Raw genomic sequence first — 42302 nt, 5'->3', positions numbered from 1 at the left:
TACGACGGGGAACAGCCCCTTTTTAAGCAGACCGGCCGCCGTGCGGTGCGCCTTGAGGTGGGTGGCGTCGATCATCAGCCGGTGTCAACGGCGGAGCAAAACCAGGCCAGCGCGACGGAGTAAAACAAGGCCACTGACGGCTTGGCGGCGCCAGACCTGACTGGCCCCCGATCGGGGGCCAGTCAGGTCTGCGGCTGGTTTCTTCAGTGATTATACGGGCCGGATCTCGCCGGTATCCGGGTCGATTTGCTCGCCTGCGACGGCTTCAGCTGGCGCGGCCTTTGTGGATAGGCGCCGGTGAGACGTTCCGAGCCGAGCACCGCGGTCCATTCCTCGAACGGCAGGTTCGAGGTGACGATGGTGGAGCCGTGTTCGTAGCGCTGGCTGAACACCTCGAATAACAGCTCGGCGCCGGTCGGCGACAGCGGCACATAGCCGAGCTCGTCGATGATCAGCAGCCTGGCCGCCTGCAACTCCCGCTGCAGCTTGAGCAGGCGCTTCTCGTCACGTGCTTCCATCAGCTGGTGCACCAGTTGGGCCGACGTGGTGAACACGACGCTGAACCCCCTCTGGCAGGCGGCCAGGCCGAGGCCCAGGGCGACGTGGCTCTTGCCGGTGCCGCTGTTGCCGAGCGCGATGATGTTCTCGCGCCGCAGGATGTACTCGCAGCGTGCCAGCTCGAGGACGAGCATCTTGTTGAGCCCGGGGATGGCGGTGAATACGAAGCTGTCCAGGCTCTTGGTTGCCGGGAACCGCGCCTGGCGGATCCGCCGCTCGACCAGGCGTCGCTCGCGGTCGATCAGTTCCAGCTCAAGCAGCCGCAGCAGGTAACGGGGATGGTCGACGCCGTCGCGGGCGCATTCGCGGGCCACCTTGTCGTACTCGCGCAGCACCGTCGGCAGCCGGAGCTGCTTGAGGTGATGTGCCAGCAGGATCTGTGGCGTTCCCTGGTTGGTGCCGTGCGGCATGGCATCAGCCTCGCTCATGCCGCCCCCTCCTGCAGCAGGGCGGCATAGTCCGCGCCGCGGGTCATCCGCACATCGGTACCCGGCAGATAGGGGTAGGCCGTCAGGTCGAGCTTGGCCGGGCGCCGCTCGATCCGCGCCAGGACGATCTGCCGGACCGCGTCGTAGCCAATGGCACCGAAATGGATAGCATCGGCCACCGCGGCCGCCACCACCTCCTTAGCGGCGATCTCCAGCAGCCGCAGGACCTGGATGAACTCCCGCTTGCCGCGGTTGCCCATACGGGCCTCCAGCAGGTGGCGCAGGTGCTGAAAGACCGGCGGCAAGGCCCAGCCCTGCAGCGCCGCCGCCTGGTCCAGCGCGCCCGGCTTGGTCTCGAGCAGCGCCAGGTAGTGCAAGGGGTCGTAGACGAACTCGCCATGCCCATAGGAGCGGGCGTGGCAGGCGACCGGCGCCCCGTCGCACAGGATCACCACCCGATCGACGAAGCCCTTCACCAGCACCGCCTGGAACCCATAGGCGGTCGGCACCGAGTAGTCATTGCCGCGGTAGCGGACCAGGGCCGTGGACGACACCCGGGCGCTGATCGTCTCGCAGGGCTCGAGCGCGACGTCGGGCAGGCGCTGCATCTCCGCCAGATCCGCCGCAAGGCGCGCGCCGATCGTCTCGGCGTGACGTCCCGCCCGCTCGGACTGCCGCAGGCGGCAACGCTCCGCCAGCATGGTGTTGAGCGCCTCATGGCTGGGCGCAATCGGAACCGGGGTCATGAAGTTGGACCGGGAGAATTTCACCAGCCCCTCCACCTTGCCCTTGTCGTTCCCCTTGCCGGGACGGCCGAACCGGTCCTGGAACAGGTAGTGGCTGACCAGGCCTGTAAAGGCTCGCGTCCGCTCGCGCTTGCCATCGCCACAGATCCGGGCCACCGCCAACTTGAGGTTGTCGTAGAGGATCGATCGCGGCACGCCGCCAAAGAAGGCAAAGGACGAGACGTGCCCGTCCAGGAAGGCCTCAGTCGTCTCCCGCGGATAGGCCTTCACGAAACAGGCGTCCGACTGCGGCAGGTCCATGCAGAAAAAGTGAACCTTCTGACGAACCCCGCCGATCACCGCCTCCGCCTCTCCGAAATCCACCTGGGCATGACCCGGCGGGTGTGACAGCGGCACGAAGACCTCCCGCCCACGCGCCCGCTGCCGTCGCACGTGATCCTTGACCACCGTGTAGCCGCCGCCATAGCCGTGCTCGTCGCGCAGCCGCTCAAAGATGCGCTTGGCTGTGTGCCGCTGCTTGGGCGGCGCGGCCCGGTCTGCCTCCAGGATCGCCTCGATCACCGACGTCAGCGCGCCCAGCTTGGGCTTGTCGGGCGGCCGCGTCCGCACATACCCAGGTGGCGCTGAATACCGGCACATCTTGGCTACCGTATCCCGGCTCAACCCGAAAACCCGGGCCGCCTCCCGCCGACTATGACCCTCCACAAACACGAACCGCCGGACCGCCGCGTAGCTCTCCACCACGAACATCCCCCAGCGCCCCACCCTGATCCCTCAAGGTAGGGCGCCCGCCTCTGGCCGGATTTTACTCCGCCCGCAGCCGCATCACGCCGCCGCTCCAGTGGCCGACTTTCTCTCCGCCGTGCACAGGTAGGCCCGTACCAGGAAGATCCGGCTGTGGCAGAGCTTGAGATGGGCGACCTGCAGCTTGGTTCGCTCGCCGCCGATGACGGCATGCTCCTCGCTCCAGTCGAACTGGAACGCCTCGCCCGGGCCAAAGGCCAGCGGCACGAAGACACCGCGGCCGGAGGTCTGCTGCTGGCGGAGCCAGTCGTCCCGCCAGGCCCGCACGAAGGCGGCGACCCGCCGGTACGAGCCGTCGTAGCCGAGCCCGGCCAGCTCCGCGTGGAACTGTCGCGCGGTGCGTTTCTGTTTGCGCGGCCTGCGGGCATCCGTCCGCAGCCAGGCGGCCAGCCGCTCGGCAAAAGGATCCAGCTTGCTGGGCCGATCGGGTGTCCTGAACACAGGCTCCACCGCCTTGGACCGCAGGTACTTGCGGATGGTGTTCCGCGACAGGCCAGTCCGGCGGGCAATCGCGCGGATCGACAGGTGCTCCCGGAAATGCCAGCGCCGGATCACGCTCAACAACGCCATGTCCAACACTCCCGCCGCCCCCCACCCAGAAGGCCGAGGCTAGCGCCCGAACATGGGTCGACTCTCAGTGGCAACCTCACCCCAAACCGGGTCAGCTCTCAGTGGCAATCAACAGGCCATAACAACCTCTAGGTTCAGTCCAGGTTTTCTGCCGGACTTCACGCCCGTCGCCCGCTCAACCGCAGCCATCGTAGCTTTGAATACGCTACTGGCGAAGACGCCCGGTGAATGAGTCCCCCGGCTTGCCTATCCTTGCACGCGCTACAACCAGCCTTAGCAGAGCAAGAGCAGGTTCAGGTACACCGCGAGCCCATTCCTGCCCCTCCCTCATCCACGACCTCATGATTTTTGGATCTCCGCCAAAAGGTTCAACGGCGCAGAACAGCCTCTGTGCTGCCGCCTATGCACCCTTCCCAGTAGGCCCTGAGGTGCAGCCCTTAGCAGGAGATCGGACAAGGTCCGTTATCCTTCTCCTGCCCAAGACCGATGCCGCCTCTCAAGCGCCCGATCACCTCATCGTTGAAGGCCAGCCGGCAGGCATGGGAACATCCGACTGATTGGCCACCTCAGCGAGGTCCGCCAGGGTTTTCTGCGGCAGCGACAACCCTTCGCGGCGGTGTCGTTCCTCGTTCTGTGCCTCGATCTCGCCGGGGTAGAACACCTCCTCGCAACCAGGCGCGCGCGGAACGGCCTTGATCTGCTCGACCATCTGTTCCATGCGTTCGGTGAAGACCTTCTCGGGACCGAAGGCCGCAATGTTGAGGGCCAGGAACATATGGCCGCAACGACTGCGCCGTTCCGCCTGATAAGGTCCGCTTACCTCGTCCAGAATGCCGCTGCCTGACAGCACGCCGGAGAGCACATCCATCATCACCGAAATCGCGTAGCCCTTGTGCTCCGCCATGGGCTGAATGACGCCGTTCAGCGCCGCTACAGGGTCCGTCGTCGCCATGCCGGCCTCGTCGATGGCCCAGTGTCCGGGTATCGGCTGCCCCTTCTGCCGGGCCAGGAAGATCTTGCCGCGCGCGACCACGGTATTAGCGATGTCGAGCATCATCGGCGCGTGCCGTCCGGCCGGCGCGGCGACTGACCACGGATTGTTGCCGACCAGCTTCTTCCGCCCGCCCCAGGGCGCCATGGCCGGGCTGCCGTTGGTGGTGAGCATGCCGATGCAGCCCTTCGCGGCGGCCATACGGGTGAAGTAGCCAAGGGCGCCGTGGTGATTGGAGTTCCGCACCGAGACGACGCCGACGCCGTGCGCCTTGGCGCGGCGCACCGCGTCCTGCATGGCCTGCACCGCGATCACCTGCCCGACACCATCCTCGGCATCCAGCACCGAGATAGCACCGGCATCCACCAGCAGGCGCGGCTGCGTCACCGGCCGCATCACGCCGCTGCGCAGGCGGTCGATGTACCAGGGCGCTCGCATGACCCCATGGGAGGAATGCCCCCAGAGATCGGCGGTCACCAGCGTCTCCGCCACCAGTTGCGCGTCTCCGTCAGGCAGGCCGTTGGCCCGGTAGAGGTCAGCGACGAAGTCCCGCAGGGTCTTGGCGGACAGGAGTGTCATGGAATATCCTTGGTCAGCATCAGGGTGCCGGAGCGGCATGGTTGCGATCACGCGGCCGGTTGTCTTCCGCGCAGCCCGGCCTGGATGTACTCATGCCACATGAGCATAAATTTCGAAGTGCTGGACCTGCGGGCACTCATGGCGGTGCTCGACCTGAGGAGCTTCAGCCTGGCAGCGGTGCGGCTGAACATGTCGCAACCGGCGCTGAGCCGCCGGATCCAGAGGCTGGAGGACAGGCTGGGCGGCCCTTTGCTGGAGCGGACGACGCGCCATGTCGCGCCTTCCGCCCTCGGCCAGCAGGTTCTGCCGCTGCTGCGGCACGCGCTGAACGAGATGGAGAACGCGCTGGACGGCATCGAGGACCTGGGCGGCACCGACCGCGGCTGGGTGGTGGTGGCCTGTCTGCAGACGGCGGTGCCGTACTTCATGCCGCCGGCGCTGACCGCCTTCCGCGCCCTGCATCCGCGAGTCCGCGTGCGAATCCTCGACATGACGGCCCAGGAGGCCCTTCAAAGCGTGGCGCAGGGCGAGGCCGACTTCGCCATCACGGTGGCCAACACGGCCCAGGACACCGACCTGCACGCTCAGCCGTTGCTGGAAGACCCGTTCGTGCTGGCCTGCGATGCCGGGCACGAACTGGCGCGGCGCGACCAACTGCTGTGGCGGGAGTTGGTGGACTATCCCGTGATCGTCGCGGCACGCACCAGCGTGCACCGGCCCCTGATCCAGGAGGCCCTGGCCCGCAGCGGGCTGCGCCTGTCCTGGAGCTACGAAGTGCTGCATATGTCGAGCGCCTTCCACCTGATCCGGGCCGGGCTGGGCGTCTCGGTGCTGCCGCGCATCGCCATGACGTCCGCCGGACAGGCCGACCTGCGGGCGATCCCGCTGCTGGAACCCGTTATCCACCGGCCGCTCTCCATCGTTCATCGCCGCTCGCGCCCCTTGTCGCCGGCGGCGAGCTGCCTTGCCGCCCTGGTGCGCCGACAACGCGACCAGGACGGCGAAGGAAACTGAGGCGCCACGCCCGTCCGGCTCAGGCGAGGCCGATTTCCGTCAGCACCGCGGCCGTGCTGGCAACCTCCTTTTCCAGGAAGCGACCAAAGGCCTCGCCCGGCAGCCAGGCGTCGTCCCAGCCGCGCTGCGACAGCACCTCGCGCCATTCAGGCGTGTCGCGCATCCGCTCCATCAGCGTCACTAGGGCCGCCTTCTGCGGCACGGTCAGGCTGGGCGCACAGAAGACGCCGCGCCAGGTGGGCAGCGCCACATTCAACCCGATCTCCTTCAAGGTGGGCACGTCCGGGCCGGCGCGCCGCTCGCCCGTGGTGGCCAGCGCGCGCAGCCGGCCGGCGCGCACCTGCTCCCCGAATTCCGAGATGCCAGAAATGGCCGCCACCACCTGGCCACCCAGCACCGCCGCCTGGGCGGGGCCGCCGCCGGAATACGCGACATAGGACGCCTCCCGCGCGGATCGCCCCAACGCCTTCAGCATCAGGCCCAGGGTGATATGCTCTGTGCCACCGGCCGAGCCGCCGGCCACCGATACCGCGCCGGGGTTCTCCTTCAGGCGGGCCAGCAGGTCCTGAATGGTCTTGAGGGGCGAATCCGGCGGCACAACGAAGACGCTGACCTCCTCAGTTAGGCGGGCGACCGGCGCCACGTCCAGCACGCCGGCCGGGGACTTGTTGGCGATGGCTGCCCCGACCATGACGCTGCCGGCCACCATCAGACCCTCCGGCCGATTGCGGTACTGCGCCAGGAAGCGAGGCAGGCCGACGGTGCCGCCAGCGCCGCCGACATTCTCCACCTGCACGCCGCCGGCCAGCCCGGCTTGACGCACCACGTGCTCGATGGCCCGCCCCAGCCCGTCCCAGCCGCCGCCGGGATTGGCCGGAATGAACAGGCGGAGAGCGGGGTAAAGCGGCTCAGCCTGCGCCGGCGGACCGCTTATGGTGTAAGCCATCGTGGGGAGAGCAAGGGCAGACTGCAGCACGTGCCTGCGGTTCATCATGGAGGTTCCCAACCTTGTTTCTGCCGCCCCTTGCGACTGGACCTGCTGCCAAGTGGAGGCAGCGGGTGCTTTCAGGGTTCTGGAGCAGACCTAAGCCGGTTTGATGAGCACGATAAATGCATGCATTCACGAATTTATGCGCCAAGTGCATGAGGGCCTGCGGTGTAGGCTGCTGCCACGCCAACAAGTGAGGCAGCCGATCAAGGCCGAGACTGCCTCGTCGGCGAAAGGGTTCCCACATCTCACTTGATGATGAGGTATTGAGCTTCTGCCGGTCTGGTGGACGTAGTGTTTATTCCGCCTGGGCAGCCTGTTCGAACTTCATGGGGCTGAGATAGCCTATGGCCGAGTGGCGCCGTCCCGGATTGTAGAAGGCTCAATGGAGTCGAACACGTCAGCCCTGGCTGCGTCGCGCGTGCGGTAAGCCTTCCGGGCGGACGTTCGGCTTTCAGCGAGGAGAAGAAGCTCTCCATCGCGGCGTTATTCCAGACGGTGCCGGACCGGCTCATGGAACAGGTGATGCCATGGTCAGCCATCAGGCGCTGAAACTGCTCACTGCTGTACTGGCTGCCCTGCTCGGAGTGGTGCAGCAGGGCCTTTGGCTTGCCGCGCCGCCAGATCGCCGTTCCCAGGATGTCGGTGACAAGCTGCGCGGTCATCGTGGCGCTCATCGACCAGCCGACAACACGGCGGGAGAAGAGGTCGATCACGGCGGCGACGTAGAGCCAGCCTTCGGCCGTCCAGATGTGGGTGAAGTCTGCGATCCACTTCTGGTTCGGCTGCTCCGCTTCGAACCGGCGGTCAAGAATGTTGGCCGACACGAGGCCTTGCCGCTCGCCCTTGTCGAGCGGCAAGCCGCGCCGCCGCGGCCTGACACGTAGACCCTGCTGCCGCATCAGTCGCTCGATCCTGCAGACCGCAGTGGATGCCTTTGGCCAACACGTCGTGCCATACCCGCCGGGCGTCATAGGTCCGGTCGCTGGTCAAGAAACTGGCGCGGACCCTGCGCGCGATCCGCTCATCCTCAACGGCATGCGGGCTGGGGCGCCGGGTCAGCCAGGCATGAAAGCCGGAACGAGAAACGCCCAGCGCTGAGCAGAGCCAGGACAGCGGCCAAACCGACCGGTGCTTCGCGATGAAGGCGAACTTCATGTCGCATCCCTGGCGAAGTACGCCGCGGCCTTTTCGGGATGTCACGCGCCGCCTTGAGCTTGGCGATCTCCCGCCGGGTCCGCTCAATCTCCTGCTGCTCGGGCCGCATCTGGTCATAGCCAGGGAAGGCTGGCTGCGGCTCAGCCTGCACCTCCCGCAGCCAGCGCCGCAAGACGATCTCGGCAAGCTCCAGGTCTCGGCAAGCCTGGGCAACCGATGCCCCACGCTCCCGGACCAACTTCACCGCCAAGAGCTTGAACTCGCGGCCAAATGTCCTTCGCCCGATCCTAGGCCTCCGATCGGGTGAAAACCTTATCCAGGTGTCCACCAGACCGGCAGCAACTTAGATTGTCTGTAGCTCGCCAGGGGCTGGTCCAGGGCGGACTGCTCGATGAACCGCCCACTCCGAGCCGCGTCAGTTGGCCTGAAAGGCGCCGATCATGTAGCTCTCATTGCCGATCTCTGTGACTCGGCCCTTCACTTCATAGCTTTGCAGGTCAACGATCCAGACCACGCTGGAATTGGATTGCCCCTTGGGCGCACCGGTGATCGCCGCATGCCGTCCATCGGCGGTGATGGCGATGCCGCGCGGGCGGGAGGGCTGGCCGTCCGGCGTTTGCAGCGCGATGCGCTTCAGCGTGGCGGCCCCCCCGGCCAGTGCTTTACCCACATCGATGATGTCGATGTTATTGCTGCGGAAATGGGTCGAGATAATCCGCTGGCCGTCCGGGGTGAAGGCCGCTACGAAGGGCCGGGTGGCCACCGCCGGATCGTCCGTGCCCACCAGCACCCGCGCCACCTCGGCCCGCGCCGGGTCACTCAGCGCCTTCTCCACGTCAATGATGGAAACCGTATTGCCTTCCTTGCCGTCGCGCGCATTCTCGCGGGAGGCATGGGCGATCAGCCGGCCGTCAGGACTGGTGGAGATGCCGAAGCCGCCGGTCTGCACAGGGATACGGGCCAGTTCGGCGCCAGCGTCTCCGGCGACGGCCTTGCGCAGGCTGATGACTGAGATGTCGTTGGTGCCGCCATTGGCCGTGAAGATCGTGCCGCCGCCGAGCGGGCTGATGGCCACACCATTGGTGTCGGGAAAGCAGCCGAAGTCAGCATGCGGTGCGGCATGCGGCACCACCTTCGGCGGGCAGGAGAAGCCGGGGTCGCCATAAGCCTGCTCGACCTTATGGATCACCTTGTTGCTGCGCAGGTCGATGATGTTGATATGGCGGCCGCCATCCTCATTGCCCGCCGCTTCCGCATGAGCAAGGGCGGCGTACCGGCCGTCGGGAGCAATGGCAAAGCCGGTGGCGCCGAAGCCCTCGGAATCGATCCAGGTCTCGACGGCGGCGAGGGTATTGTTGGCGGCAGGGTCGGTCGCCCTGGACAGGTCGAGGACCGTGACGGAACCGGCGTGGCCATGCTGGAAGGCAGCAGCCGCCTCCGGGCTGGTCTTCCCGGAATGATTCGAGATGTAGGCGCGCTTCCCATCCGGCGCGATGGCGACGATGATGGGCTGGCCGCTGGCGACCGTGTCGGCCTTGCCGGTGCCTTTCGCGTCGATATCGGGCGTCACGCGCAGGCGGTTGACCACCGCGTTCGGCGTGCCGTCATTGGCGGGGTCCAGCGCGCGCTGCAGGTCGATCACCAGCACCACATTGTCCCACCGCCCGCTGGCCAGGAAGTAATCCTTGGCCGCGGCGGGCTGCACGCACGCCAACAGCGCCAGGGCGCAGCCGCCCGTCGATAAGCCTGTTCTCATCGCATCCTCCTTTGCCGCCCGGTGGACCGGGCCTGGTCAGGCACGCCGAAGAACTGTCAGGTGAGCGAAGCTCGACTTTCAACCAGACTTGAGCTCTGGCGCCACCCTAGATTCGCCGCAACGGCAGGGTCCAGGCGAGCAGGGCGTTGATGGCGGCGAAAGCTGCCACGGCCATAAAGGCAAAGCTGAAGCCGGCATCGATCTGTGCCGTCGTCGTGGTGCGCGCTGCGTCCGGCAGGGCCTCCAGGACAGCGGGACCATGCCGAACCATGTCGGCGAAGACCGCGGCGGCAGCGCCATCCTGGCTCAGGATCGCGAACAAGGCGCCGACCACAAGCGTAACGCCCGCGGCCGAGCCGACCGAACGCGACAGCTGCACCGAAGCTGCCGCCGCGCCCAGCATGGCAGGCGGTGCCAGCGCCTGCGCCACGACCTGCGCCACCGGCATTGCCGAGCCCTGGAACACCGCGACAAGGGCGAGCATCGCTGGCAACCCCCAGGGCCCCAGCACCGCCCCGGCCTGATGATGCCCGAAGGCAACCAGCAACAGGCCCAGCGCCGCCACCGTCTGCCCGATCGCGGGGAAGATCGCCAGGCGCCCGGTATGGGTCGCCAGCCACCCTGTCACCAGCGAGCCCATGCCAACTGTGGCCGTCAGAGGCAGCATCAGCAAGCCGATCTGAGCCGCCGAAGCGCCGTCCACCGCCTGAAGGTGGATCGGCAGCAGTGTCACCTCGCTGACCAGCAAGGCACCGGAGCAGGCGGCCATGGCATTGGCCCGCCACATGGCCGGACGCCGCAGCATCTCCAGCGGGAACAGGGGCTGCTTCGCGCGCCGTTCCTGCCGGAGGAGAAGCACGAGGCAGAGCAGCGACACCCCGAGGCTGGCGGCAGCACCGACGAGCGTGGCGGCACCTGCACGCTGCATCTGCTCCATTGCCAGCAGCAGCGGCACAACGAAGCCGGTGAACAGCAGCAGGCCCGGCCAGTCGAATCTGCCGCGATGGCTGCTGATGGCCCGGGCAGGCAGGCGCAGCGCCAACAGCATGGCCAATACGCCTAATGGCAGGTTGATCAGGAACACCGAAGGCCAGCCGAAGAACTGAGTCAGCACCCCGCCCGCCACCGGTCCGAAGGTGGAGGAGGCCACAATCACGGCGGCCAGGATGCCCTGGGCGCGGCCGAGCTGGCGCCGTGGCACGTTCTCGCCGAGCAGTGCCTGGGACAGCACCATGAGGCCCCCGCCGCCGAAGCCCTGCAACGTCCGCGCCGCAGTCAAAGACAGGATGCCCTGAGCCAGGGCGCACAGCACCGAGGCCGCGACGAACAGCACCAGCGCCACAAGCAGCAGGCGCCGCCGCCCGAAAGCATCGCCTAGCCGTCCATACACTGGGGCCGCCACCGTGCTGGCCACCAGGTAGGATGCCACCACCCAGGACACCCGCTCCACATCGCCGAAGGCTCCGGCCATGGCAGGAAGGGCTGACGCCACGATGGTGCCATCCACCACGGCAAGGAAGATGGGCAGCAGAATCGGTGGGAAGATCCGCCACAAGGAAGGCCATGCCGGCTCCACGACGGGGCCTGGCGTGTCGGAGACAGCTTCGGACGTCATCAGGGCAAGGTGGACCAGACCCGAACGTCTGGCTAGCAGCCCCGTATGGCCGCCTGCCCGTATCCACCGACGGAGCGGATGCACTTCGCTTCCTTCAACCAGGAACCGAACTTCCAGGCTGTGGCCAGAATGGCTTGGCCGGGCCACCATGAGCGACGTTCCGCAGGGTAGCCTATCCGCGAGGCCATCCTGACCATGGCTGAGCCGGAACATCGGTAAGGGGAGGAGGAAGGCCGTGTCCATCGAGATCGACACGAGGCTGGGCTTTGCGCCAGAGCACGATAGTCCTGTGCCCTACATGAAACGCACACTCGACTACTACCAGGCCTTGGGCCATGCGCCATACCGCTGGGCGCATTATGCCGAGGTGCCGTTCCAGCCTCTCCGCAAGCCTTTGGCCGAGAGCCGTGTGGCGCTGATCACCACGGCCGCGCCCTACGATCCGGCCAAGGGCGAGCAGGGGCCGGGCGCGGCTTACAATGCCTCGGCCAAGTTCTACCAGGTTTATTCCGGCGCCGGTTCCGCCGACCATGACCTGCGCATCTCGCACATTGCCTATGACCGCAAGCACAGCCCGGCCACGGATCCGAATAGCTGGTTCCCGCTGCCGGCGCTGCGCCGTGCGGCCGCCGCAGGCCGGATCGGTGGCTTGACGACGCGTTTTCATGGCGCGCCTACCAACCGCAGCCAACGCCACACAATAGAGATCGACGCCCCGGAACTTCTGCGCCGGCTGCGGGAGGACCTGGCTGACGCGGTGGTTCTTGTGCCCAACTGCCCCATCTGCCACCAGACCTGCAGCCTTGTGGCCAGGCACCTGGAGGCGCACGGCATTCCAACCGTGGCGATGGGCTGCGCCAAGGACATTGTCGAGCATTGCGGCGTGCCGCGCTTCCTGTTCAGCGACTTTCCGCTCGGCAACAGCGCAGGCCTGCCGCACGACACGGCCAGCCAGGACGCCGCGCTGGAATTGGCTTTGCGCGTGCTGGAGATGGCGCCGGCGCCGCGCACCACCGTGCAGTCGCCACAGCGTTGGCCCGCGGACCCGGCCTGGAAACTCGACTATTCCAACATCGAGCGCATCGCACCCGCAGAGGTGGCGCGGCTGCGGCAAGAGTTCACGCGCCAGAAGGAAATTGCCAAAGAGCTTCGGGTTCGAGAGCAGATCTGAAGGGTTTATTCACGGCTCATCAGCGAGCGCCGCATCGCCAATGAACCGGAACAGCGGTTAGCGCACCGATCATGGCAGCCGATGGGCATCAACCGGGAAGGGAGAGCAGGGGCCTTGAGGCGGCTGCCTCCGGTTAAAGCGGCCCCTGGACGGCGCGCGGCGCTCAGCGTCGCCTCAACGCCCGTTCATACTCGCCCCCGAAGGTCTTGAGTGAAGAGGCCAGCACCGTCGCGGCCCCGTCCACCAGTCCGCAGCGGCCGCTACCTGGGAGAAGCTCCGCCAGGTTCTCGAGTGCCTGCAGGTCGCCAGGCCGGCCGGCCCCAGCCTCGATCCGCTCCAGGATGCGCGACACCTGATGCGTGCCGATCTTGCAGGGCGGGCACTGGCCGCAGGAATTGGCCGCGAAGAAGCCGACGTATTCCGCCGTCTTGCGGAGAATGCTGGTGCCCTCCCCCACCACGATCATTGCCCCCGTGCCGAGGCGGGAGCCGCGTGCCCGCAGGCTGTCGAAATCGAGTGGCGCATCGAGGTCATCAGCCGTCAGCAAGGTATTCGATGGGCCACCGGTGAAGACCGCCTTGAAGGCCTTGCCGCCCAGCATGCCCTCCCCGTGCTCGAAGACGAGGCTGCGGAGCGAGGTGCCCATGGGCAGCTCGTGCAGCCCCGGGCGCAGCACGTCGCCCGAAAGCGAGAAGAGCTTGGTGCCCGGCGCGCCGCCGAGGCCGAGGCCACGATACCATTCCGGCCCGCCCCGCAGGATCTGCCCGGCATGGGCCAGGGTCTCGACATTGTTCACCAGGGTCGGCGCGCCATTCACGCCTCGCTCCGCCGGGTAGGGCGGCTTCAGCGTGGGGAACGGGAAGCCGCCCATGACGCTGGCCACCGCCGCAGTTTCCTCGCCCCCGACATAAAGGCCCGAGCCGGTGACGACGAGGAGGCGCAGGTTTTCCCCGATGGCCTCAGAAAGCTGCGCGAGGAGCGGATGCGCCTCCCATTGCGCCACGGCCTCCCGCAGCACCCGCACCGCCGCTTCCTCACGCGGATTGACATAGAGCGCGACCGTGGCGGCGCCGACGGCCAGCGCCGCGACCAATGCGCCTTCGATCACCTGATGTGGCGTGCGGGAGAGCAGGAAGCGGTCCTTGAAGGTCCCTGGCTCGTCCTCATTGCCGTTGCAGATGACCCATTTGCCGGGGCCAGGCTGTGCCGCCACCGCAGCCCATTTGCGGTGGGTGGGGAAGCCAGCGCCACCCAGGCCGCGCAGGCCGGCGGCCTCAATGGCCGGAATGATCCCGGCGGGGTCGGCCAGGGCGCGCTCCAGCCCCTCGCCTCCCCCCAACGCCACCCAGGCGGCGAGATCGGCGCCGACGCAGCGGCGCTCATCGGTCAGAACCTTCATGCCGCCCTTCCCCTCTCGGTGGCCATGTCGAAATTGCCGTAGGGCGGAAAGACCAGCGGCGCCTTGCGGGTGAGCGGCAGGCCCTGGGCGATCAGCGCGCGGCGCCAGTCGGCCAGATGCGCCAGGCCGATGTTGCGCGGGCGCTCGGCCCGCGCATCGGCGGCGGCGGCGGACCCGGCGCGGCGGCCGAAGGCGACCAGCTCCAGCAGGGCATTGCCCATCATGCGGTTACGGCCATGCAGCCCGCCTGTCACCTCGCCGGCGCAGAGCAGGCCGGGCACGCCGCTCCATCCATCGTGGTCGATGGCAACGCCGCCATTCTGGTAGTGCAGCGTCGGGCGGATCAGGAAGGGCTCGTCTGCCGCATCGAAGCCGCCGCGGCGCGCCAGATGGGTCAGCGTCACCAGGCTCTTGCCGAGGATGCCGGGCTTCGTCTGCTCCAGCCCCGGCGTGTCGAGGAAAACCCCGGCCCGGCCATCGCGCAGGATGCCGCGCCCCTCGGCGATCTCGCGCAGAATGGCGGCAGCCACGATGTCGCGCGTGTTCAATTCGTCCACGAAGCGCTCGCCCAGGCCATTGACCAGCGCGGCGCCGGAGGCGCGGGCGGCCTCGCTGACCAGTTGTCCCTCCATGTGCGGCGGCCAGGCGATGCCGGTCGGGTGGTACTGGAAGCTGTCCACCTCGCGCAGCGCGGCGCCGAGGCGATAGGCCAGCACCAGCCCGTCTGCCGTGGCGCCATAATGATTGGAAGTGGGGAAGCCTGCGATGTGCAACCGCCCGGCGCCGCCCGTGGCGAGCACCGTGGCACCGGCGCAGGCCAGCACCGTGCGACCCTGGGCGAGGTCGTGCAGCGCGGCGCCGGCACAGCGGCCGCGGTCATCGGTCAGCAGTTCCAGCGCCGGGTGGCGGTCCAGCACGGTAATGCCCGGCTGCAGCAGCACGGCCTCGCGCAGCGCCCGCATCATCTCGAGGCCGGTGAAGTCGCGATAGGAGAGCAGCCGCGCCGCCGTAGCGCCGCCCGGCTTCTTGCGCAGCAGGGTGCCGCCCATGCGGCCGCTGCCTTCCGCGAGGTCGAAGCCCATGCCCTCCTGGATCAGCCAGCGGATCACGCCCGGGCCATCGGACACCAGCGCGGCCACCAGCGCCTTGTCTGCGGTGAAATGGCCGGCGCGCAGCGTGTCCTCGAAATGGCGCTGGAGGCTGTCCTCGGGCCCGACGGCGGCCTGGATGCCGCCCTCGGCCATCACCGTGTTGCTGTCGCCGAGGCGCAGCTTGGTGGCCAGGATCACCCGCGCGCCTGTCCGCGCCGCCGTCAGCGCCGCGACGCAGCCGGCACCGCCGCCGCCGATCACCAGCACGTCTGCGTTCAGCATGGAGGCGCCGGCGATGTCCACATCCTCAATCAGGGAATCGGATTGCAGCAACGCGGCCAGTTCCACCCGGCACGGCAGGCCGGCGCTGGCCCCGACGCAGAGCGGCACCATCGCGCCGGGTTGCCGGTCAGGATGGAAGCGTTCCAGCAGTTCTGCCGCCGACAGCGCCAGAGGCTGCGCCGGCGCAGGTATCTTGGCGCGCCAGGCAGCCAATGCTTCAGCGTACGGGATACCGCCGTTCATGGCCGCACCGGCGGATTGGCGCCAGGCGCATCGAAATCCACTGGCTGCCCGCCCTGGTCGATCTCGCGCAGCCGCGTGATCAGGTCGGCGGGGCGCAGGGTGAGAGAGGCGCTCATGCGACGGACGAACTGGCCCAGATGCGCCGGGTCGATATGTTCCGGGCAGGCGGCCACGCACAGGTTGCACATCACGCAATGGTCGAAGAGCGCCGCCGCGTCAAAGGCCTGCCCTGCCGCGGCAAGGTTCACCATGCGCTGCACCTCGATGCCCTTTGGGCAGGCGCGGTCGCAGCCGTCGCAATGGCGGCAGTTCTTGGCCTCCGGAAAGACAGTGTCGATCTGCTCCAACGCAGTCCAGCTGTCAGTCAGCGTGCGCAGGTCATAAGTATGCGAGCGGTGGGCCGGGAAATGGTCGATGAAGGAAATTTGCATGCCTTCCTCCACCTGCGTTTCGCAGGCCAGGGCCGTGCCGGCGAGCCTCTCGCCCTGCCGCCGCACCAGCACGCGGCAGGCGCCGCAGACACCCTGCCCCATGCAGCCGATGTTCTCGGTCAGCGGCAGTCCCGCGGCGCCCCAGGCCTGCAGCAGGGAGGCTCCGGCTTCCGCCAGGATCGGATGGCCATCGAAGACGAGGCTCACCTTCAGCCCGGCCTCGGTCCCGCTTTCAGTCAAAAACGCGTCCTCCACAGTGCATGCTTCATAAGCACATAGCACGCCACTTACATAATCTCATTTGGGTAAAATCGTTCCACGGCCACGATGCGCGACCAGCAGCGGGGGGAGAACAAACTCCGCCAGCAGACGGAGCCGCTGACCATCGCGCGATGTCCTCGGCCTCTGGGCTGAGGCCGCACCTCATTTCCTGAGCGAGAACAAGGTGCACAGGCTGCCGGAAAGGCTGCCATCTCAGTGCCCCGGTGCGGCAGGAGCCGCGATGCCGGCGATCTTACGAACTGCAATGCCGACAGGGCAAGCTTTACGTGTTACGCAAGTTGGCATCCCGGCGGCGCTGATCTGCCGCGGGGCACCGCCGCCGCTTCGCCGCGTTATACCCATGGCCTCCGCGATGCGCTGCGGCCTTATCCGTCTGCCGCAGACAGGGCTCCTTGATTCTCCGGAGATTATCATGATCCTGATGTCACCCGCTGAACCAACATCGAACCGCAAGTTGATGTGGTTCGCCGTGGCGCTGCTGGCCTATCTGGCGGTGCTGATGCTGCCGGCGCCTTCTGGGCTGAGCTCGTCGGGACAGGTAGCGCTCGGGCTACTCGTGTTAGTGATCATCCTCTGGATCAGCGAGTGTGTTTCCCCGGCGGCCAGCGCGGTCGTGCTGATCGGCATGGCGGTGCTGGGCCTGATGGGCAAGCCGCTCACCGAAGGCGGCAACGCGATGAGTTCGTCGCAGGCGCTGGGGCAGATGCTCTCCGGCTTTTCCTCCTCCGCCGTGTTGCTTGTGGCGGGGGCGCTGTTCCTGGCCGTGGCCCTGAAGCTGACAGGGCTGGACCGGCGCGTGGCGCTGCTGGTGATGTCGCGTGTCGGCATCTCACCGGCGCGGCTGACACTGGGCGCCATGATCGTCGGCTTTGTCCTGGCGCTGTTCATTCCCTCCGCCACGGCGCGTGTCGGCGCGGTCATTCCGATCATGGTGGGGATCACCACCGCCCTCGGCCTGCCCGTGACGAGCAGCCTTGGCGCCACATTGATGATCGTGACAGCCCAGGCCTGCTCCATCTTCAACATGGCGATCAAGACCGGCGCGGCGCAGAACCTGATCAGCCTGAACTTCATGCAGGCCTCCTTCGGCCGCACCTTGACCTGGGGCGAATGGTTCATCACCGCGCTGCCCTTCACCCTGTCCATGTGCGTCGTGCTCTTCATTGTCTCGCTGGTGCTGCTGCGCCCGCATGTGCCGCCGGCGGAGGAAGCGAAGCAGCGCCTGGCGGATGAGGTCGCGCAGCTCGGGCCCGTGACACCTGCGGAGTGGCGGCTGATGCTGGTGGCCCTGCTGCTGCTGGTGCTGTGGTCCACCGAGGGCGTACTGCACCCGCTGGACACCACCACGACGACCCAGCTGGGCATCGCGCTGCTGCTGATGCCACGTATCGGCGTCATGACCTGGTCACAGGCCGAGAAGCAGGTTCCCTGGGGCACGATCGTGCTCTTCGCCGCGGGCATCTCGCTCGGCATCCTGCTCTCGCGCACTGGCGCCGCTTCCTGGCTGGCGGGCGTGACGCTGGGGAAACTCGGCCTCGATACGATGCCGGTCGCGGTGGTGGTGGGGGCGCTCTCCCTCTTCAGTATCCTGTTGCATCTGGGTTTCGCCTCGGCCACCGGGCTCGCGAGCACGCTGATCCCGATCATGATCGCCTTCGCCCAGACCCTGCCCTATGGCCAGGAGACGATCTTCGGCATCGTGATGATCCAGGCCATGGTCGTATCCTTCGGCTTCATCCTGCCCACCAACGCGCCGCAGAACATGCTGTGCTACGCGACGGGTGCCTTCTCGACGCTGCAGTTCGCGAAGGTCGGGATTGTGGTCACACTGGCCGGGCTGGCGCTGCTGGTCCTGTTTTCCGCGACGATCTGGCCGATGATGGGAGTGCTGTGATGCAGGGCAAGGTCGCCATCATCGGTGCCGGTCTGGTGGGCGCCGCCGCCGGCTATCTGCTGGCCAATGTGCCGGGGGTCAGCGAGATCGTGCTGCTGGACATGGACCAGGCGCGCGCCAGGTCCGAGGCCGCGGATATCGCCCATGCCGCCGCCTTCGGCAGCCCCGCCGTCATCAAGGCCGGGGACTATGCGGATCTGGCCGGCACGCAGGTGGTGGTGGTGACGGCCGGCACCAGCCTGAAGCCCGGCCAGACCCGGCTGGACCTGCTGGCGGCGAACGTGGGTGTCGTGGCCTCGGTGCTGGAGCGGGTGCTGGCGGTGGTGCCGGACGCGGTGCTGCTCTTCGCCACCAACCCGGTGGACGTGATGCCGGCGGTAGCCGTGCGGCGCTTCGGGGTGCCGCGCGGGCGCGCCATCGGCACCGGCTGCACGCTGGATTCGGCACGGTTCCGCGACCGGCTGGCGCAGCACCTCGGCGTCTCGCCCAGCTCGGTCCATGCCAATGTCCTGGGCGAGCATGGCGATTCCGAGGTGCTGCACTGGAGCGGCGCACAGATCGCCGGCATGCCGTTGACCGATTTCGCGGAAAAGCTGGGCCGCCCGCTGCCGCCCGAGATGCGGGAGGCGATGACCAAGGAAGTCAGGACCTCGGCCTACCGGATCAAGGAAGGCAAGGGCGTCTCCAACTTCGGCATCGGCGGCTGCATCGCGCGCCTCACCCGGGCTGTCGTGAACGATGAGCATGTGATCTTCAGCGTCTCCACCTTCATGGAGGAACTGATGGGTGTGCAGGAGACCTGCGTCTCCTTGCCGCATGTGCTCTCGGCCAAGGGGGCGTCGGCGCCATTCCTGCCACCGCTCGACATGGCCGAGGAGAAGGCGCTGCGACATAGCGCCGAGGTGCTGCGAGAGGCGATCCAGGCAGGGCTGGAGGCGCTCCCGCTCCGGACTGCGTCCTGAGCTTCCCGGCTTGAAGGGGTCATTGAGGCCGCCCTGCTGCCTGTCCTCTGGCGGCAGGGCGGGCCTGTCAGCCGAGGATGGGCAGCGGACATGATGGATATAGGCGCAGGGCAAAACGGGGCGCCGCCCTACCGGCAGGCAGCGGCTGAGGTGTTGGAGGGCCTGGGCACGGACCCGCAACGCGGACTATCCGTGGAGGAGGCGCAGCTGCGGCTGTCCCGCCACGGCCGCAATGAGCTGACCGGCGAGAAGCCGGTCCCGGCCTGGCGGAAGTTCCTGGCTCAGTTCCAGGACATGCTGGTGATCCTGCTGCTGGTCGCCGCCCTGGTCTCCGCCACCCTCTGGCTGCTCGAACGTGACGCGGCGCTGCCCTATGAGGCCATGGCGATCCTGGCCGTGGTGCTGCTCAATGCCCTCATGGGCTATGTCCAGCAGGCGCGGGCCGAGCAGGCGGTGGCCGCCCTTCGCCAGATGTCGGCTGCCCATGCCAGGGTCATCCGCGATGGCGAGCAGCGAAGCATCCCCGCGGCCGAGCTGGTGCCCGGCGACCTCATCCTGGTCGAGGAAGGGGATACCATTCCGGCGGATGCCCGGATCATCCACTCCGCCGCCTTGCAGACCGCCGAGGCCACGCTGACAGGCGAAAGCCTGCCCGTCCCGAAGCAGGCTGGTGCCCTCGCGGCCGAAGTAGGGCTGGGTGACTGCTCCAACATGCTCTTCAGCGGCACGGCCGTGGTTTATGGCCATGGCCGCGCGGTGGTCACGGCCACCGCCATGCAAACAGAGATGGGCCGCATCGCGGGCATGCTGCAATCGGCACCTGAGGAGCGGACGCCGCTGCAGCGGGAACTGGACCGCGTCGGCCGCATGCTCGGGATCATCGTCATCGCCATCGCCGTGGTGATGGTGGGCACCATCCTGTTGGTGGAGGATGTGCAGGGCGTCCGGGCCATTTTCGACGTGCTGATCCTTGGCGTCGCCCTGGCTGTCGCGGCGGTGCCGGAAGGGCTGCCGGCGGTGATCACGGCCGTGCTGTCCATCGGCGTGCAGCGCATGGCCCGGCGCAAGGCCATCGTGCGCCACCTCGCCGCGGTGGAGACCCTTGGCGCGGCCAACGTCATCGCCTCCGACAAGACCGGCACGCTGACCAGGAACGAGATGACAGTGCGCCGGGTGGTCACGGCAAGCGGCGACGTGGAGCTGGAAGGCGCTGGCTACGCGCCCCTGGGCGAGGTACGGCGGGCGGGCGGTGGAGGCATTGACGGCAGCCTGCGCACCGAACTCCTGCGCACGCTCTCGGCGGCGGAGCGCGCCAACAACGCCGCGCTGCAGGAGGCCGAGGACGGGCGCTGGATCGTGCAGGGTGATCCGACCGAGGGCGCGCTGATCGTCGCCGCGCGCAAGGTGGGGCTGGAGGGTGAGATGCTGGAGGCCCGCTTTCCCCGCGTTGGGGAGGTGCCCTTTTCCTCCGAGCGCAAGCTCATGAGCACCTTGCACAGCGACGCCCAGTGCCAGGACCACCTGACCGCCTTCACCAAGGGCGCGCCGGACGTGCTGCTGGAGCGCTGCACGCATGAGCTCGTGGGAGAGGAGACGCGCGCCCTGAGCGCCCAGCGCCGGGCGGCCATCATGAGCGCCCATGAAGAGCTTGCCGGCCAAGCCCTGCGCACCCTCGGAATCGCGTTCCGCTCGCTGCCGCAGGGCATGGCGGCGCAGGATCATCCTGACGAGGCGCTGGAGCAAGGTCTCGTCTTTCTCGGGCTGGTCGGCATGATCGACCCGCCGCGCGAGGAGGTGAAGCTGGCCGTGGCGCAGGCCCGCAGCGCCGGCATCCGCCCGATCATGATCACCGGCGACCATCCCAGCACAGCCGTGGCGATCGCCCGCGAGCTCGGCATCGCCCATGACGGCGGCGTGGTGACAGGGGCTGAGTTGCAGGCGATGCCGGATGACGCGCTGCGCCGTACCCTCCGCGACGTCTCGGTTTATGCGCGCGTCAATCCCGAGCACAAGCTGCGCATCGTCAGGACCTTGCAGAGCCAGGGCGCGACCATGGCCATGACAGGGGATGGCGTGAATGACGCCCCCGCGCTGAAAGCGGCCGATATCGGCGTGGCCATGGGCATCACCGGCACCGATGTCTCCAAGGAGGCGGCGGACATCGTGCTGGCCGATGACAACTTCGCCACGATCGTCGCCGCCGTGGAGGAAGGCCGTGCCATTTTCGCCAATATCCGCAAGTTCCTCCGCTACCTGCTGTCATCGAATATCGGCGAGGTCGCGACGATGTTCTTCGGTGTGTTGCTGGCCGATGCCATCGGCCTGACGGCCATGGCGGGCGGCGGCGTGGCGCTGCCACTGCTGGCGACGCAGATCCTGTGGATCAACCTCGTCACGGATGGTGCGCCGGCCCTGGCACTCGGCATGGACCCGGTGGACGCGGGCACCATGGTCCAGCCACCGCGCCCCCGGAGCGAGGCGGTCATCACCTACCGCATGTGGGCCGGCATATTCTTCGTCGGCGCCATCATGGCGGCGGGGACGCTGTTCATACTCGACCTGTCGCTGCCGGGCGGGATGATCGAGGGTTCCGGCGACCTGCGCTACGGGCAGACGATGGCTTTCACGACGCTGACGCTGTTCCAGCTCTTCAATGTCCTGAACGCCAGGTCCGACGAGGAGAGCGCCTTCCGCAACCTCTTCGTCAATCCCTGGCTCTGGGCTGCCATCCTGTTCTCCGTGGCGCTGCAGGCCGTGGTGATTTACCTGCCCCTGCTTCAGCAGGCCTTCTCCACCGTGCCGCTAAGCCTGAGCGACTGGCTGAGCTGCGTCGCCGTCGCGAGTTCGGTGCTCTGGCTGCGCGAATTGAGCAAGCTGATCGGCCGGGCTGTCAGGGCTTCGCACCAAGCCGGGTAGCGGGAGGCCAAGGGCCATGCCGGCCGCCTTGCCTCCCGCCCCGGAACCCGCCGAAGCGACGCGCCATCCTGCCGAGGGGAGCCGGCTGCCTGCGTGCGGCAGAACGGCGCCTTCATGCCGCCCGATGCAGGGCCGCACCGAGCAGCCCGGAATGGGGCCGCGTGACCTGGTCGACCGGCACCGTCTCCAGATAACCCGCCAGACGCCCTTTGGCCGTGAAGCCCTGCACCATGGCCTCCACATCCAACAGTGGCCCAAGGTTGCGGCAAAGCCCGCCTGTGACATGCACACCGCCATCGGCCAGCAAGGTCAGCACCAGATCCCCTGCCGTGGCACCTAGGATGGCGGAGAACATCCGTACTGCTTCCAGGCAGAGCGCGCATCCTTCCGCCGCCCCCTGGCTCACCTCGGGCGGAGCGCCGAACCGCTCCTTCCGCTCTTCCAACTCTGCCAACCCATTCGCCATACGCATAAGTCCAGGCCCGGAGAGCAGCCGCTCCGTCGAGACATGCCCGAACTCCCGCCGCAGCTTGGCTAGGATCTCGGCCTGCCGCTCGTCCTGGGGCGAGAAGGAGCTGTGCCCCGCCTCGCTTGCCAGCACCATCGGCCGCTCCCCATCCCGCAGCAGAAAGGCGACGCCCAGTCCGGTGCCCGGACCGATCACCACGCGCGGACGTCCCGGCTTCGCGACGCCGGGCTTCAGCGGATGGAAATCCGCCGAAGCCATTCCGTGCACAGCCCAGGCCTGAGCCACGAAGTCGTTGATCACGGTCAGGCTCCGCAGGCCCAGACGCTCCCTGGCCTCAGGAACGGTGAAGCGCCAGGAACTGTTCGTGAAGTCCGCCGCACCCCCGACAACGGGCGCGGCCACGGCGAAGACCGCCTCCTCCACCTCCCGCCCCGCCAGATAAGCCTGCGCCGCCTCGACAAGCCCGGAATATTCCCTCACCGGCAGCTTCCGCTCATCCTTGGGGGTTCCGTCAGGCCCGCAGAGCGCGAAACGCGCATTCGTTCCGCCGATGTCGCCAACAAGCCGCACGGTCAGTGCCCCTCACCCAGCATGACGCCCATGGGAATGTCTCTGACCTGCCGCCGCAGGGCTTCGACTTCCGCCCTTGATGGATGCGCCGTGCCGGCGTTGGACACCGCTGCCGCCCCCGCCGCGACGCCCCAGGCGAAGGCATCCGCCGCCGTGGCGCCCCGGGCCAGGGCCAGCGTCATCGCGGCCAGGAAGCTGTCCCCCGCCCCGACCGCGCCCCGCACCTGCACATCCAGCGCGGGCAGCCGCAGCGCCCCTTCCGCCGTGGCCAGCACGGCCCCGTCCCCGCCGAGGGTGACGGCAACATGGGCGACCCGGCCGGAGCGGACCAGCTCCACGGCCGCCTGTTCCAGCTCGCCATTCCCGCGCAGCGGGCGGCCGACCAGGCTCTCGAACTCGCCCCGGCTGGGTTTCACCAGTTCGATGCCGCCCTGCTCCAGCGCGAGGCGCAGTGCCTCGCCCGAGGTATCGACCACCAGATGCAACCCGCGCTCCCTGCCGATGACGGCCGCGCGGGTGTAGAAGTCTTTCGGCACGCCTGTCGGCAGGCTGCCGCTGGCGACGAGCCACCCTCCCCCGACGTCCCTGAGGGCCTCAAGGGCTGCGCCCCATTCCGCCTCGCTGACGGTGGGCCCCTCCGGGACGAAGCGGTATTCCTGCCCGCTGCTGCGGTCGAGCACCGTCTGGCTGATCCGTGTCCGTCCGGCGATGGGGATGCTGCGCCTGGCAACGCCAGCGCTGTCCAGCAGCTCCTCCAAAAGGCGCCCCGTCACCCCGCCTGCCAGGATGATCGCCAGGGTCTCGCCGCCCAGTTCCCACACCACCCGCGAGACGTTCACGCCGCCCCCGCCGGGGTCCTGCCGCTCATTGAAGGTCCGCACCTTGCGGACCGGATGCACCGCCTCGGCCTCGCTGGCCACGTCGATGGTCGGGTTCAGCGTCAGCGTGGTAATTCGGGATGACATCGTCGAGGCAACTCCGGAGCCGGTGTTCGGAACCTCCTCTAGAACATCGGGCGGCGCTCGTCCCGCGCATAAACGGTAAATTGCGGCGGGCAGTCCAGCCCCGGGGTGCCGGCTCACCCGCCACGGCTTCAGCCGCAGCTGCCCGCCAGCAGCCTGGACCTGGCCTCGAGCAGGGGCATGCGCCGCATGTCGGTGATGTAGATCAGGATCAGCGACACCCAGGTCACTCCCTACAGCAGCAGGAAGCCATCCGGACGCCCGTCAGCCCGACGATGCCAGGACGAACAGCAGCATGGTAGCTGCCCGGGCCGGGAGGCCAAGGCGGCAGGTCGCCGGCCCCTGTGTAGTCTGCACCATGCAGCCGGGCTGGGGATAGAAGAGCAGGAACAGGCTCATTGAGGCCGCCCACAAAACCCATCAGGCAACGCTGTCGGCGCCGAACTGGTTCGACAATCCGCTGCCTGAAGCCTCTGGATATCGCCAGGCAAGAAGAAGCAGTATCCAGAAGTGCAGCTTTCCCGATGGATATCCCGTAATCATTGACAGCCGTGTTGCGGCATCCAAACCCATAGCGCGTTGAACTAAGCGTGACTCGTTTCAATCTCTTTCTTATCCAGTCAAGGATCTGGCAAAGAAGGTGGTGGCGCCAGCCTGCTGCGGTTGATTTCAGTCATGGTCATGGCCACAATTCTCCGCACCACGGTGCCGTCTCGAGAAGAGGACGGAGACGCACATGCCCGAGGCACAAGCCGCATCGGCATCGCCATCTGAGGCGCAGTCTCGCGCCTTGTGGCTATCCACCCTTGCCTTCACTATCTGTTTTGCGGCCTGGACAATATTCTCGATCATCGGGATCCAGATCAAACGCGATCTCGGCCTCAACGAATTCCAGTTCGGCCTTCTGGTTGGCACGCCGATCCTGACAGGAAGCCTGATCCGCGTCGTACTCGGTGTCTGGTCTGACCAGTATGGCGGGCGCGTGGTGTACACCGCTGTGATGGTCGCAGCAGCGGTCGCCACCGGCCTGCTGGTCTTCGCCTACGACTATCCCACCTTCCTGCTCGCGGCACTTGGTGTCGGCATTTCCGGCGGGTCCTTCTCGGTCGGCGTGGCTTATGTCTCGAAGTGGTTCCCGAAGGAAAAGCAGGGCACCGCCCTGGGAATCTTCGGCGCCGGCAATGTCGGGGCCGCCGTCACCAAGTTCCTCGCGCCGATGATCATGGTGGCGATGGGCTGGGAGGCGGTCGCCCTGATCTGGGCCGCCGCGTTGCTGGTGATGGCCGTGGCGTTCTTCCTGTTCACGCAGGACGACCCGGACCTCGCCGCCCGTCGCGCCACCGGCACGAAGCCGGAGAGCTTCGCGGCGATGATGGAGCCGCTGAAGAATGTTCAGGTGTGGCGCTTCAGCCTGTACTACTTCTTCGTCTTTGGCGCCTTTGTCGCGCTGGCCCTCTGGCTGCCGCGCTATATCATCGACGCCTATGGCTTCTCGATTACGACCGCCGGCATGATCGGCGCGGCCTATTCGGTGCCGGCAAGCATCTTCCGTGCCTATGGAGGCGTGCTCTCGGACCGATACGGCGCGCGGCGGGTGATGTATTGGACCTTCGGCGTCTCGGTGGTGGTGACATTCCTGCTGTCCTATCCGCCGACCGATTTCGTGATCGCTGGCATCAACGGCCCGATCTCCTTCCATATCGGCATCGGCGTGATTCCCTTCATCGTGCTGGTCTTCGTGCTGGGCTTCTTCATGAGCCTGGGCAAGGCGGCGGTGTACAAGCATATCCCTGTCTACTACCCGAACCGCGTGGGCGCGGTGGGCGGCGTTGTCGGACTGATGGGCGGGCTTGGCGGCTTCCTGCTGCCCATGGCCTTCGGCCTGCTGAATGACCTGACGGGCATCCGGCAATCCTGCTTCATGCTCCTCTTCCTGCTCAGCGCAGTATCCCTGGTGTGGATGCATGTCTCGATCCTGCAGATGGAGCGCCAGGCGACGACGCCGGCCTTGGAACGCCTGCCGGAGCTACCCGAGATGCAGCCGATCCACGGCCCCGCGCAGGAAGGCGCGCTGCGCGGCGGAGCCATCCGGGACTGGCGCCCAGACGACCCGGTGTTCTGGGAACAGACCGGCAAGGCCATCGCGCATCGTAATCTGTGGGCCTCCATCGCCTGCCTGCTGCTGTCATTCGCGGTGTGGATGGTGTGGTCCGTGGTGGTTGCGAAGCTGCCTGCCGTCGGCTTCAACTTCACGACCGACCAGCTCTTCTGGCTGGCGGCGCTGCCGGGGCTTTCGGGGGCGACCTTCCGTATCTTCTACACCTTCATGCCGCCCATCTTCGGCGGACGGCTGTGGACCACGCTGTCCACCTGGTCGCTGATCCTGCCGGCGCTCGGCATCGGCTTCGCGGTGCAGAACCCCACCACGCCCTACTGGGTCTTCCTGCTGCTGGCGCTGCTCTGTGGTTTCGGGGGTGGCAATTTCTCCTCTTCCATGGCGAACATCGCGTTCTTCTTCCCGAAACATGAGAAGGGGAATGCGCTCGGCCTCAACGCGGGGCTCGGCAACCTCGGCGTCAGCGTGGTACAACTGGCCGTTCCGCTGGTGATCACCGTCGGCGTGTTCGGATGGCTTGGCGGGGAGCCTCAAGCGGTGAGTGGCGGCGGCGTCCTGTGGCTACAGAACGCCGGCTTCATCTGGGTCCCGTTCATCATCGCAGCGGCCTTTGCGGCATGGTTCCGCATGGACGACCTTGCCGAGATGAAATCCTCCTTCGCTGACCAGGCCGTGATCTTCCGGCGCAAGCACAACTGGATCATGTGCTTCCTCTACACCGGCACCTTCGGTTCCTTCATCGGCTATTCCGCAGGCTTTCCGCTGCTGTCCACCACCCAGTTCCCTGAGGTCAACGCACTGCAGTTCGCCTTCTTGGGACCCTTGCTGGGCGCGCTCTCACGCTCATTCAGCGGCTGGATTTCCGACCGCTGGGGCGGAGGCCGCGTGACATTGCTGGCATTCATCGCAATGGCCATCGGCGTCTACGGAGTCATCCACTTCATCGGCATCAAGGACCAGCCGGGTGCCTTCTGGGGCTTCTTCGCAAGCTTCATGTTCCTGTTCCTCGCGAGTGGCGTCGGCAACTCCTCCACCTTCCAGATGATCCCCGCGATCATGGGCAAGGACATCGTGCGGCTGATGCCGGATGCCGAGCCAGCCGAGCAAAGACTGCACGCGGAGAAGGAAAGCGCCGCGATCATCGGCTTCACCGGAGGCATCGCGGCCTATGGCGCATTCTTCATCCCTAAGAGCTACGGCTCCTCGATCGCCATGACGGGTGGGCCTGAGGCAGCACTATGGGGCTTCTTTGTCTTCTATCTCGTCTGCATCGCTGTCACCTGGGCCGTCTATACGCGCCGCGGTGGCCTGCTTTACGATCTCGAGCGCGCCCCAAAATCGGGCTCCGCCACAATCCGAACTTCCCCATGAACTCCACCCAAGCCATGGTGCCTTTGGGAGCACCTCGGCCGCCTGTTCATAAAGGCTGCCACAGCGGGGTCTCCCTTCGACCCGGACAGACGCCCCCCAGCCAGACCCGTACCGCAGAGGCCAGTAGCAGCGCAGCCATGACGATGTGGCCGCCGAACCAGTCTGTGTGGAGATGCCGAGTGGCAGGCGGAGATGGCGCGGGCCAGCAAGGGCGTGGACTTCAGCAGAGGCCGGAAGCACCCAGCCCCGGCTCCGAACATCATCCAGATCGCAAAGCGAACCATGAAGGCAGGGTGCTGACCAGCAGCATCCGCAAGGACTATGGGTTGCCTATGGGGGCAGAGGGCGGGGCAATCACCCGCAGCCCCCCGCGTTCGCGAGGCCGGCGCCGCGCCCTGGCTGGGGGCCGGCGGGCAGGTCCGCCGAGGTGCAGGACGATCCGGCCGGCCAGGCGGAGGGACGGGGCGGCGCCTTCTCCCCCTCGAACAGGTCGAAGCCCTGGATGCGCGCGCGCGCGGCCAGCGCGGCGATATAGCCCTGCACCGCCTGGCGCCAGCTGGCCTCCTGGAGGAACTCAACGATGCGCCCGCGCATGGCCGCGAAGGGCGGCACGCGCCCGGCTTCCCGCGCCAGGACACGGATGACGTGCACGCCGTAGCGGCTCCTCACCACCGTGGGGCAGACCTGGCCGGCCTCCAGCACGGCGAGATGCGCCTCGAACTCCGGCACCGTGCTGCCGCGTTCGATGAGGCCGAGGTCGCCGCCCTGCGCCTTCGAGGGACAGTCCGAGAACTGGCGGGCCAGCACCGGCAGGCGGTCGGGGTCTTCCAGCACCTCGGCCAGCAGAGCCTCGGCCCTCGCCTGCGCCGCCTGTGTTGCCTTCTGGTCCTTGGGGTCCGCGGCCACCAGGAGGTGCTGCACCTGCCAGAGGTCGGGTAGCCGCAGCCGTTCCTGGTTGCGGGCGAACCAGCGTTGCAACTCATCCTCCGTGGGTTCCGGGAGGTTCAGTTCCGTCTCAAGCAGCCGGCGGATCGCCGCCTCGTCCGGCTCCTCCCCCGGTTCGGGATCGCGGTCGCTGATGCCGCGCGCGGCGGCCTCCGCCAGCAGGACCTGGCGAACAACCAGGGCGCGGGCGGCGGATTCCCAGGCGGCGGCCGGGTCCTCCGCATCCTGCAACTGCACCTCGAGGGCGATCAGTTCCTCAGGGATCACTACTCCGTCCACCTTGATCATGGCTGCCCTCCCTGCGTGCGTGCCCTTTCAGCCAGCCTGGCCTGCACGGCGGGGCCGCTGGCCTGGAGCCCCGCTGTCGCGCCATCCTCGAAAGCAATGGCCACCGGCACGCCGAGCGAAGCCCGGTAGAGCGCCCACATGGCGCCGGACTGGTCGATACTCGCCCCGTGCAGCAGCAGGGGCAGGTTGCTGGGTTCTGCCACAAGCTCTGCGAACTGCTTCACCTGCTCATCCGTGGGCACACCCTGGATGGGGATGTTGACGTAGCGGATGCGGGAGAACTCGGCATGCTGCTTTTCCGAGGCCGTGTCGGCACTGGGAGGCCGGAGATCCACGATCATCGCGAAGCCCACGCGCTTGGCCTCGATCACCCCAGGATCGTTGATCGGCGCCGATGTAGCGATCATCGTTGTCACGCGATGATAGAGCGGCAGGCGCTGCTCGCTAACCTGATCGCCGAAGGGGGCGAAGCCGGGCGTGGGCGCCACATCGGTGGCGGAGCCCGCCGCCATGAGCAGCACAGCCAAGGCCGGCAGCAAGGCTGCCTGGCCGCGCATCACACGCCCTCCTTGGCAATGTTCGCGTTCTTACGGACAATCTGCCAGCCCCGCCGCCCCACGAACCAGACCGGCGCGGACCACACATGCACCAAGCGGGTAAAGGGGACGAGCAGGAACAGGGTCATGCCGCAGACCAGGTGGAGCTTGTAGACCCAGGGAACATCGCTGACGAGCTGGGCAGAGCCCGGCTGGAACAGCAGGATGCTCCGGGACCATTCGGCCAGCACCAGCATGTAGGTCCCATCCAGGTTCTGCGCGGATTCCGGCAGCGTCGCGATACCGAGGCAGAGCTGAAAGAAAATGAACAACAGGATGAAAATATCAGTCGGCTTGCTGGTCTGGCGGATACGTGAATCCGTCAGGCGCCTGTGGATCAGCATGGCCCCGCCAACGGCGCCCATCGCGGCCAGAAGGCCGCCGGTGACAATCGCCAGGATCTGCTTGGCTTTCACCGTCAGGCCCAGGGCGTGGTAGACCTCCGGCGGCGTCAGCAGCCCCGCGGTATGGCCGACGAACAGGCCGAGAATAGAAATGTGGAACAGGTTGCTGCCCCAGACCAGCTGCTGCCGGCGCAGGAACTGGCTGGACTGGCTGCGCCAGGAGAACTGGCTGCGGTCGAAGCGCGCCCAGCTTCCCAGGAAAAAGCAGATCATGCAGAGGTAGGGATAAAACCCGAACAGGAACTGGTTCAGCCAATCCATGACACGGTCTCCTAGCTGCCGTCAGACGGGTTCAGAGGGCGGGAACGTGGCGGTGGGTCGCGGCTGAATTGCGCGACGAGCGAGGCGGCTTTGGAGCAGGCACTGTCCTCGACCGCCGGCTCCATGAAGTTCACCGGTGCTTCCTCGTAGCGCGCGTCGATCGCCTCGGGCGTGTCCTCAGGCTCGCCTTCAGCAAGGCGCGCCTCCACGACCTCGCGGTCAGCCTGTCGTGCGCTCAGGGCCTCGATCGCGCGCAGCACGGCCGCATAGGAGGCGCCACGCCGCTCCAGCCGCGCTGCCAGTAGAGACACAACCTCCGCAACCTCTCCGAGCAGCAGACGCGCCTGCGGGGCCTCGTGAAGAGACGCATATTCAAGAAAGACCGGAAGGAAATCGGGAAGCTCGTCCGCCGTCATGTCGAGCCCCATGCGGTGGTAATCCTCCAGCAGGTCAACCATGGCCTGCCCGCGCTCGCGGGAATCGCCGTAGACATGACCGAAAAGGTAGAGGGAGAGCGAGGGCGCGCTGTCGAAAAGCGCCACGTACTCGCTTTGGGCCTCCATCAAATCAGTAGCGGCAAGACGATTGCAGAACTGGAGAAGCGCCTCCGTCTCGGCAGGCGGAAGAGCTGCTTGGCGCAGGATGTCACCGATCTCCGGCAGGGAGTCGATCAGCGCTTCGTCAGGATAAAGCAGCAGCCCAGCCAGGGCTTTGCAGGCGAGCATGGCGTTACTTCCTGTCCAGCGGAAAGCGTTCGCCGCGCGTCTTGCGGGTATCCTGTCCCCACAGCATGAAGCGGCTATTGCCTTCGGATGTCATCTGGCCGAAGTGGAAGCCAGCGATGCCGCGCTGGTCATAGGCGTTCTCCGCCACTTCCTTATGTGCCGTCGGAATCACGAAACGGTCCTCGTAGTTCGCGATTGCCATCACCCGGTACATCTCCTCCGCCTGACGTTCCGTCAGCCCAACGGAGTCAAGCGCGGAGGTGTCTCGCACATCCTCGATGCTCCGCCGGCGCATATAGGCCCGGAGCGCCAGCAGCTTGCGCAGCGTGTGGCGTACTGGCTCCTCCTTGCCCGCCGTCAGGAGGTTGGCGAGATACCGGACCGGAATGCGCAGACCGTCCACGTCGGGAATGCCATCCAGCGTGCCAAGCACGCCAGCATCCGCTGCCTCCTGAATCGGGGAAAGCGGCGGGATGTACCAGACCATCGGGACCGTGCGGTATTCCGGATGCAGCGGAAAGGCCACTTTCCAGTCGCAGGCCATCTTGTAGACAGGCGAACGCTGCGCTGCCTCGATCCAGGTGTCCGGTACGCCGTCCTTCTGCGCCTGGGAAATCACCGCCGGGTCATGCGGGTCCAGGAAGATGTCGAGTTGGGCCTGGTAGCAATCCTGCACATCAGGCTGGGCCGCGACCTCCAGGATGCGGTCGGCATCATAGAGCATCACGCCAAGATAGCGGATGCGGCCGACACAGGTCTCGGAACACACCGTTGGTTGCCCGCTCTCGATTCGCGGATAGCAGAAGATGCATTTCTCCGACTTCCCTGTATGCCAGTTGTAATAGACCTTCTTGTATGGGCATCCGGTCACACACATGCGCCAGCCGCGGCATTTCTCCTGGTCGATAAGGACGATACCATCCTCCTCCCGCTTGTAGATGGCGCCGGAAGGACAGGATGCCACACAGGAAGGATTCAGGCAGTGCTCGCACAAGCGTGGCAGGAACATCAGGAAGCTGTTCTCGAACTCCCCGTAAATCGTCTTCTCGACATCCTTGAAGTTGTAGTCATGGGAGCGCTTGTGGAACTCCGTGCCGAGGGATTCCTCCCAGTTCGGTCCCCAGTTCACCGTCATGCGTTCGCCGGTAACGATGGAGACAGGCTGCGCCGTCGGTGCCGCCTCGCTCTCCGACACGCCGTGGATATAGGAATACTCGTAGTCGAAGGGCTCGTAATAGTCGTCGATCTCAGGAAGTTCCGGATTGGCGAAGATCTTCGACAGGATACGCCACTTGCCACCCGTCTTGGGGCGTAGCGCGCCGCCCTTTCCTAACACCCAGCCACCGCGCCAGCGTTCCTGGTTCTCCCAGTCCTGCGGGTACCCGACGCCTGGCTTGCTCTCGACGTTGTTCCACCAGGCGTATTCGATACCCTGACGCGTGGTCCAGACCTGCTTACAGGTGACGCTGCAGGTGTGGCACCCGATGCATTTGTCGAGGTTCAGAACCTTGCCGATCTGTGCCCGGATCTTCATGCCCGATGTCCTTCGAGACGGGTGGATTCTTCAGCTTTCATGATGGGCCGCTTCTCCGACAAGGGGCGGTCGCGCCAGTCTACCTTGACCATCTTGCGCAGGATGACGAACTCATCACGGTTCGACCCCACGGTGCCGTAGTAGTTGAACCCGTAGGAAAGCTGGGCATAGCCGCCGATCATGTGGGTGGGCTTCAGCACCACGCGCGTGACGGAGTTATGGATGCCACCCCGGTTCTGCGTGACTTCACTGCCGGGCACATTGGCTGTCCGCTCGGCCGCGTGATACATGAAGGCCGCGCCCTGCGGGATGCGCTGGCTGACAACGGCACGCGCAACCAGGGCGCCATTGCGGTTGAAAGCCTCGATCCAGTCATTGTCCTCAATGCCGGCGGAAGCGGCATCCCTCTCGCTGATCCAGACAATGGGGCCGCCACGGCCCAGCGTCAGCATGATCAGGTTCTCCGTGAAGGTGCTGTGGATGCCCCACTTCTGGTGCGGCGTCAGGAAGTTCAGCACCAGCGGCTTGTTGCCGTTGTCATGCAACCGCGTCAGATCCTCAGAGGCCGAGCGTGTGTCGATCGGCGGACGATAGGTCGCGAAGCACTCGCCGAAATCACGGAGCCAGGGGTGGTCCTGGTAGATTTGCTGCCGCCCGGTCAGGGTGCGCCAGGGGATCAGCTCATGCACATTGGTCCAGCCGGCGTTGTAGCAGACCTCATGGCTTTCGATCCCTGACCAGACCGGCGAGGTCAGGATCGGGCGCGGCTGGGATGCGATGTTGCGGAACTCGATCTTCTCGTCCACACGGCGGGCAATCAGATGCGTGTGGTCCCGCCCCGTGGCCTTTGAAAGAGCCTGCCAAGCCTTCAGCGCGACATGGCCATTGGTCTCCGGCGCCAGCGACAGAACCGCCTCAATCGCGTCCATATCGTCGCGCATGCGCGGGCGATCATCGTGCTCAGGTGGATTGACCAAGCGAAGATGCGCCACCTCCTCCTTCGTGTCCCAGACCATTCCCTTCGTGCCGTTGCCACGTTCTTCCAGCAGCGGGCCCACACTGGTGAAGCGGTCGTAGGTGGCGGGATAGTCGCGTGACACGAGGGTAATCGCCGGCATGGTGCGGCCTGGCTCACCCCTCGCCGCTCCGTGGCGCCAGTCTTCCGCTGCCCCATACGGCTGCGACAGTTCGGAGGGCGTGTCCTTCAGTGTCGGGGTCAGCACCAAGTCTTCCTCGACACCCAGTTCTCCCAGTACGAGACGCTGGAAGGTCTTCGCGATCTCGCGAAAGATCGCCCAGTCAGCGCGCGCACCCCAGACCGGGTCCACCGCCGCTTGCAGGGGGTGGATGAAGGGGTGCATGTCGGTTGTATTGAGGTCTGATTTCTCATACCAGGTGGCTGTCGGCAGCACGATGTCGCTGAACAGCGTAGTGGTGTTCATGCGGAAGTCGATCGTGACCAGCAGGTCCAGCTTGCCCTCGGGCGCGACATCGCCGCGCACCACTTCCTCAGGGCGCTGATCGCTCTCCTCGTTCAGCACGTTGTTGCGGGCTCCGAGGAGATGCTTGAGGAAGTACTCATGCCCCTTGCCGCTGGCGCCGAGCAGGTTGGAGCGCCAGACGAACAGGTTGCGAGGCCAGTTCTCCGGCGCATCCGGGTCCTCGCAGGCCATCTGCAGCGTGCCGTCATTCAACCCGTCCGCGACATAAGCCACAGGCTCCTTGCCTGCCTTACGTGCTTCTCGGGCGACCTGCAGAGGATTGCGCTTCAACTGCGGCGAACTCGGCAGCCATCCCGCACGCTCCGCCCGGACATTGCAGTCGATCATGGTGCCGGACCACCGAGCTGGGTCAGCCAGTGGCGAGATCTGCTCGCGCAGTTCCATGCGCTCGTAGCGCCATTGATCGGTATGCGCGTAGAAATAGCTGGTGCCGTTCATCTGGCGTGGCGGCCGTACCCAGTCAGACGCGAAGGCGACCGGCAGCCAGCCCGCTTGTGGGCGCAACTTTTCCTGGCCGACGTAGTGCGCCCAGCCCCCGCCGGACTGGCCGATGCAACCGCAGAGAGTCAGCATTGCAATGATAGCCCGGTACGACATGTCCATGTGGTACCAGTGGTTCAGACCAGCCCCGAGGATGACCATTGAGCGGCCTTTTGTCGCCTCGGCGTTGGCTGCGAAGCCACGGGCAACGGCGATGCACCGATCCCGCGGTACGCCGGTGATCCGTTCTTGCCAAGCAGGCGTGCCTGGAACGTCGTCGTCGAAGCTGTTGGCCGCCTTGTCGCCCAGGCCCCGGCTAATGCCATAGCTAGCCAGCATCAGGTCGAAGACAGTCGCCACCTGGACGCGGCTCCCATCCTTCAGAGTCAGCATACGGGCCGGAACGCTGCGGTGCTGAACTGGCGCGTGATCGGTGAGTCCAAAGCGCCCGGCATTGCCGAAATAAGGGAAAGAGACAGTCGCAACCTCCTCACCCACCAGCGACAGGCGGGGCGAAATGTCATGCCCGTCACGGCCATCCCTTGGTTCCAGATTCCACTTGCCCTGCTCGCCCCAGCGGAAGCCGGCAGTGCCTTGCGGTGCCACGACATCGTCGCTGGCTTGGTCAATGTAAACCGGCTTCCAATCGGGGTTGTTCTCTTGCCCAAGCGCATCGGGAAAGTCGGCAGCCCGCAGCATCCGGCCTGGCACCAAGCCCTCCTCGCGCGGCTCCAGAATCACAAGGAAGGGGAGATCGGAGTACTTTCGGACATAGTCCTGAAAGTAGGGGACCTGCCGGTCGATGAAGAACTCTTTCAGGATCACATGGCCCATGGCCAGTGCCAGGGCTGCGTCGGTCCCCTGCTTCGGGTGCAGCCAAAGATCGGCAAACCGCGCAACCTCAACGAAATCCGGCGCAATCACAACGCTCTTGGCGCCCCGATAGCGGGCTTCGGTATAGAAGTGCGCATCCGGCGTCCGTGTCATGGAGACATTCGAGCCCCACAACAGCAGATAGCCCGAATTATACCAGTCGGCGCTCTCCGGTACGTCCGTCTGCTCACCAAAGGTTTGCGGTGACGACGGTGGCAGGTCGCAGTACCAGTCGTAGAAGGAGAGGCAGGTTCCGCCAATCAGGCTGAGATAACGCGTACCTGCGGCGTAGCTGATCATCGACATGGCAGGAATAGGCGAGAAGCCGGCGACGCGATCCGGGCCCCATTGCTTGATGGTGTGGATGTTGGCGGCTGCGATCAGCTCGTTGACCTCATCCCAGTCCGCTCGCACAAAACCGCCCAGCCCACGCACCCGCTGATAATCGCGCCGCTTGGCTGCATCGTCCTGGATGGCTTTCCAGGCTGCCACAGGCGCCAAGGTCCGGCGGGCTTCGCGCCACATGGTCAGAAGCCGCCCGCGCACCAGCGGATACTTGATGCGATTGCTGCTGTAGAGGTACCACGAATAGCTTGCCCCGCGTGGGCAACCACGAGGCTCGTGGTTCGGCAGGTCCGGACGTGTCCGCGGATAATCGGTCTGCTGGGTTTCCCAGGTCACAAGGCCATTCTTGACGTAGATCTTCCAGCTACAGCTGCCGGTACAGTTCACGCCGTGGGTAGAGCGGACGATCTTCTCGCTTTGCCAGCGGGAGCGATAATTATCCTCCCATGCCCGGTTCTCGTCCGTGACCACGCCATGGCCGCTGGCGAAGGTCCCCTTGTATTTCCGAAAGAACAGAAGCCGATCGACGAACTGGCTCACTGGCGGGGCCCTCGGCCTGTGTGCGATTTCGCACGTTGGTTGGCCAGCGACTATGTGGGAGCGGCAGTGGATATTCGTTGCGTTAGCGCAAATGGGCCAGCCCGCGTGTGTAAAAAAAAAGTGTGGCTGGACACCACTCATCTACCCTCGGTAGCAATCTGTTCGATCCGCTCTCTGTCGCAGAGGATGATCCGAAGGCGTCCCGCCATGATGAAGCCGCGATCTGTCCAGTCATGCAGAACACGACTAACGACATAAAGATCGGTTCCCACAATCTCGGCGATATCCTGCCGGGACAACGGATAGCCGATCTCAACGCCGCCCGAAGCCGCCAGTCCGATATGATCTGCAAGCCGGAGAAGGGATCTGGCGATGCGCTGCTCGACCCGTTCAGTAGCCATTTCGCCGAGACGCTGCACCAGTTCCTCAGCGTGGAGACTGACATAACCTAGGGCATTGAGCCTGATCACAGGGAAACGCTCCATCAGATCGTGGGTCAGCGCCACAGCCCAAGATAGCAAGACGCAATCTGTTACCGTTGTCGCTGTTGCCAGAAGCGGAAGTCGGCCAAATACCGCGGTAGCGCCAATAAGATCGCCCGGTCCTAGAACATGGATGGTGGCGGTGGCCCCTCCACTGCGCATTTGCCATACCTTTACGATTCCATTGCCAAGCGCCACCATCTCCTTCGGAATGTCCCCCTGATGGAAGATGGTGGTTTTCGCCGGGATCTTCCGTAGCTTGCTGGCAAAAAGAACCTCGTCGAGCGCAGCGTCTGGTAGGCTCATGAAAAGAGGATTGCGCCACAGCAGCTCCTTGACATCTGCCTCGCTCATGACACCACAGCTCCAGAGATTGCCGACAAGGTAGAGCTGTCCACTCGGTCCGAATCTGATCGGGGCAGCCTGAATGCTACCTCACATGTAATCATATGTAATGAAATTTCCGCCTTCAACGGAGAAACTGGCGAAACCGTCTCAATGACAAGGCGAAGAGCGCTGCCCCGATAGCCAGCATCGCAAGGAGCTGCGGCCAGACGACGTCTAGGCCGGCTCCCCGGAATAGAACGGCCTGCGCCAACATGACAAAATGGGTGTTAGGGGCAGCCAGCATGATCGTCTGGATGATCTCGGGCATACTCTCGCGTGGTGAGGTACCGCCGGATAGTACTTGCATCGGCAACAAGACAAGCATCAGCAGCATGCCGAACTGCGGCATCGATCCTGCTACCGTGGCAAGGAAAATGCCAAGCGACGTCGTCGCAAACAGCTGCAGAGCTCCCCCTGCCAAAAACAGTGTGACAGACCCAGAAATCGGAACGGACAGAAGGCCTTGTACAACAAAGATCATCGAAAAGGCTGTAGCGGCGAGCACCACCAGCCCCATGGACCATATCTTGCTGAGCATGATCTCTGTTGCTGTTACAGGCATGACCAGCAGATGCTCGATGGTCCCATGCTCGCGTTCCCGGATCAGCGCCGCGCCAGTCAGGATGATGGAAAGCATCGTAACGGAGGAGATGACATTGTTGATGGCGCCGAACCAGCCCTTGTTAAGCTCCTGGTTGAACCGGGAGCGCAGAACGAGGTCTACTGGCATCGTGGTGCCTCCACGATAGCCAGCCAGGAACTCTTCAACCTCATTCAAGGTGATGGACTGAACATAGCCGCCGCCCGAGAACGCCTGTGTCATGCGTGTGGCATCGATATTGAGCTGGATCGTGGGCGAGCGTCCTGCCAGGAGGTCGCGTTGGAAGTTCGGTGGAATATCCAAGGCGAAGGTGTCCAGGCCGGCGTCCATTCGGCGGTCCATCTCAGACTGGGAGATGATGCGTGGCACGCTGAAGTAGGGTGGATTGAAGGCGGTAATGATGCGTGCGGATACCGGCGACTGATCCTCGTCTACAATGGCTATCGCCGCCTGGTTCAATGTCTCCGGCATTGCTCTTGATGCGGTATAGATCGAGAGTGTGAAGGCATAGACGATCAGCACCAGGAGCATCGGGTCCCGCGCCAACCCCCGCAGTTCCTTGATGCCAAGCTGGAGGATGTTCCTGCCCCGCATCGTCATCCTGCCTGTTTCTTGAGAAGCAGGGTGCCCAAGAGGAGCAGCACCGGAATGGCGATCAGCAGCGGCACGAAGTCGGTCCAAAGATCGCTGAAACCCAGCCCCTTGGAGAAGGTCCCGCGTGAAATCGTCACGAAATAAGTCGTGGGATAGATCCGGCCGATCACCGCTCCCGCGCCCTGCAGGGACGAAACGGGATCGATGATGCCGGAATACTGTACAGCCGGTATCAAGGTCAGCAATGCCGTGCCGAAAATGGCTGCGATCTGGCTCTTCATGAAAGCCGATATCACCAGTCCTAACGCGGTCGTGGCAGTGACATAGAGGAAGGCTGCGGCGGTCAAAGTCACCAGGCTGCCGGTAAAAGGGACACGAAAGACGAAGATGGCGAATGCGGTCAGCATAACGAAATTGATCATCGCCAGCGCGATGTAGGGGAGCTGCTTTCCCAGCAAAAACTCAAGGGGCGTGACGGGCGTCACGTAGAAGTTGATGATCGAGCCCAGCTCTTTTTCACGGACGACGCTAAGGACAGCCAACATGGCGGGAATCATCAGCAGCAGCAGCGGGATCACAGCCGGCACCATGGCCACGATGCTCTGGATGTCCGGATTGTAGCGGTAGCGGACGGCCAGCTGGAAGTTGCCCGTAACCGCCGCATCTCCATAGCGCTGCCTGGCCTTCTGGGTCAGCCAGTCCTGATGTATACCCTGGACATACCCGCGAACCGTTTCCGCCCTGGCCGGCATTGCACCATCGATCCAGGCGCCGATCTCAACAGCCTTGCCGCGGGCCACATCGCGAGCAAAACCTGGCGGAATCTCAATGGCCAGGTTCAGCTCGCCGTTGCGCATGCGCCGGTCCAGATCGGCATAGTCGGTAATCGGAGGTTTCTCGGTGAAGTAGCGCGAGCCGGCGATCTGCAGCGCATAGTCACGGCTCGTCGTCGTATCGTCACGATCAAGCACGGCGAAGGTCAGGTTACCGACATCCATATTGATGCCATAGCCGATCACGAACATCAGGATCACGCTGCCAAGAAGCGCCAGGGTTGCCCGGATGGGGTCGCGTCGCAGTTCCAGGGATTCGCGCTGGGTATAGGCGAAGAGCCGGCGAAGGTCGAAAAAGCGCTTCGACATCGCCTGCGGTGCAGGTTGCGCTGGCTTTGGAGCGACGGCCTGGACTGGCATGCTTTCCGACTCTGCGGGTTCGCTGTCTGCCGATTCCTGTATGGCGTCCTCGAGATAGCCGATGAAGGCCTCTTCCAGTGTTCTCGCGCCGCGCTTCTCCATGATGACACTGGGCTTCTCGCTGACCAGCACCTTCCCCGCGTGCATGAGCGAGATGCGGTCGCAAAGCTGTGCCTCATTCATGAAATGGGTGGAGACAAAGATCGTGACATGGTCCTGCCGTGACAAGTCCGAGAGGATGCGCCAGAAGCTGTCACGCGCGATCGGGTCCACGCCCGACGTCGGCTCGTCGAGGATCAGGATCTCCGGCGAATGAACCAGTGCCACGGCCAGCGAAAGCCGCTGGCGAATACCGAGCGGTAAGGCATCGGGCCAAGCATCCAGCACTTCGTTGAGGCCAAAACGGGAGACCATCTCCTCGATCCGCGCGGGAATTGCTGCCGCCTTCATGCCGAAGAGCCGGGCATGCAAATCGAGATTCTGCCGCACCGTCAGTTCGGTATAGAGGGAAAAGGCCTGCGACATGTAGCCCACGCGCTGGCGAACTTTCATATCGCCTGGCTCAACCTCCTGACCAAAGAGGCGCGCCTGACCTTCGCTCGGGACCAGAAGGCCTGTGAGCATCTTCATGGTGGTGGTTTTGCCGCAGCCATTGGAGCCCAGGAAGCCGAAGATCTCTCCTTTATCGATACGAAAGCTCACGTCATCGACTGCAGTGAAGTTGCCGAACCGCATCGTCAGATGCTCGGCCTCAATGGCAACCTCGCCCTCCACATCACGCCTTGGCGGAATGACAACGTCTTGGTGCCCTCGCCGTCTCTCCTCTGGCAGCAGAGCGATGAAAGCGGCGTCCAGGCTTTGCGCCCCTGTTCGTTGGCGCAGCTCGTCAGGCGTTCCGGTTGCGAGCACCTGGCCGGCATCCATCGCCACGAGCCAGTCGAAGCGCTCAGCCTCCTCCATATAGGCGGTCGCGACAACCACGCTCATGTCAGGCCGGCCTTGGCGGATATCGTCGATCAGTTCCCAGAACTGGCGGCGCGACAAAGGGTCGACGCCGGTTGTTGGTTCGTCGAGAATCAGCAGGTCCGGGTCATGAATCAATGCGCAGCAGAGACCAAGCTTCTGCTTCATGCCTCCTGAGAGCTTGCCCGCCGGCCGGTCGGCAAAGGGAGAAAGACCCGTGCTGCGCAGCAGTTCGGCAATGCGCTTCGCACGTTCCTGCTTGTTATGTCCGAACAACCGGCCAAAAAAGTCCACATTCTCGAAGACCGACAAAGTGGGATAGAGGTTCCTGCCCAGCCCCTGCGGCATATAGGCGATCCGAGCATAGATGCATTCCCGGTGCTCCTTGTTCGCGATATCCCCTTCCAGAACCTCAATCTTGCCTTGCTGGACAGCGCGGGCGCCCGAGATCAGGGACAGCAGGCTGGACTTGCCCACTCCGTCGGGCCCGATCAGTCCTGTCATGATGCCTGACGGAAGCTCTAGGTTGATTTCTTTGAGAGCCAGGGTCTTGCCATAGCTGAGGGAGGCAGCCTTGATCCGCGCGGCGACTGGTCGCTTGCCAAGCTCCTCAGCAACAGGTGCGCGTTCAGTCATTGCACCAGCGGGCCGCTCAGGCTTGCCGGCCATTCGGCCTGCGGATTAAGCCGAACATAAGCCACTCCGGGCAGTCCGGTCTTCACCAGGCGGATATGCCGCTCCAGCAACTCGGGCGAGATCTGCGCCCGGACGCGGAACATCAGCTTCTGCCGCTCTTCAGCAGTCTCCACGGTTTTAGGGGTGAACTGCGCGACATCGGCCACGAAGCTTACCTTGGCTGGGATGACGTACTGGGGCGCTGCATCGAGCACAATGCGAACCTCTTCCCCGATCTCGACGCGCCCTGCCTGCGCAGTCGGCAGGAAGAAGGTCATGTAGACATCGCTTAGATCAACGAGGTTGAGCAGCCGGCCACCAGCCGGCAGCACCTCCCCCGGCTCGGCGATGCGGTATTGAACGCGACCTGCCCGCGGTGCGACCAACGTGCTGTCGTTGATGTCAGCCACGATGCTCTCGATCGTTGCCTGCGCGGCATCTACCGAGGCCTCTGCATCCACGACCTGTGCCTTGGCAGCGCTGATCGCTGCGTCCGAGGCAGCTAGCTGCGCCTGCGCAGCGCTCACTGCGGCGCGAGCACTTTCATGAGCGGCGCGGTTGTCATCCAGCGTCTGTATGGACACTGTATTGCTTGCCGCCAGCCGCTCGGACCGCGCCAAACGCTTGGCCGCACCGTCGAGTTCTGCCTGCCGCTGCGCAACAACAGCGGTGGCTGCGGTCCTCTCAGCCTCACGCTGCGCAACAAGGCTCCGCGCTGTCTCGACAGCAATCTTTGCCCGTTGCAGCTGTGCCTCGGCCTCTCTCTTCCGGGCCTCAAGCTGCGCGGTATCCATGTAGGCAAGAACCTGTCCTGCCTCAACGAATTCGCCTTCCCGAACCAGGATTTCCTTGACGCGTCCAGCAGTTTTGGTCGAGACATCAATTTCAGTTGCCTCGATGCGCCCGTTTCCGCTGGCAAACCCTTCAGGAAGGCCGCTGCTATTGAACTGCTTCCACGCATAAGATCCGCCCACAGCAATGAACAGGGCAAGCACTATGAGAAGCAGCAGCCTGCGGCGCGCTTTCATCGCCATCCGATTTTGGCCTCGTTGGCCAGCTGGTCAGACAATGAAGTGCTCATCGCGACCCTTCTTGTGGGGTTCCGGCAGGTGCCTGAGTTTTGCGGGCCGGAGTCCTAAGTCTCTCAGGCAGGCCTTTCGTTCTATGTTGATGTTGCCGTCCGCCGAGCAGCAACAGCAAGTCGCTTTAATGTGTTCGAGTTCACGAAGCGCACTGAGTAATGCTTCGAGAGTTTCTTTCAGATTAGGCTCAGGACTCCTTGATCCAGAAGAGGACGGTGGCGGCGAGGCAGATGGCGGACATGAAGGTGTGGGCGCAGCGATCATAGCGCATGGCGATGCGGCGCCAGTCCTTGAGCCTGCCGAACATGTTCTCGATACGGTGCCGCTGGCGATACAGCATCCTGCCATGCGGGATGCGCTGCTTGCGGCCACGGCATGACGGCATGCAGGGCTCAATGCTGCGAGCGGCCAGGGCCTGGCGGAAGCGGTTGCTGTCATAGCCTTTGTCGCCGATCAGAACGCGGGC

General features: G+C 65.3%; 28 protein-coding genes and 2 pseudogenes. 6 read left to right on the top strand and 24 right to left on the bottom strand.

What is annotated here, in order from left to right; all coding sequences use genetic code 11:
• Nucleotides 1–203: 203 nt before the first annotated feature.
• The 4 genes and pseudogenes from istB to EBE87_RS22490 form a co-directional block, all read right to left on the bottom strand.
• Nucleotides 204–986 (bottom strand): IS21-like element helper ATPase IstB, encoded by a 783-nt coding sequence (gene istB / locus EBE87_RS22505; RefSeq protein WP_120637587.1) that lies wholly within the window; start codon nucleotides 984–986, stop codon nucleotides 204–206.
• Nucleotides 983–2482 (bottom strand): IS21 family transposase, encoded by a 1500-nt coding sequence (gene istA / locus EBE87_RS22500; protein ID WP_120637586.1) that lies wholly within the window; start codon nucleotides 2480–2482, stop codon nucleotides 983–985. The genes istB and istA overlap by 4 nt, the downstream gene beginning before the upstream one ends.
• A gap of 120 nt (nucleotides 2483–2602) precedes the next feature.
• Nucleotides 2603–3106, bottom strand: a pseudogene (locus EBE87_RS22495) (IS21 family transposase); the annotation flags it as partial.
• 508 nt (nucleotides 3107–3614) lie between these two features.
• Entirely contained in the window at nucleotides 3615–4676 is a 1062-nt protein-coding gene (locus tag EBE87_RS22490) for an Ldh family oxidoreductase (protein WP_120637585.1), read from the bottom strand.
• A 99-nt stretch (nucleotides 4677–4775) separates the two neighbouring features.
• Here EBE87_RS22490 and EBE87_RS22485 point away from each other — a divergent pair, with 99 nt between their 5' ends.
• On the top strand, nucleotides 4776–5690 hold the full coding sequence (locus EBE87_RS22485) for a LysR family transcriptional regulator (RefSeq protein WP_158600844.1): 915 nt from the start codon (nucleotides 4776–4778) through the stop codon (nucleotides 5688–5690).
• Nucleotides 5691–5709: 19 nt separating this feature from the next.
• On the opposite strand, the gene EBE87_RS22480 is transcribed toward EBE87_RS22485, so the two are convergent.
• From EBE87_RS22480 to EBE87_RS22465, 4 genes and pseudogenes are all read right to left on the bottom strand, one after another.
• On the bottom strand, nucleotides 5710–6636 hold the full coding sequence (locus tag EBE87_RS22480; RefSeq protein WP_233553130.1) for a Bug family tripartite tricarboxylate transporter substrate binding protein: 927 nt from the start codon (nucleotides 6634–6636) through the stop codon (nucleotides 5710–5712).
• A 340-nt stretch (nucleotides 6637–6976) separates the two neighbouring features.
• Nucleotides 6977–8122 (bottom strand): annotated as a pseudogene (locus EBE87_RS22475) (IS3 family transposase).
• A 129-nt stretch (nucleotides 8123–8251) separates the two neighbouring features.
• Entirely contained in the window at nucleotides 8252–9592 is a 1341-nt protein-coding gene (locus EBE87_RS22470) for a YncE family protein (protein WP_120637583.1), read from the bottom strand.
• A gap of 106 nt (nucleotides 9593–9698) precedes the next feature.
• Nucleotides 9699–11462: an MFS transporter gene (locus EBE87_RS22465; RefSeq protein WP_120637582.1), complete on the bottom strand. Its 1764-nt coding sequence runs from the start codon at nucleotides 11460–11462 to the stop codon at nucleotides 9699–9701.
• Here EBE87_RS22465 and EBE87_RS22460 point away from each other — a divergent pair.
• A complete protein-coding gene (locus EBE87_RS22460) occupies nucleotides 11443–12378 on the top strand; it encodes a glycine/sarcosine/betaine reductase selenoprotein B family protein (RefSeq protein WP_199707241.1) in 936 nt (311 codons plus the stop codon). The two genes, EBE87_RS22465 and EBE87_RS22460, sit on opposite strands and share 20 nt — an antisense overlap.
• 163 nt (nucleotides 12379–12541) lie before the next feature.
• Here the strand turns inward: EBE87_RS22460 and EBE87_RS22455 are convergent, their stop codons facing one another.
• From EBE87_RS22455 to EBE87_RS22445, 3 genes are read right to left on the bottom strand one after another with little or no spacing between them, the layout of a single operon-like run.
• Nucleotides 12542–13777, bottom strand: a complete 1236-nt coding sequence (locus EBE87_RS22455) for an NADH-ubiquinone oxidoreductase-F iron-sulfur binding region domain-containing protein (RefSeq protein WP_120637580.1) — start codon at nucleotides 13775–13777, stop codon at nucleotides 12542–12544.
• Nucleotides 13774–15393, bottom strand: a complete 1620-nt coding sequence (locus tag EBE87_RS22450; RefSeq protein WP_120637579.1) for an FAD-binding protein — start codon at nucleotides 15391–15393, stop codon at nucleotides 13774–13776. Before EBE87_RS22450 ends, EBE87_RS22455 begins: the two co-directional genes overlap by 4 nt.
• Nucleotides 15390–16064, bottom strand: coding sequence for a 4Fe-4S dicluster domain-containing protein (locus EBE87_RS22445; RefSeq protein ID WP_233553129.1), 675 nt, complete (start codon nucleotides 16062–16064; stop codon nucleotides 15390–15392). The genes EBE87_RS22450 and EBE87_RS22445 overlap by 4 nt, the downstream gene beginning before the upstream one ends.
• 454 nt (nucleotides 16065–16518) lie before the next feature.
• Between EBE87_RS22445 and EBE87_RS22440 the strand changes: the two genes are divergently transcribed.
• From EBE87_RS22440 to EBE87_RS22430, 3 genes are all read left to right on the top strand, one after another.
• The gene (locus tag EBE87_RS22440; protein WP_120637578.1) at nucleotides 16519–18000 is read left to right on the top strand and encodes a DASS family sodium-coupled anion symporter; all 1482 of its coding nucleotides are present in this window, start codon (nucleotides 16519–16521) and stop codon (nucleotides 17998–18000) included.
• Entirely contained in the window at nucleotides 18000–18962 is a 963-nt protein-coding gene (locus tag EBE87_RS22435; RefSeq protein ID WP_120637577.1) for a lactate/malate family dehydrogenase, read from the top strand. Before EBE87_RS22440 ends, EBE87_RS22435 begins: the two co-directional genes overlap by 1 nt.
• 90 nt (nucleotides 18963–19052) lie before the next feature.
• Nucleotides 19053–21878 carry a cation-translocating P-type ATPase gene (locus EBE87_RS22430; protein ID WP_120637576.1) on the top strand — a complete coding sequence of 942 codons (2826 nt, stop codon included), beginning with the start codon at nucleotides 19053–19055 and terminating at the stop codon, nucleotides 21876–21878.
• Nucleotides 21879–21990: 112 nt separating this feature from the next.
• On the opposite strand, the gene glk is transcribed toward EBE87_RS22430, so the two are convergent.
• Together glk and EBE87_RS22420 are read right to left on the bottom strand one after the other, a co-directional pair.
• On the bottom strand, nucleotides 21991–22917 hold the full coding sequence (gene glk, locus EBE87_RS22425) for a glucokinase (protein WP_233553128.1): 927 nt from the start codon (nucleotides 22915–22917) through the stop codon (nucleotides 21991–21993).
• A 2-nt stretch (nucleotides 22918–22919) separates the two neighbouring features.
• Nucleotides 22920–23882 (bottom strand): 1-phosphofructokinase family hexose kinase, encoded by a 963-nt coding sequence (locus EBE87_RS22420; protein WP_120637574.1) that lies wholly within the window; start codon nucleotides 23880–23882, stop codon nucleotides 22920–22922.
• A gap of 787 nt (nucleotides 23883–24669) precedes the next feature.
• Between EBE87_RS22420 and EBE87_RS22415 the strand changes: the two genes are divergently transcribed.
• The gene (locus EBE87_RS22415) at nucleotides 24670–27366 is read left to right on the top strand and encodes a nitrate/nitrite transporter (RefSeq protein ID WP_302466796.1); all 2697 of its coding nucleotides are present in this window, start codon (nucleotides 24670–24672) and stop codon (nucleotides 27364–27366) included.
• Between the two features lie 354 nt (nucleotides 27367–27720).
• On the opposite strand, the gene EBE87_RS22410 is transcribed toward EBE87_RS22415, so the two are convergent.
• From EBE87_RS22410 to EBE87_RS22360, 11 genes are all read right to left on the bottom strand, one after another.
• Nucleotides 27721–28599: a peptidylprolyl isomerase gene (locus EBE87_RS22410; RefSeq protein ID WP_120637572.1), complete on the bottom strand. Its 879-nt coding sequence runs from the start codon at nucleotides 28597–28599 to the stop codon at nucleotides 27721–27723.
• Nucleotides 28596–29156 carry a fused DSP-PTPase phosphatase/NAD kinase-like protein gene (locus tag EBE87_RS22405; RefSeq protein WP_120637571.1) on the bottom strand — a complete coding sequence of 187 codons (561 nt, stop codon included), beginning with the start codon at nucleotides 29154–29156 and terminating at the stop codon, nucleotides 28596–28598. The genes EBE87_RS22410 and EBE87_RS22405 overlap by 4 nt, the downstream gene beginning before the upstream one ends.
• The gene (gene narI / locus EBE87_RS22400) at nucleotides 29156–29860 is read right to left on the bottom strand and encodes a respiratory nitrate reductase subunit gamma (RefSeq protein ID WP_120637570.1); all 705 of its coding nucleotides are present in this window, start codon (nucleotides 29858–29860) and stop codon (nucleotides 29156–29158) included. Before narI ends, EBE87_RS22405 begins: the two co-directional genes overlap by 1 nt.
• Before the next feature lie 11 nt (nucleotides 29861–29871).
• Nucleotides 29872–30585, bottom strand: a complete 714-nt coding sequence (gene narJ / locus EBE87_RS22395) for a nitrate reductase molybdenum cofactor assembly chaperone (protein ID WP_120637569.1) — start codon at nucleotides 30583–30585, stop codon at nucleotides 29872–29874.
• 4 nt (nucleotides 30586–30589) lie between these two features.
• The gene (gene narH / locus EBE87_RS22390; RefSeq protein WP_120637568.1) at nucleotides 30590–32119 is read right to left on the bottom strand and encodes a nitrate reductase subunit beta; all 1530 of its coding nucleotides are present in this window, start codon (nucleotides 32117–32119) and stop codon (nucleotides 30590–30592) included.
• Nucleotides 32116–35859: a nitrate reductase subunit alpha gene (locus EBE87_RS22385; protein ID WP_120637567.1), complete on the bottom strand. Its 3744-nt coding sequence runs from the start codon at nucleotides 35857–35859 to the stop codon at nucleotides 32116–32118. Before EBE87_RS22385 ends, narH begins: the two co-directional genes overlap by 4 nt.
• 137 nt (nucleotides 35860–35996) lie before the next feature.
• Nucleotides 35997–36695, bottom strand: a complete 699-nt coding sequence (locus EBE87_RS22380) for a Crp/Fnr family transcriptional regulator (RefSeq protein WP_120637566.1) — start codon at nucleotides 36693–36695, stop codon at nucleotides 35997–35999.
• A gap of 115 nt (nucleotides 36696–36810) precedes the next feature.
• A complete protein-coding gene (locus EBE87_RS22375) occupies nucleotides 36811–37929 on the bottom strand; it encodes an ABC transporter permease (protein ID WP_456316266.1) in 1119 nt (372 codons plus the stop codon).
• Nucleotides 37926–40748, bottom strand: coding sequence for a ribosome-associated ATPase/putative transporter RbbA (gene rbbA, locus EBE87_RS22370; RefSeq protein ID WP_120637565.1), 2823 nt, complete (start codon nucleotides 40746–40748; stop codon nucleotides 37926–37928). Before rbbA ends, EBE87_RS22375 begins: the two co-directional genes overlap by 4 nt.
• The gene (locus EBE87_RS22365; RefSeq protein ID WP_233553127.1) at nucleotides 40712–41788 is read right to left on the bottom strand and encodes an HlyD family secretion protein; all 1077 of its coding nucleotides are present in this window, start codon (nucleotides 41786–41788) and stop codon (nucleotides 40712–40714) included. The genes rbbA and EBE87_RS22365 overlap by 37 nt, the downstream gene beginning before the upstream one ends.
• Nucleotides 41789–42023: 235 nt before the next feature.
• Nucleotides 42024–42302, bottom strand: a 279-nt coding sequence (locus EBE87_RS22360) for a transposase (RefSeq protein ID WP_147425994.1), incomplete at its 5' end; no start/stop codon positions are given.

Source organism: Teichococcus wenyumeiae (genome assembly GCF_003696345.1).
In the GTDB taxonomy this organism is placed as follows: domain Bacteria; phylum Pseudomonadota; class Alphaproteobacteria; order Acetobacterales; family Acetobacteraceae; genus Pseudoroseomonas; species Pseudoroseomonas wenyumeiae.
The sequence above is the reverse complement of the archived record's forward strand: the minus strand, read 5'-3'. Positions and strand labels throughout refer to the sequence as shown.

What these genes read in the sequence shown, in the direction of transcription:
- rbbA (WP_120637565.1), bottom strand. Translation starts at nt 40,748, where the DNA reads ATGGCCGGCAAGCCTGAGCGGCCCGCTGGTGCAATGACTGAACGCGCA.
- EBE87_RS22440 (WP_120637578.1), top strand. Translation starts at nt 16,519, where the DNA reads ATGATCCTGATGTCACCCGCTGAACCAACATCGAACCGCAAGTTGATG.
- EBE87_RS22375 (WP_456316266.1), bottom strand. Translation starts at nt 37,929, where the DNA reads ATGACGATGCGGGGCAGGAACATCCTCCAGCTTGGCATCAAGGAACTG.
- EBE87_RS22410 (WP_120637572.1), bottom strand. Translation starts at nt 28,599, where the DNA reads ATGATCAAGGTGGACGGAGTAGTGATCCCTGAGGAACTGATCGCCCTC.
- EBE87_RS22430 (WP_120637576.1), top strand. Translation starts at nt 19,053, where the DNA reads ATGATGGATATAGGCGCAGGGCAAAACGGGGCGCCGCCCTACCGGCAG.
- EBE87_RS22420 (WP_120637574.1), bottom strand. Translation starts at nt 23,882, where the DNA reads ATGTCATCCCGAATTACCACGCTGACGCTGAACCCGACCATCGACGTG.
- EBE87_RS22450 (WP_120637579.1), bottom strand. Translation starts at nt 15,393, where the DNA reads ATGAACGGCGGTATCCCGTACGCTGAAGCATTGGCTGCCTGGCGCGCC.
- EBE87_RS22470 (WP_120637583.1), bottom strand. Translation starts at nt 9,592, where the DNA reads ATGAGAACAGGCTTATCGACGGGCGGCTGCGCCCTGGCGCTGTTGGCG.
- EBE87_RS22455 (WP_120637580.1), bottom strand. Translation starts at nt 13,777, where the DNA reads ATGAAGGTTCTGACCGATGAGCGCCGCTGCGTCGGCGCCGATCTCGCC.
- EBE87_RS22490 (WP_120637585.1), bottom strand. Translation starts at nt 4,676, where the DNA reads ATGACACTCCTGTCCGCCAAGACCCTGCGGGACTTCGTCGCTGACCTC.
- EBE87_RS22435 (WP_120637577.1), top strand. Translation starts at nt 18,000, where the DNA reads ATGCAGGGCAAGGTCGCCATCATCGGTGCCGGTCTGGTGGGCGCCGCC.
- narH (WP_120637568.1), bottom strand. Translation starts at nt 32,119, where the DNA reads ATGAAGATCCGGGCACAGATCGGCAAGGTTCTGAACCTCGACAAATGC.
- narJ (WP_120637569.1), bottom strand. Translation starts at nt 30,585, where the DNA reads ATGCTCGCCTGCAAAGCCCTGGCTGGGCTGCTGCTTTATCCTGACGAA.
- istB (WP_120637587.1), bottom strand. Translation starts at nt 986, where the DNA reads ATGAGCGAGGCTGATGCCATGCCGCACGGCACCAACCAGGGAACGCCA.
- narI (WP_120637570.1), bottom strand. Translation starts at nt 29,860, where the DNA reads ATGGATTGGCTGAACCAGTTCCTGTTCGGGTTTTATCCCTACCTCTGC.
- EBE87_RS22480 (WP_233553130.1), bottom strand. Translation starts at nt 6,636, where the DNA reads ATGGCTTACACCATAAGCGGTCCGCCGGCGCAGGCTGAGCCGCTTTAC.
- EBE87_RS22405 (WP_120637571.1), bottom strand. Translation starts at nt 29,156, where the DNA reads ATGCGCGGCCAGGCAGCCTTGCTGCCGGCCTTGGCTGTGCTGCTCATG.
- EBE87_RS22365 (WP_233553127.1), bottom strand. Translation starts at nt 41,788, where the DNA reads ATGGCGATGAAAGCGCGCCGCAGGCTGCTGCTTCTCATAGTGCTTGCC.
- istA (WP_120637586.1), bottom strand. Translation starts at nt 2,482, where the DNA reads ATGTTCGTGGTGGAGAGCTACGCGGCGGTCCGGCGGTTCGTGTTTGTG.
- EBE87_RS22485 (WP_158600844.1), top strand. Translation starts at nt 4,776, where the DNA reads ATGAGCATAAATTTCGAAGTGCTGGACCTGCGGGCACTCATGGCGGTG.
- EBE87_RS22380 (WP_120637566.1), bottom strand. Translation starts at nt 36,695, where the DNA reads ATGAGCGAGGCAGATGTCAAGGAGCTGCTGTGGCGCAATCCTCTTTTC.